The sequence below is a fragment of the Cytobacillus sp. FSL R5-0377 genome, from assembly GCF_038004385.1.
Lineage (GTDB): Bacteria > Bacillota > Bacilli > Bacillales > Cytobacillaceae > Cytobacillus.
Genome location: NZ_JBBORA010000001.1, coordinates 2308015 through 2364271, shown reverse-complemented (window position 1 = coordinate 2364271; position 56257 = coordinate 2308015). Strand labels below are relative to the sequence as shown.

The window sequence follows — 56257 nt, the reverse complement described above, 5'->3', positions numbered from 1 at the left end:
GCCTCCTAAAAAGTAACGGAGGCGCCCAAAGGTTCCCTCAGAATGGTTGGAAATCATTCGCAGAGTGTAAAGGCACAAGGGAGCTTGACTGCGAGACCTACAAGTCGAGCAGGGACGAAAGTCGGGCTTAGTGATCCGGTGGTTCCGCATGGAAGGGCCATCGCTCAACGGATAAAAGCTACCCCGGGGATAACAGGCTTATCTCCCCCAAGAGTCCACATCGACGGGGAGGTTTGGCACCTCGATGTCGGCTCATCGCATCCTGGGGCTGTAGTCGGTCCCAAGGGTTGGGCTGTTCGCCCATTAAAGCGGTACGCGAGCTGGGTTCAGAACGTCGTGAGACAGTTCGGTCCCTATCCGTCGTGGGCGCAGGAAATTTGAGAGGAGCTGTCCTTAGTACGAGAGGACCGGGATGGACGCACCGCTGGTGTACCAGTTGTCTTGCCAAAGGCATCGCTGGGTAGCTATGTGCGGAAGGGATAAGTGCTGAAAGCATCTAAGCATGAAGCCCCCCTCGAGATGAGATTTCCCATAGCGTCAAGCTAGTAAGATCCCTGAAAGATGATCAGGTTGATAGGTCAGAGGTGGAAGCGTGGCGACATGTGGAGCTGACTGATACTAATCGATCGAGGACTTAACCAAAACGAAAAGCGGAGGCGACTGTTCAACTTCGAGAGAAGTTAGGAGCCGAAGCTAGACAAGTCATTGGTGAATACTCGGCAAAATGCTTCTTCATACATTATCTAGTTTTGAGGGAACGAAGTTTCTTCAACCAAATAGTCCGGTGGCGATAGCGAGAAGGTCACACCCGTTCCCATACCGAACACGGAAGTTAAGCTTCTCAGCGCCGATGGTAGTTGGGGGCTGTCCCCCTGTGAGAGTAGGACGTTGCCGGGCAAATGAAAGAGCACCTGATGGGTGCTCTCAGTTTGTAGACAAAAGGGGTTCGGAATAGCCTTATTCCGGACCCTTTTTACTTTTTTATTGGACTTGAAAGCATTTTTTCATGACTGTAAACCTCTCCGAGGTCATCTTCTAGGCTATTACTGGGCCTTGCCAAGTCCAGTTGGCCATTTTCTTTAAATTCATGGCAGCGAAAGTAAGCATCGCCTGCATTGACAATTTTTTAAGTCCCCTTAAAGTTGTCCAACGCATGCCATGCTTTTCTTTTGCATCTGCGAAAACACGTTCAATTGTTTCTTTTCGCTTCTCATAGATTTTTTTGACGTTTTGATGGTGGCGAAGGTGGTCTGCCTCTTCCAAATGTTCCTCCCACACATGACGTTGAATGAGCTTTTGGTGCGCTTGACTCTGTGTGCATTGAGACAAGAACGGGCATCCAGCACAAATTCGCGGATCTGATTTATATTGACGATAACCTTCCTTTGTAGTCGTTTTATACTTTAATATCTCACCAGCTGGGCAAATGTAACAGTCAAAATGCTCATCATAAACATACTCATGTTTTCTGAAGAAACCCTCTTTTGTGCGAGGTCGTGTGTAAGGTAAAGCAGGTGTGATGTCGTTTTTCAATAAGTAGCTCGTGATAGCAGGTGTTTTATAGGCTGCGTCGGCCGCAACAGCTTCTGGTTTACTAACTTTCTCAATGACTTGTTCTACCAATGGCTCTAAAATATGACTATCATGCGTGTTACCAGGGGTTACAGTTGTGCCTAGTACAAAGCCGTTGCGATCTGCGGCAGCGTGAAAAGAATAGGCGAACTGTTTTGTACGCTCATCTTTTACATAGTATCCACTCTCTGGGTCAGTTGTACTTTCCTTAGTTTCTTTGAATTCTTCCTTATCAAACTTATCTGGCGGAAAAGGCTTTTTTCCATGATCTTCACGATCTCGATTAATTTCTTCTTGAAGGCGTTGTTGATAGGCACGGGTTTCTTTTCGAACAACTTTCTTTTCAAATTTCCGTTTATTCGCACTCGCTTTTACATGAGTAGAATCTACAAAAACATGTTCTGCACTTATTAAATTCTTTTCAGCTGCAGCTTTTAAAATTCGATAGAATATCTGTTCAAAGAGATCGGTATTTTTAAATCGGCGCTCATAGTTTTTTCCGAAAGTTGAGAAGTGAGGAACTTTATCGTGGAAGCCGTATCCTAAAAACCACCGATAGGCCATATTTGTTTTCAATTCCTCAATTGTTTGACGCATGGAGCGAATACCGAAGGTATATTGAATGAATGTGAGTTTGATTAAGATAACAGGGTCAATACTTGGGCGTCCTACTTCTGAATACATATCTTTCACCAAATCATAGACAAAGGAAAAATCAATCGCCGCTTCAATTTTGCGAACCAAATGGTCCGCTGGGACAAGTTCATCTAATGCAATCATTTCGATTTGATCCCGTTGAATTGGATTATGTTTAGAAAGCATCTTAATCACCTCAAGTATCGTATTACTTCTATTTTAAAACAAAAAACATACTAAGATTAGTAGTGCTGACCAAGGCATTGGTTGGCACTACTATTTTTTTATATAGTAGAAGTGAAGAATAGGTCGTTGCAGTCTTAGGATCTTAGAATCCGTACAAAAAACTGACCTTCTTCACTTACCTTATTCGAATCAGGTTTAAGTATGTTGGATCCTTGAGATCGTGTATAAGAAATGGGAGTCGATAAGAGTAAGTGAGGGAACTTCAAAACTTTTTTGGGGGAAATAACGTGAAACATGTCATCGCATTTGATGTAAGTATGGGCAAAAGCTACATGGTAATTTACAACACACTAAAAAAGTGTATTTATGAAGGAGAAATCAAGCATTCACGGCCTGAATTTGAAAACTTAAAGAAGAGGATCGACAGATTAACAGAAGGTTATGGTGAACAGCCACATATTGTATTTGAATCAACTGGGGTCTATTCCAGGCAATTGGAGCGGTTTATGAATGTAAATGGTTTTTCCTATTGTTCCTTGAATCCCCTGGAAGCTAAGCTCCAGTGCGACTCCTTGAGGATCCACAAAACGGATAAGAGTGATGCCCACCAACTTGCCCTTACCCACTTTTCAACGCAAAGGACTAATCGAAATGGCACAGAAGATCTTTTTCTCCAATTGAAGTCGCTATCCCGATTTTACAGTGAACTTGATGACGAGTTATCCGTAACACGCAACCGCATGCATAAAGTTATTCAGCTAACCTTTCCGGAACTGGAAAAAATCTTTACAACCAAATCAGAGCTATTCCTCAATATTGTTCAATTGTACCCACATCCAGACTTGGTGCTCCAACATTCAAAAACGGTTATAAAGAACAAAATCCGGACAAACACTGATAAGAATATTTCTACCGCAAGGGCTGAAAAAAAAGCTACTCAATTGCTTGAAGCAGCGCATTTATCATTTCCTGCCGTTTCGTCAACCGATGTCCTGTGTAGCCAGCTGATATCTTACGCTAGGCGTTACCAGGAACTCCTATCCATGAAAGAAAGGTGTATCGAGGACATGGCGCAACTAGCAGAAAGCCGGGCTGAATACCATATTCTCCTCAGTTTCCCGGGGATTGGCTCAAACACCGCAGTACGTCTAATGGCAGAAATAGGGGATATTAGACGTTTTGAAAACAATAAGCAGCTAAACGCATACGCTGGTATTGATATTCGCCGTTACCAATCAGGTAAAACCTTTTACAAGGACAAGATTAATAAACGTGGCAATAAGCATTTACGTAAGCTCCTTTTTATCATTATCCAGAACATGATTAAACTACGCCGTTTCAGTCAAAACCATATTGTTGATTATTACGATAAATTAAAAACGCAACCCTATAACAAGTGCCATAAGGTTGCATCCATTGCCTGTGTGAATAAGCTTTTGAAGATTATCTTCCACCTTATTACACACAATATGAACTATGACTTCCGGTTAGCCACCCAATCATAGTTTAGTACATAATACCACAAAGGCAGGTCTAGTTAAAAAACGCGAAATCACTAGGCCTATTAGGTATACCTATAAATCTGGCCCCTCTTCAAACACAACGTTGAAGGGGATTCATTTATACAGAAAATAAATTAACGGTTTAAAGGTGCTTGACTAATCGTAAGAAAGACTGCAGACAAGCTCAATTTTCATTGAGTTTGTCGACAGTCTGAGAGCACCTGATGGGTGCTCTTTTTTGTGTGTATGAAGGAGCGATCAGAAAAAAATTTGGGCTTTAGTTTAAAAGGAATTATACCTATATGTGCCACTTTGCGCAGCAAATGTGCCGCTTTCAGACATATAGGTGCCAGAACAAACTTTTATGTGCCACACCTTATTCTCCGTCTGGTTTAAAATTCAAAGCTGTTCTCTCTAAAGATAAATAGTGCTAAATGTTAGATAAACTTCAAAGTGTGCTAGATAAATTCAAATTTATGTTAGATAAAACCCAGAACATGCTAGATACCATCTGAAGCCGAAACCAATAAAATAACACTGATTAAAACCTCTCTCCTTCATATAACCTCGACTATTACAGGCTTATTCAGAGGTTCACCCACCAAAAAAGGATAACCTACTCAAAAAAGAACCTGATGGGTGCCCTATTTTTGTATGTTTGAAAGATTTTGCGATCAGAAAAATAAATTTGGACTGCAGTTTAAAAGGAATTACACCTATATGTGCCACTTTGCGCAGTATATCTGCAGCTTTTTCATTTTAAGCGCAGCTTTCAGACATATAGGTGCCAGAACCAAAATATATGTGCCACACCTTATTTCTTCATATATTTTAAAATTCAAATCCGTTCTCTTTAAAGATAACCTCCCCAAATACGAGATAAACTCCAAAACCTGCTCGATAAATCCAAAATCTTGTTAGATAAATTCACAGTCATGTAAGATAAATCCCCAAACCTGCCAGATAAATTCCCCAGCAAACCCCGCTTCAGAAAATCCAAAAACTGCGCACGTGCAGAAAGCTCCGACCAGCATAATCCACCCCTCCATAAAAATCTTCTCCCATCCAAGCACAAACCCGCCTAATCAAAAATATATTGTTATCGACATTAACTTCCATTTTCAGGTTTGGGAAGTCAAAAAATGGGGGAAAATTATTAGTACCCGCCAATTGCAAGAAATTACATAAATCATGTATAATTAATGTCAAATATAGTCAAAGTCAGATAGGGGGAGGCCTGGTGAGGAATATATCCGACATAATTGAAAATTATCTCAAACAGGTTTTGGAGAAAAGCGAAAGGGAAATCGTGGAAATTAAAAGAAGCGAAATTGCTGACAAATTCCAATGTGTTCCTTCTCAGATCAATTATGTGATCAACACCCGTTTTACGATTGAAAAAGGATATGCAGTAGAAAGTAAGCGGGGAGGCGGGGGCTTCATCCGGATTATGAAAGTCCAATCCTATGACCATGCTGATTTGATTGACCAGTTAATATCTTTGGTGCAGAGCAGAATTGCCCAGAGCAGTGCAGAGAATGTTATCTACCGTCTGGTAGAAGAAGAGATTATAACAAACAGGGAAGCCAAAATAATGCTTAGTGTTATAGACCGTTCTGTCCTATATATAGACCTTCCATTCAGGGATGAGCTGAGGGCAAGAATGCTTAAGGCAATGTTAACCACTTTAAAATATAAATAGTAGTGAGCTGGAGAGGTGAAGTCATGATTTGTCAGGAATGTAATCAAAGGCCGGCCACGCTGCACTTTACAAAGGTTGTAAATGGCGAGAAAGCAGAGTTTCATCTTTGCGAGAAATGTGCGCAGGAAAAAGGTGAAATGTTTATGCTGGGCAGCGGGTCCGGTTTTTCAATAAATAATTTGCTTGCTGGCCTTTTGAATATTCAGCCTGCCTTTCAGGGATCGGGCCAGGATCCTTTTCAGCAGGAGAAGGTTCTGCAGTGTGAGCAATGCTCCCTAACCTTTCAGCAATTTAAAAAAGTTGGCCGTTTTGGATGTGCCAGCTGCTATGAGACTTTTAAAGATCAGCTGAATCCCATTCTTAGAAGGCTGCACAGCGGAAATGCCTCACACAGCGGGAAAATTCCTGCACGAATTGGGGGAACCATTCATTTGCGCAGGAATATTGAGGATTTAAAAAATCTCATAAAAGAAATGATTTCCAAAGAAGAGTTTGAGAGAGCGGCAGAATTGAGAGACGAAATTAGAAAGCTGGAAAAACAGCTCAATGCCGATCAAAAGGGAGGGGAGTAAGCTTGTCGCTGGAACGTTTTATCAATCAAGCTATCAGCTCCTGGATGAGTGCTGAAGGACCTGATTCCGATATTGTGTTAAGTTCAAGAATCAGACTCGCCCGCAATATAAAGCAATATAAATTCCCTACTTTATTTTCTAATGAAGAAGCAGAAGCAATCATTAAAAAAATAAAGGCTAGGGTGGAGCATTCTCCTTTTTCAAAACTTGGGGAAATGGAGCTTTTATTAATGGATAATCTTCAGCCTCTTCAAAAAAGAGTGCTGATGGAAAAGCATCTGATCAGCCCCCATCTTGCTGAGAATTCAACTCATGGTGCCTGCCTTCTTTCTGAGAATGAAGAAGTCAGCATCATGATTAATGAAGAAGACCATATAAGGATTCAATGTCTGTTTCCGGGGTTTCAGCTCTCTGAAGCCTTAAATATGGCGAATGAAATAGATGATTGGCTGGAGGAAGAAGCCGATTATGCATTTAATGAAGATATTGGCTTTTTAACAAGCTGCCCTACAAATGTAGGAACAGGGCTCAGGGCATCGGTTATGATGCATTTGCCTGGCCTCGTTCTCACACAGCAAATGAACCGGATTATTCCGGCAATTAACCAGTTAGGTTTAGTTGTTAGAGGAATTTACGGGGAAGGCAGCGAAGCTTTAGGTAACATCTTTCAGGTGTCCAATCAGATTACTCTCGGAAAGTCAGAAGAGGATATCGCCGAGGATCTGAAAAGCGTTGTCAGTCAGCTGATTTCTCAGGAAAGATCGGCAAGGGAAGCATTAGCAAAGACTTCTAACATACAATTAGAAGATAGAGTCTTCCGCTCTTATGGCATTTTATCAAACAGCCGAATCATTGAATCAAAGGAAGCAGCACAATGCCTGTCTGATGTTCGCCTGGGGATTGATATGAAGTACATTCAAAACATATCAAAAAATATATTAAATGAGCTGATGATTCTGACACAGCCAGGCTTCCTGCAGCAATATGCAGGCGGGCCGCTCAGACCGCATGAACGCGATATCCGCAGAGCTTCACTAATCAGGGAAAGATTAAAAATGGAAGATCAAGAGTTGGGAGGATGAAATTATGATGTTCGGACGATTTACGGAAAGAGCTCAAAAGGTATTGGCTTTAGCACAGGAGGAAGCAATCCGTTTAGGACATAATAACATCGGAACAGAGCATATTCTGCTTGGGCTTGTACGCGAAGGTGAAGGAATTGCGGCTAAAGCTCTGTATGCATTGGGCCTCGGCTCTGATAAGATCCAAAAAGAGGTTGAGAATTTAATCGGCAGGGGGCAGGATGCTTCCCAGACCATTCACTATACACCGCGTGCCAAGAAAGTGATTGAACTTTCCATGGACGAAGCAAGGAAGCTTGGCCATTCCTATGTAGGAACAGAGCATATCCTGCTTGGCCTGATCCGTGAGGGTGAAGGCGTTGCTGCTAGGGTTCTGAATAACCTTGGAGTCAGCCTCAATAAAGCGCGCCAGCAGGTGCTGCAGCTGTTAGGCAGCAATGAGTCCGGCAGCCATCAGGGAGGAGCAGCGGCAAATGCGAACACACCGACACTGGATGGATTAGCACGCGACCTGACTGCTATTGCCAGAGAAGGAAGCCTTGATCCGGTAATAGGACGAAGCAAAGAAATCCAGCGTGTGATTGAAGTATTAAGCCGCAGGACGAAAAACAACCCGGTTCTGATTGGTGAGCCAGGGGTAGGTAAAACAGCCATAGCAGAAGGCTTGGCACAGCAGATCATTAACAATGAAGTGCCGGAGACTCTTCGCGATAAAAGGGTAATGACGCTTGATATGGGTACAGTGGTTGCCGGAACGAAGTACCGCGGTGAATTTGAAGATCGCCTGAAGAAGGTAATGGATGAAATCAGGCAGGCAGGAAACATCATTTTATTCATTGACGAGCTTCATACATTAATCGGTGCAGGAGGAGCAGAAGGTGCGATTGATGCTTCCAACATTCTAAAGCCATCTCTTGCCCGCGGAGAGCTTCAGTGTATCGGTGCCACTACTCTTGATGAATATAGAAAATACATCGAGAAGGATGCGGCACTTGAAAGAAGGTTCCAGCCTATTACAGTTGATGAGCCGACAGCAGAAGAATCTGTTCAAATTCTTGAGGGTCTGCGGGACCGTTACGAGGCTCATCACCGCGTAACCATTACAGACGCAGCGATTGAAGCAGCCGTAAAGCTGTCAGACCGCTACATTTCAGACCGCTTCCTTCCGGATAAGGCGATTGATTTAATTGATGAAGCGGGTTCAAAGGTAAGACTGCGCTCTTATACTACGCCTCCAAATCTGAAAGAGCTGGAGGTTAAGCTCGAGGATGTAAGAAAAGAGAAAGATGCTGCCGTTCAAAGCCAGGAATTCGAAAAAGCGGCTTCATTGAGAGATACAGAGCAGCGCCTGCGTGAACAGCTGGAAGAAACGAAGAAATCGTGGAAAGAAAAGCAGGGCAAGGAAAACAGTGAAGTGACCGTTGAAGACATTGCCAATGTGGTTGCCAGCTGGACTGGAATTCCTGTTTCGAAGCTTGCCCAGACTGAAACTGAAAAGCTTCTTAATCTGGAAGAAATTCTTCACTCCCGTGTAATCGGGCAGGAAGAAGCCGTTAAGGCCATTTCGAAGGCTGTCCGCCGTGCCCGTGCTGGCCTTAAAGATCCAAAGCGCCCGATTGGCTCATTTGTCTTCCTTGGGCCGACAGGAGTAGGTAAAACAGAGCTCGCCCGTGCCCTTGCAGAAGCGATGTTCGGTGACGAGGATGCAATGATCCGCATCGATATGTCAGAATACATGGAGAAGCACTCTACATCCCGTCTGGTCGGTTCACCTCCAGGTTATGTAGGGTATGAAGAAGGCGGACAATTAACCGAAAAAGTCCGCAGAAAACCATATTCTGTTGTGCTTCTCGATGAAATTGAAAAGGCTCATCCTGATGTATTCAATATTCTCTTACAGGTATTGGAAGACGGAAGATTAACAGACTCTAAGGGAAGAACAGTCGATTTCCGCAATACGGTTCTGATTATGACATCCAATGTAGGCGCTGAAGCACTTAAGCGGAACAAATATGTCGGCTTTAACATCCAGGATGGAGAACAGGATTACAAAGATATGAAAGGAAAGGTAATGGAAGAGATGAAGAAGTCCTTCCGTCCGGAATTCCTGAACCGTATCGATGAAATTATCGTGTTCCATGCATTAGAGAAAAAGCATCTTCAGGAAATCGTTTCGCTTATGTCTGATACCTTAACGAAACGTCTGAAGGAACAGGATATTACACTGGAATTGACAGATGCAGCCAAAGAAAAAATCTCAGTTGAGGGCTATGATCCCGAGTACGGAGCACGTCCGCTCCGCCGGGCCATTCAAAAGCATATTGAAGACCGCTTATCTGAAGAGCTGTTAAGAGGAACAGTCCTAACCGGGCAAAACGTGGTCATTGATGTGGTGGATGGAGAATTTGTGGTGAGAACCGCAGAGCCAAGCAGAACAGCAAACCTTCAAAAATAAGGTTTTTCCCGAACCATAATGAAAGCATCAGGTGATTTTACACAGCAAAAAGGTACACGTTCCTGTTATACGTGTACCTTTTTGTACTCTTTCAGACTATATTTAGCTGCAGTCTTATAAGAGGTTTATTCTGCCGTTTTATGTTAATTTTAAGAGAGAAAAAAGATATCTGGACAAAAACATTTTTAAGACCCGTTGGAAAAGGGAATAGGAAGTAAACGTACTTCTTTCATCACTGGTTCTTCCATGCAAGGCCGGTAATCATAAGATGTTCCTTTACCGCGGCTGGTATGAATGTAAGAGAGGGGAAGAAGTATGGCTAAAAGAAAAACGAAATTCATGTGCCAGGAATGCGGCTATGAATCAGCAAAATGGATGGGCAAATGTCCGGGGTGCGGGCAATGGAATTCGATGGTGGAAGAGGTGGAAAAGCCTGCTTCAACGAGAAGAGGCGCTTTTGCACATTCACAGGGTACGGCCATAGCGGCAAAAGCTACTCCGATTACATCCATTGAAACAGTCAGCGAACCCCGCATACATACCGATTTAAAAGAACTAAACCGTGTCCTCGGGGGCGGTATTGTGAGAGGCTCCCTTGTTCTTATCGGAGGAGATCCGGGCATCGGGAAATCAACACTCCTTCTTCAAGTGTCCTCACAGCTTGCGAATAAAAAGCATTCGGTGCTCTATATATCAGGGGAAGAATCGATGCGCCAGACAAAGCTGCGGGCTGACCGCTTAGGTGTCTCTTCAGAAAGTCTGCTTGTTTATTCGGAAACCAGCCTTGAAGAGATCAGCAGAACGATTGAAACCGTCAACCCTGACTTTGTTATTATCGACTCCATCCAGACGATCTTCCATCCGGAAGTGACGTCGGCACCGGGGAGTGTTTCCCAGGTTCGGGAATGTACGGCTGAACTGATGCGCATCGGCAAAACGAAGGGAATCGCTATTTTTATCGTAGGGCATGTTACAAAGGAGGGCTCCATTGCGGGTCCGAGGCTCCTGGAACATATGGTAGATACGGTTTTATACTTTGAAGGTGAACGCCATCATACATACCGGATTTTACGTGCTGTCAAAAACAGATTCGGGTCAACTAACGAGATGGGCATTTTTGAAATGAAGGAGCTGGGTCTTGAGGAAGTAGCCAATCCATCGGAAATTTTCCTGGAAGAGCGGTCACAGGGAGCAGCCGGGTCAACTGTCGTTGCTTCTATGGAAGGGACAAGGCCTGTTCTGGTTGAAATCCAGGCGCTCATTTCTCCGACCAGCTTTGGAAATCCAAGACGGATGGCAACGGGAATTGATCATAACCGGGTTCCGCTCCTTATGGCCGTTTTGGAAAAACGGGTGGGGATGCTTCTGCAAAATCAGGATGCCTACCTAAAAGTCGCTGGTGGAGTAAAGCTGGATGAGCCGGCAATTGATTTGGCCATTGCAGTCAGCATTGCGTCGAGCTTTCGGGATAAGCCGACAAAAGCAACAGACTGCATTATCGGGGAAGTTGGACTCACAGGAGAAGTCAGGAGGGTTTCAAGAATCGAGCAAAGAGTGCAGGAGGCTGCCAAGCTGGGCTTTGAACGGGTCATCCTGCCGGCGAACAATCTAGGCGGCTGGAGCGCACCGGGAGGAATTGAGCTGATCGGAGTAAGCTCTGTTGGTGAAGCGCTAAAGGCTGCGTTAGGGGGATAAACATGGAGACTAAAAAAATGGGCGAAAAAACAATGAGTGAAATCCTTCGTTTCATGGCTCCTGGTACGCCTATCAGGGAAGGGATAGATAATGTTCTGCGCGCAAATACAGGCGGGCTGATTGTATTGGGCTCAAAGGAAAAGCTGAGCAATCTGGTTGATGGAGGTTTCCAAATTAATTGTCCATTTTCGCCCAGTTATTTATATGAGCTGGCTAAGATGGATGGGGCCATTATTTTAAATGAAGAAGGAAACAAGATACTTATTGCGAATGCCCAGCTGGCTCCTGATCCTGGTGTGCCTTCTACGGAAACGGGTATGCGGCATCGGACGGCGGAGCGGGTTGCCCGGCAAACAGGCTCATTAGTGATTGCCATTTCCCAGAGACGCAATGTCATTACACTTTATAAAGGAAATTCACGCTATGCACTGAGGGATATTGGCGTTATTTTAACAAAGGCGAATGTAGCCGTGCAGACGCTTGAAAAATATAAGGTCGTTCTTGAACAGAGCATCGGCAATCTCAGCATTTTGGAATTTGAGGAGCTTGTTACGTACAGTGACATTCTTCATGTTTTTCATAATATCGAAATGGTTCTGCGCATTAAAAATGAGCTGCTCACCTATTTAAGTGAACTGGGCACCGAAGGAAGGCTGATCCGGCTCCAGATGAATGAGCTCTTGATGGAGCTTGAACGGGAAGCAGAATGGATTATTAAAGACTATGCCCAATCAAGAGAGATTGACTCCAAGGAGGCGCTTGTCAAACTTCAGGTGCTTTCAAAAGGGGAAATGCTCGAAGACTCTGTCATTCTAAAGCTTCTGGGCTACAACGGGTATATTCATACGGAAGAATTCAAATGCCCCCGCGGCTACCGCATGCTGAATAAAGTTCCGCGCCTGCCGCCAATTATTATTGATAATCTGATTAACCGGTTTGAAGAATTCCCGAATATCATCACGGCAACTGTAGAGGAGCTCGATGAGGTGGAAGGAATCGGGGAAGTGCGGGCAAGAAAAATTAAAGAGGGACTTAAGCTCATAAAAGAGCAGGTTTTTGCAGATCGCCAGCTATGAAGAGACCATTGACCTATGTAAATGGTTATGCTAAAATGATAAGTTAATTATTTGACAGTTTATTACCAATGGTGCTACCCTTAAATTGGGTGAAATTAATAATTTATACAGGTATTTTACTATTGTGAAATAATTTTCAAGGGACAAAATTGAAATTACCTGGGATTCTGGGTTTCAATTTTGTGAATTTGTTTATAATGATTAAAAGGAGGTGAGGGAATGTTAAAACGTATTGTACAGGCATGCTTCCTTATTATCGGGGTAACGCTTGGAATCTTTTTAATTCCTGACTTATTAAAATTAATCAGTTTAGATGACATTCCTCTTTTAAACAATCCATACGTGTCCGCCATTTTAGGTGCTATTATTTTTTATCTTTTAACTTTTTGGGCGGTTGATCATGTCGTCAATTTCGTGAGATGGGCAGAAGAATCACTGGTAAAAGTACCTATAACAGATATTATTTTTGGAAGTGTCGGCCTGGTTTTTGGATTAGTTATTGCCTTTTTAATCGGATACGCCTTAAATGCGATTGAGGTGCCAATACTGAATACGGTTGCGCCTATAGTGCTGACGCTGATATTCGGCTATCTGGGGTTTCAGGTTGGCTTTAAAAAGCGGGATGAGCTTTTAAGTTTATTTGCAAGCAAGAAAAAGAAGAGCAGCGAAGAAGAGGTGGAGACTGAAGCCGCACCTAAAGAATCACTCAAGATTCTTGATACAAGCGTGATCATCGATGGACGCATTGCGGATATTTGCCAGACGGGCTTTTTGGAAGGAACGATTGTCATTCCGCAGTTTGTGCTCGAAGAACTTCAGCATATTGCTGATTCATCAGATGTATTAAAGCGAAACCGCGGCAGACGCGGGCTGGATATATTAAACCGGATTCAAAAAGAGCTTTCAATTAATGTGGAAATTTATGAAGGCGATTTTGAAGAAATCCAAGAAGTGGACAGCAAGCTGGTGAAGCTGGCTAAGTTAACGAATGGCGTCGTGGTGACCAATGATTTTAACTTGAACAAGGTTTGTGAGCTGCAAAAAGTGGCAGTCCTTAATATTAATGACCTGGCTAATGCTGTCAAACCGGTTGTGCTCCCAGGTGAAGAAATGAAAGTACAGGTAATAAAAGACGGCAAGGAACAGAACCAGGGGATTGCTTATCTGGACGATGGCACGATGATCGTGGTGGAAGAAGGCAGAAATTACATTGGCAAACATATTGATGTTCTTGTCACAAGTGTTCTGCAGACATCAGCCGGAAGAATGATTTTTGCAAAACCTAAGCTTCTGGAAAAAGCTTTATAATGTATGATGGAAAGTAGGACAGAACGTGCAGGGAGATTGATTTCCCTGCCTTTTTGCCTGCTTTTTTAAAAGAGGAGCCAAAAATATGAATTATCAAGTGATTCTCCCGGCTGCCGGGCAGGGGAAACGAATGGGAGCCGGAAAGAATAAGCTTCTTCTGGAAATTGGGAATGTCCCTGTGTTTATACATACGTTAAGAGTTTTTGAGGGTGACCCGAAGTGTGCGGGCATGGTATTGGCCATTAACCCTCAGGATGAGGAAGAAATGCGCACCCTCTTAAAGCAGCATCAGATTACGAAAGTGGCTGCTATGGTTGAAGGAGGGAAGGAAAGGCAGCAAAGCGTATATAATGCAGCCAAAGCGGCTCCATGTGAGGAAATTGTGCTGGTTCATGACGCTGCACGCCCTTTTATAACCCGGGATTTACTGCAGCCGCTGGTGAAAGCAGCCCGGGAAGAGGGGGCTGCTGTACTGGCAGTGCCGCTCAAGGATACCGTAAAAAAAGCAGATGGGCATTTAATTACAGAAACACTTGAACGTTCCTGCCTGTGGGCTGTTCAAACTCCACAGGCCTTTCGTGTTTCTTCTCTGCTTGAGGCGCACCGCAAGGCCGAGGAAGACGGCTTTTTAGGAACAGATGATGCGAGCCTCGTGGAGCGGTTAGGCAAAGAAGTGATGATTGTCGAGGGAAGTTACGATAATATTAAGCTGACTACGCCGGAAGATATTTATTTTGCGGAAGCAATTATTAAGAAAAGAAGTCATATGTAAAAGGGGATTGTGATCATGTTTCGGATTGGACAAGGTTTTGATGTTCATCAGTTTGCTGAAGGACGCCCGCTGATTATCGGGGGTATTGAGATACCATATGAGAAAGGCCTCTTAGGACATTCAGATGCTGATGTTCTATTGCATACAGTGGCAGATGCCTGCCTTGGCGCCATTGGAGAAGGAGACATTGGGAGGCATTTTCCTGATACAGATCCTGAATTCAAGGATGCTGATTCTGCGAAGCTGCTGGCACATGTGTGGGGAATCGTTAAAGAAAAAGGATATGAATTGGTCAATGCAGACTGCACCATCATTGCCCAGAAGCCAAAGATGGCTCCTCATATCGGGAAGATGCAGGAGCGCATTGCAGGGCTTCTGGAAACCGAAAAAGAAAATATCAATGTGAAAGCAACGACTACAGAAAAACTTGGCTTTACAGGGCGGGGAGAGGGCATTGCCTCCCAGGCAGCTGTTTTGCTGAAAAAGATAGAGAACAGTTAAAATTACCTTTCAGAAGAAAAAACTGAGTGTTAAAATATAGCTTACAAATAAACTCAACAGATTCAGAGATTTTTAAGGAGGCAGTTGTATGTCAAACGATATCCGCGTCCGTTACGCTCCAAGTCCAACTGGGCATTTACATATCGGAAATGCGAGAACGGCGCTTTTTAACTATTTGTTTGCAAGAAGCAAAGGCGGGAAATTCATCATCCGCATTGAGGATACAGATAAGAAACGGAATATTGAAGGCGGCGAGGAAAGCCAGCTTCATTATTTAAAATGGCTTGGCATGGATTGGGACGAAAGCATCGACAGGGAAGGTGAATACGGCCCATACCGCCAATCTGAAAGAAATCATATTTATAAAACCTACTACACAGAATTGCTTGAAAAAGGGCATGCCTATAAATGCTATTGTACGGAAGAGGAGCTGGAAGCAGAGCGTGAAGCTCAATCGGAAAAAGGCGAAACTCCTGCTTACTCCGGAAAATGCCGCCATCTGACAGAGGAAGAAAGAGCTGTTCTAGAAGCGGAAGGCAGAAAGCCGAGCATCCGCTTCTTAGTGCCAAAAGGCAGGGAGCTAAAATTCAATGACATGGTAAAAGGTGAAGTGTCTTTCGAATCCGATGGCTTCGGCGATTATGTCATTGTCAAAAAGGATGGCACTCCTACCTATAATTTTGCGGTAGCAGTGGATGACCACCTGATGGAAATTTCTCATGTCCTGCGCGGGGATGACCATATTTCCAATACGCCTAAGCAGCAGATGATTTATGAAGCATTGGGCTGGGACCTTCCAGTGTTTGGCCATATGACCCTGATTGTCAATGAAAGCCGCAAAAAACTGAGCAAGCGCGACGAGACGATTATTCAGTTCATTGAACAATATGAAGAGCTCGGCTACTTGCCGGAAGCACTCTTTAACTTTATTGCTCTTCTTGGCTGGTCTCCTGCAGGCGAGGAAGAAATTTTCTCCAAAGAAGAGTTTATTGATATTTTTGATGAAAACCGCCTTTCAAAATCACCGGCTCTTTTCGATAAGCAAAAGCTTGAGTGGATGAATAATCAGTATATGAAAAAGCTGGATCAGGAGCGGTTGGTGTCCATTTCAGCTCCTCATCTGGTGAAGGCAGGTAAGATCAGTGAAAACTGGAAGCAGGAAAACGAAGAGTGGGTTAACAGCCTAATCTCTCTTTACCAGGAAAAAATGAGCTTTGGTGCTCAGATTGTCGAGCTGTCAGAACTGTTCTTTACAGAGGAAATAACCGTTGATGAAGAAGCGAAGGAAGTTCTGGCTGAAGAGCAGGTTCCTGAAGTGCTGTCTGCATTCCTGCAGGAAATTGATGCACTTGCAGAATTCAAAGCAGATGAAATTAAAGCGGCTATGAAGGCTGTGCAGAAATCAACTGGCCACAAGGGCAAAAAGCTCTTTATGCCAATCCGTTCCGCGACGACTGGCCAAACCCATGGACCGGATCTGCCGCAGGCCATCGAGCTTTTAGGAAAAGAAAAAGTAAAAACTCGATTAATGAGCATTATTGGTTAACATCTTGGAGAAAATGTAATATAGTATTAAGTAAATTATTCTATATTGAAAAGTGTTGAAGAGGAAAAGTAAGAAAAAAGAAGCTTTTTAGAGAGAACCATCACCGGCTGAAAGTGGTTTAAGCCTCTCTTTATTCTGAAGTGCGCCTCTGAGCCTCAATTCGAACGGATGCCTCCTGCTTCCAAGTAGAGTTGAGCGGAACCTTCCGTTAACAAGTCAAAGTTGAGGCTATTCTAAGCCTAAACAGAGTGGAACCGCGCATAAAGCGTCTCTGTCCTATTGTGGCAGGGGCGCTTTTTTATATGTAAAACCTGCAAAAATAGTATATGAGAAAAATATTTATAAAAGAGAGAACGACGTCAGGAGGGGGAATTGAACCATGTTTGCAAGAATGAAGGAAGATATCGAAGTGGTATTTGAACAGGATCCGGCAGCAAGAAGTTATTTGGAGGTAATATTAACCTACTCAGGGTTGCATGCTGTCTGGTCACACCGTATTGCCCACGCACTTTTTAAGCGGAAGTTTTATTTTCTTGCAAGAGTGGTTTCCCAGATCAGCCGCTTTTTCACAGGAATTGAAATTCATCCGGGAGCAAAGATCGGCAGACGCTTTTTTATCGACCATGGCATGGGGGTTGTCATCGGGGAAACATGTGAAATCGGTGATAACGTAACGGTTTTCCAGGGTGTGACACTTGGAGGAACCGGGAAGGAAAAAGGCAAGCGCCATCCTACTATTAAGGACAACGCACTGATTGCAACCGGTGCGAAGGTATTGGGCTCTATTACTATTGGGGAGAATTCTAAGGTGGGTGCAGGCTCTGTTGTTCTTCATGAGGTTCCGCCGAACTCCACTGTCGTCGGCATTCCGGGCAGAGTGAAAATCCGCGATGGCGTGAAAGTGGGCAAGGACCTGAATCACAGGGACCTTCCCGATCCGATTTCAGACCGCTTTAAGGAACTGGAGGCGGAGCTGCGGGAATTAAAAACGGAAGTCGAAACATTGAGGAAAGAAAGGAGCCAGGTTCATGGCCATTCAAATCTATAATACACTTACTCGTCAAAAAGAAGATTTTATTCCCTTAGAAGAGGGAAAAGTGAAAATGTATGTGTGCGGTCCAACCGTATATAACTATATCCATATAGGGAATGCCCGCCCGCCCATTGTGTTTGATACCGTAAGAAGATATCTTGAGTTCCGCGGCTTCGATGTGCAGTATGTCTCCAATTTTACGGATGTGGATGATAAGCTGATCCGCGTGGCTAATGAATTAGGAACAGATGTTCCGTCTGTGGCAGAACGGTTCATCAATGCCTATTTCGAGGACGTCTCTGCGCTCGGCTGCAGAAAGGCTGATGTCCACCCGAGAGTAACTGAAAGCATCGATATCATTATTGAATTTATCCAGACCTTGATTGAGAAAGGCTATGCGTATGAATCAGAGGGAGATGTCTATTACCACACCCGGAAATTTGAGGAGTACGGCAAGCTTTCCCATCAGTCTATTGATGAATTGCGCGTCGGCGCCCGCATTGCCGTCGGCGAGAAGAAACAGGATTCCCTTGACTTTGTTCTCTGGAAAGCAGCGAAGGAAGGGGAAATCGCATGGGAGAGCCCTTGGGGGCAAGGAAGACCAGGCTGGCATATCGAATGCTCGGCGATGGCGAAGAAATACCTTGGGGAGATGATTGATATCCATGCCGGCGGACAGGATCTGGCCTTCCCGCATCATGAAAATGAGATCGCCCAGTCGGAAGCACTGACAGGGAAAGCCTTTGCCCGCTACTGGATGCATAACGGCTATATTAATATCGACAACGAAAAAATGTCCAAATCACTGGGGAACTTCGTCCTGGTCCATGACATTATCCAAAAGCATGACCCGCAGGTTTTAAGATTTTTCATGCTGTCGGTTCATTACAGACATCCGATCAACTACAGTGATGAGCTTCTGGAGAATACTCGGACAGGGCTTGATCGCATAAAAACGTCTTATCATAATTTGCTGCACCGCAAAGAAGCAAGTGTGAATCTGACCGATAATAATCAGGAGTGGCTGGATAAAATTACAGTTCTTCATGAGCAGTTCATTCGGGATATGGATGATGATTTTAACACTGCGAATGCCGTATCAATCTTGTTCGAGCTGTCTAAGCTGGCGAATTATTATCTGATGGAGAAAAACACGTCGGTTGAAGTGATCGATGCTTTTACGAAAGAATTTGAAACGCTGTTTGATGTCTTGGGACTTTCACTTGAAGAGGCACATGCAGACCTTCTGGATGAGGAAATCGAACAGCTGATTGAGCAAAGGCAGCAGGCCAGAAAAGAGCGCAATTTCGAACTGGCAGACAAAATCCGCGATCAGCTGAAAGAAATGAATATTATCCTTGAAGATACACCGCAGGGAATCAGATGGAAAAGAGGCTAAGCAATGCTTCCCTATGATAACAAAGTAGATGAAAAACAATTGAATAGTCTCGCCCTGGCGTATATGGGGGATGCGGTATTTGAGACCTATATACGCCACCATCTCCTGCAAAACGGACGGGTTCGGCCTCATTTTCTCCATAAGGAGGCGACCCGGTATGTTTCTGCAAAAGCCCAGTCCCTGATCATTCATGAATTAATGGACTCTGAACGGCTGACAGAAGAAGAACTGGCAGTAGTCCGGAGGGGGCGGAATGCCAAATCCGGTTCGGTGCCGAAAAATACAGATGTCCAAACATACAGATACAGCACAGCCTTTGAATCGCTGATCGGCTACCTGTTTTTAGCGAAAAGGCAGGAGCGGATGGAAGAGCTGATTTTGGAATCCATAGAGTTAGTTGAGAAAAAGAAAGGAGGAGCGGTAAAATGAGCCAGGATTTTATCATTGGGAAAAATCCCGTCATTGAAGCATTAAAGTCAGAGAGGGACATTAATAAGATCTTTATTGCAGAAGGATCGCAAAGCGGGCAGATGCAGCAGGTAATCGGGTTGGCGAAGTCTGCCGGGGTTCTTGTCCAGTTTGTACCCAAGAAAAAAATAGATGGGATGGCAGAGGGGAATCATCAAGGTGTCATCGCACAGGTTGCTGCCTATCAATACGCTGAAATCGACGACCTGTTTGCTGCTGCAGAAAAGAAAAATGAAGCACCATTTTTCCTGCTGCTGGATGAAATTGAAGATCCTCACAATTTGGGATCCATCATGAGAACGGCTGACGCTGTCGGTGCACATGGGATCATTATTCCGAAGAGAAGAGCGGTCGGGCTGACAGCGACGGTAGCTAAGGCATCAACAGGAGCGATCGAATATATTCCCGTTGTCCGTGTGACCAATATGGCCAGAACAATTGATGAATTAAAAGAAAGAGGCGTATGGATCGCCGGCACGGATGCAAAAGGAAAACAGGATTACCGTCAGATAGATGGAGCAATGCCTTTAGGTCTTGTAATTGGCAGTGAAGGTAAAGGGATGGGCCGCCTGATTCGCGATAAATGCGATTTTCTCATTAACCTGCCGATGGCTGGACATGTTACTTCTCTTAATGCATCAGTTGCGGCCGCGCTGCTCATGTATGAGGTTTATCGGAAACGTCACCCGCTAGAGGGATAAAAATGGACATCCTTCTTGTTGACGGATACAACATAATTGGTGCTTGGCCAGAACTCAGGGACCTCAAAAACAAGGATTTATCCTCAGCCAGAGACCGCCTGATTGAAAAAATGGCCGAGTACCAGGGGTATTCCGGGTACAGAGTGATTGTCGTGTTTGATGCCCATTATGTAAAGGGCACGGAAAAAAAGTTTAAGAATTCAAAGGTCGAGGTTATTTTCACGCGGAATAATGAAACAGCCGATGAACGCATTGAAAAATTGGCTATCGATCTGAGCAATATTAAAAATCAAATTCATGTGGCTACCTCCGATTTTACTGAGCAATGGGTCATTTTTGGCCAGGGGGCGTTAAGAAAATCAGCGAGGGAGCTGCTGAATGAAATGAATTTGATTGAAAACAGCATCGAAAAAAAAGTAAAAAAAATTCAGGAGAAAAAGCCAGTCTCCAAGATACCTCTCAGTGATGAAGTGGCAGAAATTTTTGAAAAATGGCGCAGAGGGGACCAATGAGCGGTTGACGCTTGAAAAAACCGTGCTGTATAATGTTTCTAACCATGCTTGTACGGTCGGGGGGATCCTAGTGAGTGCTGACTTCAAGACAATCGACGAAAATCTTATAGACTTTATCCAGCTTGAGGACGAAGAAATAGTAGAGCTCGTTCATAAGGGCGAGAGTGAGGCGCTGGATTACTTGATTCATAAGTACCGCAACTTTGTCCGGGCAAAAGCAAGATCCTATTTTTTGATTGGCGCAGATAAAGAAGATATTGTACAAGAGGGAATGATCGGCTTGTATAAGGCGATCCGCGACTTTAAAGAGGACAAGCTGTCTTCATTTAAAGCGTTTGCCGAGCTGTGCATTACCAGGCAAATTATTACCGCCATTAAGACGGCGACCCGCCAAAAGCATATTCCGCTGAACTCATATGTGTCTTTGGACAAGCCCATTTATGATGAGGAATCGGACAGAACACTTATGGATGTAATCTCCGGGGCGAAGGTTATGGACCCTGAAGAGCTGATTATTAACCAGGAAGAATTTGATCATATTGAAGTGAAAATGTCTGAGCTTTTGAGTGACCTTGAACGCAAGGTGCTTGCTCTTTATTTGGACGGGCAGTCCTATCAGGAAATTTCTGAAGAATTGAACCGCCATGTTAAATCGATTGACAATGCTCTTCAGCGGGTGAAAAGAAAGCTGGAAAGATATCTGGAAGTGCGTGAATTTTCCCTGTAGACATAATTTCCCAACACCTTGCTTTTTTTGCAGTTATTGACATGTTTTGGGGTGCGTGTTAAAGTTTTAAGGGCGTAATGTGACTTAGTAGGTGGAAATATGAAAAAAGTAGTTTTAGCTTGCTCTGCATGTGGATCCAGGAATTATTCCACAGCGGGTAAAAATGATGCTGCTAGGCTGGAATTGAAGAAATTCTGCAGCAAATGCAGCGCTCATACGATCCATAAAGAAACAAAGTGATTATATAGATAAGAAGTTTGTTCTTTTAATAGACTGAAGCTGAGGGTTTTATACAGATTGGAAGACTGGTCTGATTTGAAGCCGCTTTCGCTTCTTGTTAAAGGATATATCTTTTGAAAGTTGGGGGTTACGAAATGCAGCGCATCGTGAATTTTTTCCGTGAAGTTGGCCGGGAAATGAGAAAGGTCAGCTGGCCAAAACGCAAAGAGCTGACAAGCTATACTGTTACCGTTCTTGCTACAGTTACGTTCTTCGCTCTGTTTTTTGCAGTGATTGACCTGGGAATTTCTGAATTGATTCGTATAATTCTTGAATAACCCCTGAGTTTCCATGGTATAATGGAGAATAACACAGGAAACATTTGCAAAGCCCGGAAACGGGTTTTTTAATTTGGAGAAAAATTATAAATTGTTGAATACAGGGAGGGAAGGACGAACAAGTCCTCGTGAATGGAAAAGAATTGGTATGTTGTTCATACGTACTCCGGCTATGAAAATAAAGTAAAAGCCAACCTGGAGAAACGTGTTGAATCAATGGGTATGCAAGATAAGATCTTCCGGGTGGTAGTGCCTGAAGAAGAAGAAACAGAATTGAAGAACGGCAAGAAAAAAGTCGTGAAGCGCAAGGTCTTCCCTGGTTATGTACTTGTGGAAATCGTTATGACAGATGATTCCTGGTATGTAGTAAGAAATACTCCGGGTGTAACCGGATTCGTCGGTTCGGCAGGTTCAGGCTCAAAGCCGACTCCGCTATTGCCTGAGGAGGTTACTCATATCCTTAAGCATATGGGTGTTGAAGAAGCCCGCTTTGATATCAACTTTGAGATCGGCGAAACCGTTAAGGTGAAAGAAGGTCCGTTTGCGAACTTCACGGGCTCCATTGAAGATATTGATAAAGATAAGGCGAAGATTAAAGTGCTTGTGAATATGTTTGGCCGTGACACTCCGGTTGAACTTGATTTTACACAGATTGAAAAACTGTAAGAAACAGCCTTCTGTGAAAGTACTTTTATATATCTTTGTAAAAAAACTTGAAATTGGCTTTGAAAAGTGATAATATTTCAAAGGTCAGTATGTCTCGGACAAAGAGACTGGACAGTAGTTAAAAGTTCTTTATCTTAATATAAAGACTATAAGTTGAGTGGGAGGGAACTTTCCCTATTACCACATCACGGACTTTAAGGAGGTGTGTCTCGTGGCTAAAAAAGTAATCAAACTTGTAAAGCTGCAAATCCCTGCAGGTAAAGCGAACCCTGCACCACCGGTAGGACCGGCACTAGGTCAAGCAGGTGTTAACATCATGGGATTCTGTAAGGAATTTAACGCTCGCACAGCTGAACAAGCTGGCTTAATCATTCCTGTTGAAATCACGGTTTTTGAAGACCGTTCATTTACATTTATTACGAAAACTCCTCCTGCTGCAGTTCTTCTTAAGAAAGCGGCTGGAATCGAGTCTGGTTCTGGTGAACCAAACCGTAATAAAGTAGCAACAGTCAAGCGTGACAAGGTACGCGAGATTGCTGAAACAAAGATGCCTGATCTAAACGCTGCAAGCGTAGAAGCTGCAATGCGTATGGTTGAAGGTACTGCACGCAGCATGGGTATCGTTATCGAAGACTAATCCATGTATGAAGCAGATTTAGGGATGAGGTTGCGACGTTGAATTTGGTTCACTCGCAACCTTTGTTCTGTCAAGCGCAGGCGCCTTAATAGGCGCCTCCGCTTTTCGTATTGAGCTGCGGCGCCTAGCCCCTCGAGGTCATAAGCCAATCCGCCCGGAAAGGTAAAGAACACCTTTCAGTGTGGCTTGTCTTATGATTGTCGGGGCTGACCAAGGCGCCTCCGCTTTTAAGCGTGGGAGGTTATTCCGCTAAAACCACAATCAAGGAGGAAATAAAAATGGCTAAAAAAGGTAAGAAGTACGCAGAAGCTGCGAAGCTTGTTGATTCTTCAAAAGCTTACCCGATTGCTGAGGCAATTGAACTTGCGAAGAAAACTAATTTTGCAAAATTTGATGCAACTGTTGAGGTAGCATTCCGTCTTGGAGTTGACCCTAAGAAAGCTGACCAGCAAATCCGTGGAGCAGTAGTTCTTCCGAACGGAACTGGTAAAACTCAGCGCGTTCTTGTTTTCGCTAAGGGTGAAAAAGCGAAAGAAGCAGAAGCTGCTGGCGCAGATTTCGTAGGCGATGCTGAATACATCAACAAAATCAGCCAAGGCTGGTTCGACTTTGATGTAATCGTTGCTACACCTGACATGATGGGTGAAGTTGGTAAACTTGGCCGCGTATTAGGACCTAAAGGCTTAATGCCAAACCCTAAGACTGGCACAGTTACTTTTGACGTTCAAAAAGCAGTTAACGAAATCAAAGCAGGTAAAGTTGAATACCGTGTTGACAAAGCTGGTAACATCCACGTGCCAATCGGTAAAGTATCTTTCGAAGACGAAAAGCTTGTTGAAAACTTCAACACTATTTTCGACACAATGATGAAAGTTAAGCCTGCTGCTGCTAAAGGAACTTACATGAAGAACGTTTCTGTTACTTCTACAATGGGACCTGGCGTTAAAGTAGATCCTTCATCTGTTGCAGTAAAATAATAACAATTGACATTCTAAAATACATGCTGTAATATGTATTTTGTTGTTAAAAATATAATAACATTTGTGCCGTAGACAGCAGGTGCTTAACCGCTTAATTTCCTGCCGAGGTATTACGATAGAAATTGCTTTTTCTTGCTATTGTATACTTCCTCCATGTCTGCAAAGTCGTGGAGGTTTTTTATTGGACGGTATGAATGTAGAAAATTCTACAGGAGGTGTAAGGATGAGCAGCGTTATCGAACAAAAGAAACAAATCGTAGACGAAATTGCTGATAAGCTTAAAACAAGTTTATCAACAGTTGTTGTTGACTACCGTGGTCTTACTGTTGCTGAGGTTACTGAACTTCGTAAACAACTTCGTGAAGCTGGCGTAGAATTCAAAGTATACAAGAATTCAATGACTCGCCGTGCTGCTGAAGCTGCTGAACTTTCCGGTTTAAACGAAGCTTTAACTGGACCTAACGCAATCGCGTTCAGCACAGAAGATGTAGTTGCTCCAGCGAAAATCCTTAATGATTTCGCGAAAAAGCATGAAGCACTTGAAATTAAAGCAGGTGTAATCGAAGGAACTATCGCTTCAGTAGAAGAAGTTAAAGCTCTTGCTGAACTACCATCACGCGAAGGCTTGCTTTCTATGCTACTCAGCGTACTTCAAGCACCTATCCGCAATCTTGCTCTTGCTGCAAAAGCTGTTGCAGATCAAAAAGAAGAACAAGGCGCGTAAGTTGATTTTAGCGTTAAACTAATAGATTCAAACCAAAAATAAGGAGGAAACATAATCATGACTAAAGAACAAATCATTGAAGCAGTTAAATCCATGACTGTTTTAGAACTAAACGACCTAGTAAAAGCTATTGAAGAAGAATTTGGTGTAACTGCTGCTGCTCCTGTAGCAATGATGGGCGGAGCTGCTGCTGGTGGCGCTGCTGAAGAGAAAACTGAATTTGACGTTGTTCTTGCTTCTGCAGGCGACCAAAAAATCAAAGTTATCAAAGTGGTACGTGAAATCACAGGTCTTGGACTTAAAGAAGCGAAAGAACTTGTTGACAACACTCCTAAAGCTCTTAAAGAAGGCGTTTCTAAAGAAGAAGCTGAAGAAGTTAAAGCTAAGCTTGAAGAAGTTGGAGCTGGCGTTGAAGTTAAGTAATAGCCTTTATGAAAAGTCCGCTGTTTAAGCGGGCTTTTTGTTTTGGGCAATTATAAAATTGCGGAAGGTTTAACTTTGCGTACAGGCTGGGGAATATAACCATCATAGTCTGAGTCCGTCATGGACGAAGGGCTTGAGCATTTGTTTTAACTTTTTGCTTTTTAAGGGCCAATCCTATATAATTCCTTCGAAACCACTTAATTGTTGATTCTCCTTTAATCTTCTTATATATACTCCTGGAGGTGATTTCATGTCTGAACACTACTATTCCAAAACACAGCAAGTTGATAGCAGCCCTAAATCTTGGACCTATACTCTAAAGGAATTCCCATTCCGCTTTAAAACAGACAACGGTGTTTTTTCAAAGGGTGAAGTGGATTTTGGATCTAAACTATTAATCGAGACATTTGAACAGCCGGAAGTGGATGGGAACATTCTCGATGTCGGCTGCGGATATGGGCCAATCGGATTGACAGCGGCGAAGCTGATGCCGGAACGGACTGTTCATATGGTGGATGTAAATGAGAGGGCGCTTGGACTTGCAAAGGAAAATGCTGAATTAAATGACATAAAAAATGTCCAAATCTATGAAAGTGACCGCCTCGAAAATACAAAAGGCAATAAGTTTTCAGCTATTCTGACAAACCCGCCGATCCGCGCCGGGAAAAAGATAGTGCATGATATTTTTGAACAAAGCTTTGAGGCTCTATTATCGGGCGGAGAGCTGTGGGTTGTCATCCAGAAAAAACAGGGTGCGCCTTCTGCAATCGATAAGCTGACAGAGTTATTCGGTGAAGTGGAGACAGCAGAAAAGAAAAAAGGCTATTTTATTTTAAGAGCAAAAAAAGATTGACTTGACTTTTTTGCTATGATAGTATTGTAAAATGCCAACATATTATATTTCTATTTATAACTAAATTTATCTAATAGTTGTATAAATTTGGTTTTAATGGGAAAGCTAACAAAATAATAGTCGTATTGTGAAAATGTGGTTTTTGAAGTGAAAACCCTTTTTCTTTTTGTCTTATAAGAATGGAGGTTTGGCTTATATCCCTGTGCTTGAATGGGGGAAAGCCCGGCTTCTGGGCCAGTTTGCTGGCCGGCTTCGTGCGCCATCGGTTCCGGGTACTAAAACCTGCGCCGATAGGCAGGCGCTCATCGCTTTTCTTATGGGATGATATAAATTGCTATTAGCAACAATAACGCTTGATTTGAGGGGTGAATCAGTTGACAGGTCAACTAGTTCAGTATGGACGACACCGCCAACGTAGAAGTTACGCACGAATCAGTGAAGTTTTAGAATTACCAAATCTAATCGAAATCCAAACCTCTTCTTATCAATGGTTTCTTGATGAGGGTTTACGAGAAATGTTCCATGATATTTCTCCGATTGAAGACTTTACTGGTAATTTGTCGCTTGAATTTATTGATTACAGCCTTGGCGAACCAAAATATTCCGTTGAGGAATCGAAAGAACGAGATGTTACATATTCTGCACCTTTACGTGTGAAAGTGCGTCTTGTAAACAAAGAAACAGGCGAAGTTAAAGACCAGGATGTCTTTATGGGTGACTTCCCGCTTATGACAGAGACAGGTACGTTCGTTATTAATGGAGCGGAACGTGTCATTGTATCCCAGTTAGTGCGTTCTCCGAGCGTATACTTCAGTGGAAAGCTTGATAAAAACGGGAAAAAAGGCTTTACAGCAACCGTAATCCCGAACCGCGGCGCATGGCTTGAGTATGAAACAGATGCCAAAGACGTCGTATACGTCAGAATAGATCGTACTCGGAAACTGCCCGTTACGGTTCTTTTGCGTGCACTTGGGTTCGGCTCTGATCAAGAGATCATCGATTTGATTGGAGACAACGAGTACATTCGCAACACGCTTGAAAAAGATAATACTGAGAGCACAGAGAAAGCGCTCCTTGAAATTTATGAGCGTCTTCGTCCAGGCGAGCCGCCAACGGTCGAAAATGCGAAAAGCTTGCTTGTCTCAAGATTCTTTGATCCAAAGCGTTATGACCTTGCGAATGTTGGACGCTACAAGATCAATAAGAAGCTTCATATTAAAAACCGCCTGTTTGGCCAAAAACTGGCTGAAACGCTTGTGGATCCAGAAACTGGCGAAATCATTGCGGAAAAAGGCGTTACACTTGACCGCCGTACATTAGACCGCATTATTCCTAACCTTGAGAAGGATATCGGCTTTAAAACGGTAAGCCTGTTAGGCGGAGTAGTAGATGATGAAGTATTGCTTCAGTCTATTAAGATATATGCGCCTAATGAAGATGGCGAAAAGGTCATTAATGTTATCGGCAATGCGTATGTGGAAGAAGCTGTGAAAAACATTTCACCTTCTGACATCATTGCATCAATCAGCTATTTCTTTAACCTTCTGCACTCTGTGGGAGATACAGATGATATTGACCATCTTGGAAACAGACGTCTTCGTTCAGTCGGAGAATTATTGCAGAACCAGTTCCGCATCGGTTTATCCCGTATGGAGCGTGTGGTGCGCGAAAGAATGTCCATCCAGGATACAAATACGATTACACCTCAGCAGCTGATTAATATCCGTCCTGTTATTGCGTCAATTAAAGAGTTCTTCGGAAGCTCTCAATTGTCCCAGTTCATGGACCAGACAAATCCGCTTGCTGAACTGACACATAAACGCCGTCTTTCTGCATTAGGACCTGGTGGTCTGACGCGTGAACGTGCCGGATTCGAAGTACGTGACGTTCACTACTCTCACTATGGCCGTATGTGTCCGATTGAAACGCCGGAGGGACCAAACATCGGTTTGATCAACTCCTTATCTTCATTTGCGAAGGTGAACCGCTTCGGCTTTATCGAAACACCGTATCGCCGAATTGACCCTGAGACCGGAAAAGTTACGTCCCGCATTGATTATCTGACAGCTGATGAAGAGGATAACTATGTAGTGGCTCAGGCGAATGCACTTCTTGGTGACGATGGTTCATTCCTTGACGAAGAAGTAGTTGCCCGTTTCAAAGGGGAAAACACAGTTGTCAAACGCGACCGTGTTGACTACATGGATGTATCGCCGAAACAGGTTGTATCTGCTGCGACAGCATGTATCCCGTTCCTTGAAAATGATGACTCCAACCGTGCCCTGATGGGAGCGAACATGCAGCGTCAGGCTGTGCCATTGATGCAGCCGGAAGCGCCAAGAGTAGGTACGGGTATGGAATACGTATCAGGAAAAGACTCAGGTGCTGCAGTTATCTGTAAGCATGAGGGAATTGTTGAACATGTTGAAGCCCGTGAAGTTTGGGTCCGCCGTATTAAAAATGTAGATGGCCAGGAAGTTAAAGGCGATCTTGATAAATACAGAATGCTTAAATTCATCCGTTCCAACCAGGGAACATGCTACAACCAGCGTCCTATCGTCGCTGTTGGCAACCGTGTAACAAAGGGAGAAATCCTTGCTGACGGTCCTTCCATGGAACTTGGTGAATTAGCTCTTGGACGCAATGTTCTTGTAGCGTTCATGACATGGGATGGTTATAACTACGAGGATGCGATCATCATGAGTGAGCGCCTTGTAAAAGATGATGTTTATACATCCATCCATATCGAAGAATATGAATCAGAATCACGCGATACAAAGCTTGGACCTGAAGAAATCACAAGAGATATCCCTAACGTTGGGGAAGATGCACTGCGCAACCTGGACGAACGCGGAATTATCCGCACAGGTGCGGAAGTAAAAGATGGCGATCTTCTTGTTGGTAAAGTAACTCCTAAAGGGGTAACGGAACTGACTGCTGAAGAAAGACTGCTGCACGCAATCTTTGGTGAAAAAGCACGTGAAGTCCGTGATACATCCCTTCGTGTGCCACATGGCGGGGGCGGTATTGTACTGGATGTTAAAGTGTTTAACAGGGAAGACGGAGACGAGCTTCCTCCAGGTGTTAACCAGCTTGTACGTGTATATATCGTTCAGAAGCGTAAAATCTCTGAAGGTGACAAGATGGCCGGACGCCATGGTAACAAGGGTGTTATCTCCCGTATTTTACCGGAAGAAGATATGCCTTACCTGCCGGATGGCACTCCAGTAGACATCATGTTAAACCCTCTGGGGGTTCCATCGCGTATGAATATCGGACAGGTGCTTGAGCTTCACCTTGGTATGGCTGCCAGAGCTCTTGGCATCCATGTAGCATCTCCTGTATTCGATGGTGCCCGTGAGGAAGATGTATGGTCAACGATCGAAGAAGCAGGCATGGCGCGTGATGCAAAGACTGTCCTTTATGATGGACGTTCAGGCGAGCCGTTCGATAACCGTGTATCTGTCGGTGTCATGTATATGATTAAACTGGCGCACATGGTTGACGATAAGCTGCATGCCCGTTCAACAGGACCTTACTCTCTTGTTACGCAGCAGCCATTGGGCGGTAAAGCTCAATTCGGCGGACAGCGTTTCGGTGAGATGGAGGTTTGGGCACTTGAAGCATACGGTGCTGCTTATACACTTCAGGAAATCTTAACAGTTAAGTCAGATGACGTGGTTGGACGTGTTAAGACATACGAATCAATCGTCAAAGGCGAGAATGTTCCTGAACCAGGAGTTCCGGAATCATTCAAGGTACTGATCAAAGAACTTCAAAGTTTAGGTATGGATGTTAAGATCCTGTCCGGCGATGAAGAAGAAATTGAAATGCGCGACCTGGAAGATGAAGATGAAGTTCAGCAGGCTGAATCATTGACCATCGCTCCGGAAACGCAAAACGAAGAGCAAGCAGTTACGAAAGAATAATTTCATATAAATATCTAATCCCTGGGCGCTCCGCCTCGCATGGCGGATGCCGCTGGGGATATTATTGGCACTTTGCTGCTGTTTGAGCAATAAGGGTAAAACCCGGAGATCAAAAGGGAGGTAGGCCCCTTGCTAGATGTAAACAATTTCGAGTATATGAAAATAGGTCTTGCTTCACCGGATAAGATACGTTCTTGGTCACATGGTGAAGTTAAGAAGCCTGAAACGATCAACTATCGTACATTAAAACCAGAAAAAGACGGTCTATTTTGCGAACGCATTTTCGGACCGACAAAAGACTGGGAATGTCACTGTGGAAAGTATAAGCGTGTTCGATACAAAGGCGTAGTCTGTGATCGATGCGGCGTTGAAGTCACACGTGCGAAAGTCCGCCGTGAAAGAATGGGCCATATTGAACTTGCAGCCCCTGTATCCCACATTTGGTATTTCAAAGGCATCCCAAGCCGTATGGGTCTTGTGCTGGACATGTCTCCGCGTGCACTGGAAGAAGTTATTTACTTTGCTTCTTATGTTGTAACCGATCCTGGTGATACGGCTCTTGAAAAGAAGCAGCTGCTTTCTGAAAAGGAATACCGTGCATACCGTGAAAAGTACGGAAACAAGTTCCAGGCATCCATGGGTGCTGAATCCATTAAAAAGCTTCTTTCTGACATAGACCTCAACAAAGAAGTAGATATCCTTAAAGAGGAACTGAAAACTGCCCAGGGTCAGCGACGCACTCGTGCAATCAAGCGCCTGGAAGTTCTTGAAGCATTCCGCGGTTCTGGAAATGAACCGTCCTGGATGATCCTAGACGTTCTTCCGGTAATTCCTCCGGAGCTTCGTCCGATGGTACAGCTCGATGGCGGACGTTTTGCCACTTCTGACCTGAATGATTTGTACCGCCGTGTAATCAACCGCAACAACCGTTTAAAGCGTTTATTGGACCTTGGTGCCCCAAGCATTATCGTTCAGAACGAAAAGCGTATGCTTCAGGAAGCTGTAGATGCGCTAATTGATAACGGCCGCCGCGGAAGACCGGTAACTGGACCAGGAAACCGTCCATTAAAATCCCTGTCTCATATGCTAAAAGGGAAACAAGGACGTTTCCGTCAAAACTTGCTTGGTAAGCGTGTTGACTATTCCGGACGTTCGGTTATCGTCGTAGGACCAAACTTGAAAATGTACCAATGCGGACTTCCAAAAGAAATGGCATTGGAATTATTCAAGCCATTCGTTATGAAGGAATTGGTGGAAAAGGGCTTAGCCCACAACATCAAATCTGCAAAACGCAAAATTGAAAGAGTGCAGCCGGAAGTTTGGGATGTTCTTGAAAGTGTGATTAAAGAGCACCCTGTATTGCTTAACCGTGCTCCAACTCTTCACAGACTTGGTATTCAGGCATTCGAACCGACATTAGTGGAAGGACGCGCTATTCGTCTTCATCCGCTTGTATGTACTGCTTACAACGCAGACTTTGACGGTGACCAAATGGCAGTTCACGTGCCGCTTTCAGCTGAAGCACAGGCAGAAGCCCGCTTGCTAATGCTTGCAGCACAGAACATCCTGAATCCAAAAGACGGTAAGCCAGTTGTTACTCCTTCACAGGATATGGTATTAGGTAACTACTACCTGACACTTGAAAGAGCTGGCGCTGTTGGGGAAGGTATGATTTTTAAAGATACAAGCGAAGCGCTGCTTGCTTATCAGAACGGTTATGTGCACTTGCATACAAGAGTAGCTGTCCATGCCGGGTCCTTAAATAATCAGACTTTCACTGAAGAACAAAATAAAAAGCTTTTATTAACCACTGTTGGTAAGCTTATTTTTAACGAGATTTTACCTGAGACATTCCCTTATATTAACGAGCCTACAAAAGAAAACCTTGAGATTGAAACTCCTGCGAAATATTTTGTAGAGCCTGCTACTGATGTAGCTGCCGCTATCAAGGAAATGCCGCTGGTAGATCCGTTTAAGAAAAAAATCCTTGGAAACATCATTGCGGAAGTCTTTAAACGCTTCAAAATTACGGAAACGTCTAAAATGCTTGACCGCATGAAAAACCTTGGATTCAGGCACTCCACAAAAGCCGGTATCACAGTTGGTGTTGCTGATATCGTGGTATTAAAGGAGAAGCAGGAAATTATCCAGGAAGCACAGAGCAAGGTTGATAATGTGTTGAAACAGTTCAGACGCGGTCTTATTACTGAAGACGAGCGTTATGACCGTGTTATTTCAATCTGGAGTGCAGCGAAAGATAATATCCAGGCAAAATTAATGAAGTCATTGGATAAATCCAACCCAATCTTCATGATGAGTGACTCTGGTGCCCGTGGTAACGCGTCCAACTTCACTCAGTTAGCCGGTATGCGCGGACTGATGGCCAACCCGGCTGGACGTATCATTGAATTACCGATCAAATCAAGTTTCCGTGAAGGATTAACAGTACTCGAGTACTTCATTTCCACACACGGTGCGCGTAAAGGTCTTGCTGATACAGCCCTTAAAACAGCTGACTCAGGTTACCTTACTCGCCGTCTTGTTGATGTTGCGCAGGATGTCATTGTCCGTGACGACGATTGCGGAACTGACCGCGGCTTGCTTATCGCATCCCTTAAAGATGGCACTGAAGTCATTGAAGCGCTTGAAGAGCGTCTGGTTGGCCGTTATGCAAGAAGAAATATTAAGCATCCTGAGACAAATGAAGTGATTGTGCCTGAAAATGGCTTAATCACTGAAGATATTGCAGTCGAAATTGTTTCAGCCGGCATTGAAAAAGTATGGATTCGTTCTGCATTTACTTGCAACACTCGCCATGGTGTATGTAAGAAGTGCTACGGCCGTAACTTGGCTACCGGCCAAGAGGTTGAAGTTGGTGAAGCAGTAGGTATTATCGCTGCCCAGTCCATCGGTGAACCAGGTACACAGTTAACGATGCGTACTTTCCATACCGGTGGGGTAGCAGGAGACGATATCACTCAAGGTTTACCGCGTATCCAGGAAATATTCGAAGCACGTAATCCTAAAGGTCAGGCAGTTATTTCAGAGATCGATGGTGTTGTAGTCGGCATTAATGAAGGCCGCGACCGTCAGCAGGAGATTGTTGTTCAGGGTGAAGTCGAATCCAAGACCTACACAGCACCTTATACAGCCCGCTTAAAAGTAGCTGTTAACGACCAGGTAGTACGTGGACAGGAACTAACTGAAGGTTCTATTGACCCTAAAGAGTTAATTAAAGTAAAAGATGTAACAGCTGTTCAAGAATACTTGCTGCGTGAAGTTCAGAAGGTATACCGCATGCAGGGTGTTGAAATCGGCGATAAGCACATCGAGGTAATGGTCCGTCAGATGCTTCGTAAAGTGCGTGTAATTGATGCGGCAGAAACAGATGTGCTTCCAGGTACACTGCTTGATATCCATCAATTTACAGATGCCAACGAAAAAGCCCTCCTTGCAGGTAAAATGCCTGCAACAGGACGTCCAGTTCTGCTGGGAATCACAAAAGCATCTCTTGAAACAGATTCATTCTTATCAGCAGCATCCTTCCAGGAAACAACAAGAGTTCTTACCGATGCAGCGATTAAAGGCAAGCGCGATGAGCTTCTTGGCCTGAAAGAGAATGTAATTATTGGTAAGCTTGTCCCTGCTGGAACAGGAATGCAGCGATACAGAAGAGCAGAGCCTTATACAAACGAGGAAGCTGCTGAAGATACTGTTACTGTAGAATAATGTAATCATTGCGGTGCTTGCTTATTTAACAGCAAGTACCGCATTTTATAGTGAATAAAAGAAATAAAAATCGTTTTGCTTGTTGACATTGAAATATGAAGGTGTTACTATAGCAAAGGTGCTCCTATTCACCGGATACTTTGGAGGATGTCGTAAATGTCTTATGATAAAGTATTGCAGGCAAGAAGTATTATTGTAGGAACAAAGCAAACAGTCAAAGCTCTCAAACTGGGAACCATTGATGAAATCGTAGTCGCCAGTGATGCTGATCCTAGGATTACAGCTAAAGTGGTTAGTACAGCGAATGAATTGAACGTTCCGATTGTGTATGTCGATTCGATGAAAAAACTCGGAAAAGCATGCGGAATCGAGGTTGGGGCAGCAGCTGTTGCCATATCTATTTAAAAACTGTTTTTGTAGATTGGTATCTGCAAGAACTTTGTTTTTGCATCAAAATGAACCACCTGGATGTGTGGGCTTAAACAAATTCGAAGGGAGGAAAAATTAAATGCCTACTATTAATCAATTAGTGCGCAAGCCTCGTCAAACTAAGTCTGAGAAGTCAAACTCACCTGCTCTTAACAAAGGCTACAACAGCTTCAAAAAAGCTCAAACAAATGTAGCTTCACCTCAAAAGCGTGGTGTATGTACTCGTGTTGGTACAATGACTCCAAAGAAACCGAACTCTGCATTACGTAAATATGCTCGTGTTCGTTTAACAAATGGCATCGAGGTTAATGCTTACATCCCTGGTATCGGGCACAACCTTCAAGAGCACAGTGTTGTTCTTATCCGTGGAGGACGTGTAAAAGACTTACCGGGTGTGCGTTACCACATCGTGCGCGGCGCTTTAGATACTGCTGGTGTTAACAACCGTATGCAAGGCCGTTCTAAATACGGTGCTAAGCGTCCGAAAGCAGCTAAAAAGTAATTCTACTAAATAAACAACCATCTTTGAAAGGAGGAACAATCCATGCCACGTAAAGGTCCTGTAGCAAAAAGAGACGTATTGCCGGATCCGATTTACAACTCAAAGCTAGTTAGCCGTCTGATCAACAAAATGATGATCGATGGTAAGAGAGGTAAATCTCAAGCAATTCTTTACTCTGCGTTCGATATCATCAGCGAACGCACTGGCAAAGAACCAATGGAAGTTTTCGATCAGGCGCTTAAAAACATCATGCCTGTACTTGAAGTTAGAGCACGCCGTGTAGGTGGTGCAAACTACCAAGTACCAGTTGAGGTGCGCCCTGACCGTCGTACAACTCTTGGTCTTCGCTGGTTAGTAAACTATGCGCGTCTTCGCGGTGAAAAGACAATGGAAGAGCGTTTAGCTAACGAAATTCTTGATGCAGCTAACAACACTGGTGCATCTGTTAAGAAGCGTGAAGATACACACAAAATGGCGGAAGCGAACAAAGCGTTTGCTCACTACCGCTGGTAAGATATACCGCTTAACTAAAATAACACTCATACTAGGAAGGAGAAAGACCCAATGGCTAGAGAGTTCTCCTTAGAAAATACTCGCAATATCGGTATCATGGCTCACATCGATGCCGGTAAAACAACAACTACTGAGCGTGTACTTTACTACACTGGCCGTATCCACAAAATCGGTGAAACGCACGAGGGTGCATCACAGATGGACTGGATGGAGCAGGAGCAGGAGCGTGGAATCACAATCACTTCTGCTGCGACAACTGCACAGTGGAAAGGCCACCGCGTTAACATCATTGACACTCCTGGACACGTAGACTTCACAGTTGAAGTTGAACGTTCACTTCGTGTTCTTGATGGTGCGGTAGCTGTACTTGACGCACAGTCAGGTGTTGAGCCGCAAACTGAAACAGTTTGGCGTCAGGCTACTACTTACGGAGTACCACGTGTGGTATTCGTAAACAAAATGGATAAAATCGGTGCAGACTTCTTGTACTCATTGAAGACTCTTCATGATCGCCTTCAAGCGAATGCAGCTGCAATTCAATTACCGATTGGTGCTGAAGATCAATTCGAAGGCATCATCGATTTAATTGAAATGAAAGCTACATTCTACGGAAACGATTTGGGTACTGATATCGAAGACCGTGAAATCCCAGAAGAATACAAGGATCAAGCTGAAGAATACCGTGAGAAGCTAATTGAAGCGGTAGCTGAACTTGATGAAGAATTAATGGAGAAATACCTTGGCGGTGAGGAAATCACTAACGAAGAGCTAAAAGCTGCTATTCGTAAAGGTACTGTTAACGTTGAATTCTACCCAGTTATCTGTGGTTCTGCGTTCAAAAACAAAGGTGTTCAAAAAATGCTTGATGCAGTAATCGACTACCTTCCATCTCCACTTGATGTACCTGCTATCAAAGGTACAACTCCGGATACAGAAGAAGAGGTTACTCGTCCTTCAAGCGATGATGCACCATTCTCAGCTCTTGCGTTCAAAGTTATGACCGACCCTTACGTTGGTAAACTTACATTCTTCCGTGTATATTCAGGTACATTGAACTCTGGTTCATATGTACAGAACTCTACTAAAGGAAAGCGTGAGCGTGTAGGCCGTATCCTGCAAATGCATGCGAATTCCCGTGAAGAGATCTCAGTTGTACACGCTGGAGATATCGCAGCTGCAGTAGGCCTAAAGGACACTACTACAGGTGACACTCTATGTGATGAAAAGAGTCTAGTTATTCTTGAATCTATGGAGTTCCCAGAGCCGGTTATCTCATTATCTATCGAGCCTAAGTCAAAGGCTGACCAAGATAAGATGACAACTGCTCTACAAAAACTTCAAGAGGAAGATCCTACATTCCGCGCTCATACTGACCAGGAAACTGGACAGGTTATCATCGCGGGTATGGGTGAGCTTCACCTTGATATCCTTGTTGACCGTATGAGACGTGAATTTAAAGTGGAAGCTAACGTAGGTGCACCTCAGGTTGCATACCGTGAAACTTTCCGTGGTTCTGCTCAGGTTGAAGGTAAATTTGCACGTCAATCCGGTGGACGCGGACAATTCGGTCACGTTTGGATCGAATTCAGTCCAAACGAAGAAGGTAAAGGCTTCGAATTCGAAAACGGAATCGTTGGTGGTGTCGTTCCTCGTGAATACATCCCAGCTGTTCAGGCGGGTCTAGAAGATTCGTTAGAAAGAGGAGTACTTGCAGGATTCCCAATGGTAGACATCAAGGCACGTTTATTTGACGGTTCTTACCATGATGTTGACTCCTCTGAAATGGCGTTTAAGATTGCTGCATCAATGGCACTTAAAAACGCTGCGTCAAAATGTAACCCTGTAATTCTTGAGCCGGTTATGAAGGTTGAAGTCGTAATCCCTGAAGAATACATGGGAGACATCATGGGTGATGTTACATCACGCCGTGGACGCGTTGAGGGTATGGAAGCTCGCGGTAACGCGCAAGTTGTTCGTGCGATGGTTCCTCTATCAGAAATGTTTGGTTATGCAACTTCATTGCGTTCTAACACGCAGGGCCGCGGTACATTCTCAATGCACTTCGACCACTATGAAGAAGTACCAAAATCAATTTCTGAAGAAATCATCAAAAAAAATAAAGGTGAATAATTGATTTTACCTTTTCAATAAAGTATAACTACTATTGTAGGCTAAAAGCGCTGTGGGAAGGGAAACCTCTCCACAGCATAAAATACTTAACTTTTATAATCTGAAGGAGGATTTTTTAAATGGCAAAAGCTAAATTTGACCGTTCAAAACCCCATGTTAACATCGGTACTATCGGACACGTTGACCATGGTAAAACTACTTTAACTGCAGCTATCACAACTGTTCTTTCTAAAAAAGGCGGCGGTGAAGCACGCGGATACGATCAAATCGACGCGGCTCCAGAAGAGCGCGAGCGTGGAATCACAATCTCAACTGCGCACGTTGAGTACGAAACTGACAACCGTCACTATGCACACGTTGACTGCCCAGGTCACGCTGACTATGTTAAAAACATGATCACTGGTGCTGCGCAAATGGACGGCGGAATCCTAGTTGTTTCAGCTGCTGACGGCCCAATGCCACAAACTCGTGAGCACATCCTTCTTTCTCGTCAGGTTGGTGTACCTTACCTTGTTGTATTCATGAACAAGTGTGACATGGTTGACGATGAAGAACTACTTGAATTAGTAGAAATGGAAGTTCGTGACCTTCTTTCTGAGTACGAATTCCCTGGTGATGACATTCCTGTAATCAAAGGTTCTGCTCTTAAAGCTCTTGAAGGAGAAGCTGAGTGGGAAGCTAAAATTGAAGAACTTATGGCAGCTGTTGACGAGTACATCCCAACTCCAACTCGTGACACTGACAGACCATTCATGATGCCTGTTGAGGATGTATTCTCAATTACTGGCCGTGGTACTGTTGCTACAGGACGTGTTGAGCGTGGACAAGTTAAAGTCGGTGACGTAATCGAAATCATCGGTCTTGCTGAAGAGCCAAAATCAACTACTGTAACTGGTGTTGAAATGTTCCGTAAGCTTCTTGATTATGCTGAAGCTGGAGATAACATTGGTGCCCTTCTTCGTGGTGTATCACGTGAAGAAATCCAACGTGGACAAGTACTTGCTAAGCCAGGTTCAATCACTCCACACACTAAGTTCAAAGCTGAAGTATACGTTCTTTCAAAAGAAGAAGGTGGACGTCATACTCCATTCTTCACTAACTACCGTCCTCAGTTCTACTTCCGTACAACTGATGTAACTGGTATCTGTAATCTTCCTGAAGGCGTAGAAATGGTTATGCCTGGAGATAACATCGAAATGACTGTAGAACTAATCGCTCCAATCGCTATCGAAGAAGGTACTAAGTTCTCTATCCGTGAGGGTGGACGTACTGTTGGCGCTGGCGTAGTTGCTACAATCCAAGAGTAATTTCAACTAATCAAAACAGATGGGTGACAACCCATCTGTTTTTTTATATGCAGCTTTACTTTCAGTTATAACAAGATGGGCTGATTTATATTAAGGTGTAATATAAAATGCATCAGAATTTCCTCGGCGTTTAAAACCGCTTTTCTTCTATATAATATATTGATTATAATTCTTTCTATTCAACTCACCACAATGCAAATAGTTAGACTTCTTTCGATACTATTGAAAACTCCATGAACAGCAGTTATAATAGTAAAAGTGTGCGGAACAAAAAGAAATAACATATATATGTTGCATTTCATTTATTGTTTCTGTATAATAGACAATGTTGGTCTTTGACTGCGATGATGTGAAAGGTTGCTGACACACCCGGCCGCTTTGCCATGGCGAGTGTGTGGGAAATTTTCACGGAGAATGTCTATATTAAAATAGGCGAAAAGGAGGGAAAATAATGGCAAAACAAAAAATTCGTATTCGTTTAAAAGCGTATGATCACAGAATTCTTGATCAATCAGCAGAAAAGATTGTTGAGACTGCAAAACGTTCTGGTGCGGCTGTTTCAGGTCCGATTCCATTACCAACTGAAAAGTCTATTTACACAATCCTTCGTGCGGTTCACAAGTATAAAGACTCTCGTGAGCAGTTCGAAATGCGTACGCATAAACGTCTAATCGACATCGTTAACCCAACACCACAAACGGTTGATTCTCTAATGCGTTTAGACTTACCGTCAGGTGTAGATATCGAAATCAAACTTTAATCAATAAATAAACATAAGAAACTTAGGAGGTGTGACTGAAATGACCAAAGGAATCTTAGGAAGAAAGATTGGTATGACTCAAGTATTTGCTGAAAACGGTGATCTTATCCCGGTAACAGTAGTTGAGGCAGCTGCTAACGTTGTTCTTCAAAAGAAATCAGTTGAGACTGATGGATATGAAGCAATCCAGATCGGATTCGAAGATAAGCGCGAAAAGTTGTCCAACAAACCTGAAAAAGGACATGTTGCTAAAGCAAACACTGCTCCTAAGCGCTTCGTACGCGAATTCCGCGGAGCTGATTTAGGACAATATGAAGTTGGTCAAGAAGTCAAAGTTGATATTTTCGCAGAAGGCGATACTGTTGATGTAACAGGAATTTCAAAAGGAAAAGGTTTCCAAGGTGCCATCAAGCGCCACGGACAATCTCGCGGGCCTATGGCTCACGGTTCTCGTTACCATCGTCGCCCTGGTTCAATGGGTCCTGTAGCTCCAAACCGTGTATTCAAAGGTAAATTATTACCTGGACGTATGGGCGGAGAGCAAGTGACTGTACAAAACCTTGAAATCGTAAAAGTTGATGTTGAACGCAACCTTCTTCTGATCAAAGGTAATGTACCTGGTGCAAGAAAAGCATTAGTAAAAATCAAAAGTGCGGTAAAAGCATAATAATTAAACCGGAAAGGAGGAAAACAGAATGCCGAAAGTAGCATTGTTTAACCAAAGCGGATCTAAAGTTGGTGATATCGAACTTAATGATGCGATCTTTGGTATCGAGCCCAACCAGCACGTACTATTCGAAGCAGTTGTAATGCAAAGAGCTTCATTACGTCAAGGGACTCATAAAACTAAAATTCGTTCTGAAGTAGCGGGCGGAGGACGTAAACCATGGCGCCAAAAAGGCACAGGCCGTGCACGTCAAGGTTCTATCCGTTCACCACAATGGCGCGGAGGCGGTACTGTATTTGGTCCTGTACCACGCAGCTACAGCTACAAACTACCTAAAAAGGTTCGCCGTCTGGCAATCAAATCTGCGTTATCTTCTAAAGTGTTAGAAGAAAACATCCTAGTATTAGAAGGCCTTGCTTTCGAAGCGCCTAAAACAAAAGACTTTAAAGGTGTATTAACTGGTCTTTCTGTTGATTCTAAAGCACTTATCGTAACTGCTGACCTAGATGAGAACGTAGCATTATCTGCTCGTAACATTCCTGGTGTAACAGTTGTATCTGCTTCTGGAATCACTGTTTTAGATGTTTTAAACCATGATAAGCTTATCATGACGAAAGCAGCGGTTGAAAAAGTAGAGGAGGTGCTTGCATAATGGATGCACGTGAAATCATTAAGCGCCCCGTAATCACTGAACGTTCTACTGATATTATGGCTGATAAAAAATATACGTTCGAAGTTGACGTACGAGCTAACAAAACTCAAGTTAAAGACGCTGTTGAAGAAATCTTTGGCGTTAAAGTTGAGAAAGTTAACATCATGAACTACAAAGGCAAGTTCAAGCGTATGGGCAAATTCGGCGGTTACACTAACAAACGCCGTAAAGCGATCGTAAAATTGACAGCTGAAAGCCAAGAAATCGAGCTTTTTGAAGCTTAATAACTATAACTAGAAGAGGAGGGAAACGAAATGGCGATTAAAAAGTATAAACCTACCTCTAATGGTCGTCGCGGCATGACGGTTTCTGATTTCGCAGAAATCACGACTAACCAACCAGAAAAGTCTTTACTTGCTCCTTTAAAGAGAAAAGGCGGCCGTAACAACCAAGGTAAGTTGACAGTTCGTCATCAAGGCGGCGGTCATAAACGTCAATATCGTATCATCGATTTTAAACGTACAAAAGATGGCATTCCAGGACGCGTTGCCACAATCGAATATGATCCAAACCGCTCTGCAAATATTGCACTAATTAACTATGTAGATGGAGAAAAGCGCTACATCCTTGCACCTAAGAACTTACAGGTAGGCATGGAAGTAATGTCTGGTCCTGAAGCAGATATCAAAGTGGGTAATGCACTTCCACTAGTTAACATTCCAGTGGGTACTGTAATCCACAACATCGAATTAAAACCTGGTAAAGGCGGACAATTAGTACGTTCTGCTGGTACTTCTGCACAAGTTCTTGGTAAAGAAGGCAAGTACGTATTAGTTCGTTTAAACTCTGGTGAAGTTCGCATGATTCTTGCTGAGTGCCGTGCGACTGTAGGTCAAGTCGGTAACGAGCAGCACGAGCTTATTAACATTGGTAAAGCAGGTCGTTCACGCTGGTTAGGCAAGCGCCCAACTGTACGTGGATCTGTAATGAACCCTAACGATCACCCTCACGGTGGTGGTGAAGGACGTGCGCCAATCGGACGTAAGTCTCCAATGACTCCTTGGGGCAAACCAACACTTGGTTACAAGACTCGCAAGAAGAACAATAAATCAGATAAATTTATCGTACGTCGTCGTAAAAAATAACGGGATTGTACTACGGTTCCAATTAAGAACCGTAGAGCAATCACGAAGGGAGGTTCAATCATGGGTCGCAGCTTAAAAAAAGGACCTTTTGTTGATGAACATTTAATGACAAAGATCGAAAAGCTTAATGAAACAGATAGCAAGCAAGTTACTAAAACTTGGTCTCGCCGTTCTACGATCTTCCCACAATTCATCGGACACACAATCGCAGTTTATGATGGTCGTAAACATGTGCCTGTATACATCACTGAAGACATGGTAGGCCACAAGCTTGGAGAATTTGCTCCAACTCGTGCGTACAAAGGCCATGGCAATGATGATAAGAAAACAAGACGTTAATGAGAGGAGGGCATTCTAATGCAAGCTAAAGCTGTTGCAAGAACAGTTCGTATTGCTCCTCGTAAAGCTCGTTTAGTCGTAGATTTAATTCGAGGAAAGCAAGTAGGCGAAGCAGTAGCGATTTTAAACCTAACACCTAAAGCTGCTTCTCCAATCGTAGAGAAAGTTTTAAAATCTGCACTAGCTAACGCTGAGCACAACTACGAAATGGACGTTAACAACCTGGTAGTTGCTCAAGCATTCGTAGACGAAGGACCAACTTTAAAACGTTTCCGTCCTCGCGCTATGGGCCGTGCAAGCCAAATCAACAAGCGCACTAGCCATATTACTATCGTTTTATCAGAAAAGAAGGAGGGATAATCAGTGGGTCAAAAAGTAAATCCAGTCGGTTTGCGTGTCGGTGTCATCCGTGATTGGGAGTCAAAATGGTACGCAGGCAAAGACTATGCTGATCTTTTACACGAAGACCTTAAGGTTCGTGAGTACATCACAAAGCGCTTAAGCGATGCTTCTGTTTCTAAAGTAGAAATCGAACGTGCTGCTAATCGCCTGAACATCACTATCCACACTGCGAAACCAGGTATGGTTATCGGTAAAGGTGGTACTGAGGTTGAAGCACTTCGCAAGTCACTTAACTCATTAACTGGCAAGCGTGTTCACATCAACATCCTTGAAATTAAAAGAGCTGATATCGATGCGAAATTGGTTGCGGAAAACATTGCTCGTCAATTAGAAAACCGCGTATCATTCCGTCGTGCTCAAAAACAAACTATTCAACGTGCAATGCGCGCTGGCGCTAAAGGTATCAAAACAATGGTATCTGGTCGTTTAGGCGGTGCTGATATCGCTCGTTCAGAATCATACAGCGAAGGAACAGTTCCACTTCATACTCTTCGTGCTGATATCGATTATGCTACAGCTGAAGCTGATACAACTTACGGTAAATTGGGCGTAAAAGTATGGATCTATCGTGGAGAGGTCCTTCCTACGAAGAAGAAAACTGGGGAAGGAGGCAAATAATATGTTATTGCCAAAGCGCGTAAAATATCGTCGTGTACACCGCGGAAAAATGCGTGGTCAATCAAAAGGCGGAACTGAAGTAAACTTCGGTGAATATGGCCTTCAAGCTCTAGAAGCTTCTTGGATCACTAACCGTCAAATTGAATCTGCACGTATTGCAATGACTCGTTACATGAAACGTGGCGGTAAAGTTTGGATTCAAATTTTCCCTCACAAGCCTTACACTGCAAAGCCTCTAGAAGTCCGCATGGGTTCCGGTAAAGGTGCTCCTGAAGGATGGGTAGCAGTTGTTAAGCCTGGTAAAGTAATGTTCGAAATCGCTGGTGTATCTGAAGAGATCGCTCGTGAAGCATTACGTCTTGCATCACACAAACTTCCAGTTAAGTGCAAGTTTGTAAAACGAGAAGAAATTGGTGGTGAATCAAATGAAAGCTAATGAAATTCGTGACCTTACCACTGCCGAAATTGAACAAAAAGTTAAATCATTAAAAGAAGAGCTTTTCAACCTTCGCTTTCAATTGGCGACTGGACAACTTGAAAATACAGCTCGCATTCGTGAAGTACGCAAAGCGATTGCCCGCATGAAAACTGTTATTCGTGAAAGAGAAATCGGCTTTAGCAAGTGATATTGAGAGGAGGTTCGCACAATGAGTGAACGCAACCAACGCAAAGTTTACACTGGACGCGTCGTTTCTGACAAAATGGATAAGACAGTAACGGTTCTTGTCGAAACTTACAAAAAGCATCCACTTTACGGTAAACGCGTTAAGTACTCTAAAAAGTTCAAGGCTCATGATGAGCAAAATCAAGCAAAAACTGGCGATATCGTTCGTATTATGGAAACTCGTCCACTTTCTGCGACTAAACGCTTCCGTCTTGTAGAAGTAGTTGAAAAAGCAGTTATTATCTAATTGTTCGGTTGGGAGATTTATCCCGAAGGGAGGTTACACACATGATTCAACAAGAATCACGTTTAAAAGTTGCTGACAACTCTGGTGCTCGTGAGGTACTTACAATCAAAGTTCTTGGTGGCTCTGGCCGCAAAACTGCTAACATCGGTGATGTTATCGTTTGTACAGTGAAACAAGCAACACCAGGTGGCGTTGTTAAAAAAGGTGATGTTGTTAAAGCGGTAGTTGTTCGTACTAAGAGCGGTGTACGCCGTAATGACGGTACTTACATTCGTTTCGATGAAAACGCATGTGTAATTATTCGTGATGACAAAGGACCACGCGGAACTCGTATCTTCGGACCGGTTGCCCGTGAACTACGTGAAAACAACTTCATGAAAATTGTATCTTTAGCTCCAGAAGTACTATAAATATCAAATTAAATTGCCTTTAAGGAGGTGCGCACAGATGCATGTGAAAAAAGGTGACAAAGTAATGGTCATCTCTGGTAAGGATAAAGGCAAAACGGGCGTTATTCTTGCAGCGTTCCCTAAACAAAGCCGAGTGCTTGTTGAAGGAGTTAACATTGTAAAGAAACACTCTAAGCCTTCTCAGATGAACCCGCAAGGCGGAATCATCAGCCAAGAGGCACCTGTTCATGTATCAAACGTTATGCCTGTTGATCCTAAATCTGGTGAACCAACTCGTGTAGGCTATAAAACGGTTGATGGCAAAAAAGTACGTGTTGCAACAAAATCCGGTGAAGTTCTAGATAAATAGTTTAAAGAAGAAGGGAGGTACAATGAATGAACCGCCTAAAAGAAAAGCATTCAAAAGAAATTACTCCTGCTCTAATGAGCAAGTTTAGCTATAAATCAGTTATGCAAGTACCTAAGCTTGAAAAAATCGTTATCAACATGGGTGTTGGTGACGCTGTTCAAAACGCAAAAGCACTAGATAAAGCTGTTGAGGAATTAACTTTGATCACTGGTCAAAAGCCGGTTATCACTCGTGCTAAGAAATCAATCGCTGGCTTCCGTCTTCGTGAAGGTATGCCAATCGGTGCGAAAGTTACTCTTCGTGGAGAGCGCATGTATGAGTTCTTTGATAAGTTAGTATCTGTATCTCTTCCACGTGTACGTGACTTCCGCGGTATCTCTAAGAAGTCATTTGACGGCCGTGGTAACTATACTCTAGGTGTCAAAGAACAGTTGATCTTCCCTGAGATTGATTACGATAAAGTAAGCAAAGTTCGTGGTATGGATATCGTTATCGTAACTACAGCTAACACTGATGAAGAAGCTCGTGAACTTTTAACTCAATTTGGAATGCCATTCCAAAAGTAATCGCTAAATAGAGGGAGGCGAAAACGTGGCTAAAAAGTCAATGATTGCGAAGCAAAAACGCACGCCTAAACACAAGGTACAGGAGTACACTCGCTGCGAACGCTGCGGACGTCCACATTCTGTATACCGTAAATTTAAGCTTTGTCGTATTTGTTTCCGTGAATTAGCATATAAAGGACAAATTCCTGGCGTGAAAAAAGCTAGCTGGTAAAACCCAAGCATGGGAAGGAGGTAAAAACAATGGTCATGACAGATCCAATTGCAGACTTGCTTACTCGCATCCGTAATGCGAACATGGTTCGTCACGAAAAATTAGAAGTTCCTGCTTCTAACATCAAGAAAGAAATTGCTGAGATCTTAAAGCGTGAAGGTTTTGTACGTGATGTTGAGCTTATCGAGGATAACAAGCAAGGCATCATCCGCATTTTCCTAAAATACGGTGCAAACAACGAACGCGTTATCACTGGTCTAAAGCGTATCAGTAAGCCTGGTCTTCGTGTATACGCAAAGGCTGATGAAGTACCTCGTGTACTTAACGGTCTTGGAATCGCACTAGTTTCTACTTCTCAAGGCGTTATCACTGATAAAGAAGCCCGCGCTAAACAAGTCGGCGGAGAAGTATTAGCATACGTTTGGTAATAGAGTTTTTCATGAATGGAGGTGCAATTAAATGTCTCGTATAGGTAAAAAACCAATTGAAATTCCAACTGGTGTTACTGTTACTAACGACAATAACACTGTTACTGTGAAGGGTCCTAAAGGTGAACTTTCCCGTTCATTCAACCAGGATATCGAAATCAAGGTGGAAGACAACGTAATCAACGTTTCCCGTCCATCTGATGCGAAAGAACACCGCGCATTGCACGGAACTACTCGCGCACTTCTAGCTAACATGGTTGAAGGTGTGTCAAAAGGATTTGAAAGAGGTCTAGAGCTTATCGGTGTCGGTTACCGTGCTCAAAAACAAGGCAAAAAGCTTGTTTTAAACGTTGGTTACTCTCATCCTGTTGAAATCGAACCTGAAGAAGGTATTGAAGTTGAAGTTCCTTCTAACACAAAGATCATTGTTAAAGGTACTAACAAAGAGCGCGTTGGCGCATTGGCTGCCAACATCCGTGATGTTCGTCCTCCAGAGCCTTACAAAGGTAAAGGTATCCGCTATGAAGGCGAATATGTTCGTCGTAAAGAAGGTAAAACTGGTAAGTAATGCCGCTTAGGTAAACGAAAGGAGTGACCGAAATGATTACGAAGGCTGATAAAAATGCGGTTCGTAAGAAAAGACATGCTCGTGTGCGTGCGAAACTTTCTGGAACTGCGGCTCGTCCTCGTTTAAATGTGTATCGTTCAAACAAGCACATTTATGCTCAACTTATTGATGATGTAAACGGAGTTACTGTAGCAAGTGCTTCTACACAAGATAAAGAAGTGAACCTTGATGCAACAAGCAACGTTGATGCAGCAGTTAAGGTCGGAGAATTAGTTGCAAAGCGCGCAATCGAAAAAGGCGTAAAAGCTGTCGTTTTCGATCGTGGTGGCTATCTATATCATGGACGTGTTCAGGCATTAGCTGATGCAGCACGTGAAAATGGTTTAGAATTTTAATAGACAAAGGAGGGACACAAAAAGATGCGTCGTATTGATCCAAACAAACTTGAACTTGAAGAGCGCGTAGTTACGGTTAATCGTGTAGCAAAGGTTGTTAAAGGTGGACGTCGTTTTCGTTTCTCTGCTCTTGTAGTAGTAGGTGACAAAAACGGTCACGTTGGCTTTGGTACAGGTAAAGCACAGGAAGTTCCTGAAGCGATCCGCAAAGCTATTGAAGATGCTAAGAAAAACTTAGTCGAAGTACCTATGGTTGGAACTACAATTCCTCACCAGGTAATCGGTCACTTCGGTGCTGGAGAAATCCTACTTAAGCCTGCTTCTGAAGGTACTGGAGTAATCGCCGGAGGTCCAGTTCGTGCGGTTTTAGAATTAGCTGGTGTTGGTGATATCCTATCTAAATCTTTAGGTACTAACACACCAATCAACATGGTTCGCGCCACTTTGAACGGTTTAACTCAATTAAAACGTGCTGAGGACGTAGCGAAATTACGTGGTAAATCAGTAGAAGAACTGTTAGGATAAGGAGGGATATCAAATGGCGAATAAACTAGAAGTAACCCTCACTCGCAGCGTGATTGGTCGCCCGCAAGACCAGCGCGAAACAGTTAAGGCTCTTGGCTTACGCAAAATGCACCAAACAGTTGAGCATCAAGATAATCCTGCTATCCGCGGAATGATCAACAAAGTTGCTCACCTTGTTGTGGTAAAAGAAAAATAAATCTATTCTTCTACAAATAAGGAGGTGCCAACATGAAACTTCATGAATTAAAGCCTGCAGAAGGTTCTCGTGGGGAACGCAAACGCAAAGGCCGTGGTATCGGTTCCGGTAATGGTAAAACTGCTGGTAAGGGTCATAAAGGTCAAAACGCTCGTTCTGGCGGCGGTGTCCGTCCTGGATTCGAGGGTGGTCAAACACCTTTATTCCAACGCTTGCCTAAACGCGGTTTCACTAACATCAACCGTAAAGAGTACGCGATTGTGAACCTTGATGCTTTAAACCGTTTCGAAGATGGAGCTGAAGTAACTCCTGAGCTTCTTATCGAAACTGGTGTAGTAAGCAACGAAAAAGCAGGAATCAAGATTCTTGCAAAAGGCAAAGTTGAGAAAAAGCTTACAGTAAAAGCTCATAAATTCTCCTCTGCTGCAAAGGAAGCTATTGAAGCTGCCGGCGGTCAAACTGAGGTGATTTAATGTTTCAGACAATCTCCAATTTTATGCGTGTGGGTGATATAAGACGAAAGATTATTTTCACCCTTTTAATGCTGATTGTATTTCGCATCGGTACATTTATCCCTGTACCGGGCGTAAATGCAGAGCTATTAAAAGCTCAGGATGAACTAAATGTATTCGGTGTTCTGAATACATTCGGCGGCGGGGCGCTCCTGAACTTCTCAATCCTTGCAATGGGTATCATGCCGTATATTACGGCATCCATCATTGTGCAGCTTCTGCAGATGGATGTTGTTCCTAAGTTTACGGAATGGTCAAAGCAGGGTGATGTCGGACGCCGTAAGCTAGCTCAGTTTACCCGTTACTTTACTATCGTGCTTGGTTTTATCCAGGCTCTCGGTATGTCTTATGGGTTTAATAACCTAGCAGGCGGAATGCTGATTGAGAATCCGGGAATCACGTCTTATCTATTGATTGCCGTAGTATTGACTGCCGGAACTGCATTTCTAATGTGGCTTGGTGAGCAGATTACGTCAAAAGGTGTTGGCAATGGTATTTCCATCCTTATCTTTGCTGGTATCGTAGCTGGGATTCCTTCAACGGTTAACCAGATTTACGCTCAGCAGTTTGAAAATGCTGGAGAGCAGCTATTCCTTCGCATCGTGACAGTCGTGCTTATATTAATTGCAGTCATTGCTATTGTTGTAGGAACGATCTTCATCCAACAGGCATTAAGAAAAATTCCTATTCAATATGCTAAGCGTGTAACAGCAGGAAATAATTCTGCTGGCGGACAATCAACTCATCTTCCGTTAAAAGTTAATGCAGCTGGTGTAATTCCAGTAATCTTTGCGATTTCATTCATCATTACGCCAAGAACCATTGCCGGTTTCTTTGAGCAGAATGATGTGACGCTATGGATTCAAAGAATATTTGACTATACGTCTCCAATCGGAATGGTCATCTATAGTGCATTAATCATTGCTTTTACTTATTTCTATGCTTTCATTCAGGTGAACCCCGAACAAGTTGCGGAAAACCTGAAGAAGCAGGGCGGTTATATCCCGGGCATCCGTCCAGGAAATAACACGCAGGAATATCTGACTCGCGTCTTATACCGTTTAACCTTGGTTGGAGCTCTCTTCTTGACAGTGATTTCAATCCTGCCGGTTTTCTTCATCAATATCGCTGGATTGCCTGAATCTGCGCAAATTGGAGGCACAAGCCTGCTGATCGTAGTCGGTGTTGCACTGGAAACGATGAAGCAGCTTGAAGCACAGCTGGTTAAGCGTCATTATAAAGGTTTCATTAAATAATTTGGTTGTAGGGGACGCATGTTCCCTTATACCATTTAGAGACTAGGGGGAAATTGACGTGAATTTAGTTTTAATGGGGCTCCCTGGTGCCGGTAAAGGTACACAAGCCGAGAAGATCGTCCAAAAATACGGCATCCCTCATATCTCTACCGGAGATATGTTCCGTGCGGCTATTAAAGACGAAACGGACCTAGGCCTTAAAGCAAAATCATTCATGGATAAAGGCGAGCTTGTTCCTGATGAGGTAACAATCGGCATTGTGCGTGAACGATTAAGCAAGGATGATTGCGAAAAAGGCTTTTTGCTGGATGGCTTCCCAAGAACGGTTGCCCAAGCAGATGCCCTTGAAAACATCCTTTCTGATTTAGACAAGAAAATTGATTATGTTATTAATATTGATGTCGATCAGAGTATCCTAATGGAGCGTCTTACAGGACGCCGCATCTGTAAAGACTGCGGAGCTACTTATCATCTAGTATTCAATCCGCCAGCGAAAGACGGAGTGTGCGATCGCTGCGGCGGTGAGCTTTATCAGCGTGCTGATGATAATGAAGCGACTGTCCAGAATCGACTTGACGTTAATATTAAACAAACAAAACCGTTGCTTGATTTCTACGAAACGAAAGGTTATCTGCGCAATATTGACGGTCAGCAGGATATTAATAAAGTATTTTCTGATCTTGATGCATTGCTCGGGGGTTTACAATGATCATTTGCAAAACCCCGCGTGAGCTTGAAATAATGCGTGAGGCCGGCAGAATCGTAGCACTTACACATCAGGAACTGAAAAAACATATTGCACCCGGAATCACAACCCGCGAACTGGATGATATTGCTGACCGGTTTATCCGTAAATACGATGCAATCCCATCGTTCAAAGGGTATAATGGTTTCCGCGGCAGCATCTGTGCTTCAGTTAACGATGAACTTGTTCATGGCATTCCTGGTGATCGAGTTTTAAATGACGGTGATATAATCAGCATTGATATCGGTGCTAAATATAACGGTTATCATGGTGACTCAGCCTGGACATATGCTGTTGGCCAAATTGATGAGGAAGCCGAGCGTCTGATGGATGTGACAGAAGAATCATTATATAAGGGCCTTGAAGAAGCTAAACCGGGTGAGCGCTTGTCGAACATCTCCCATGCTATCCAAACGTATGCGGAATCTAATGGCTTTTCCATTGTACGCGAGTATGTCGGCCACGGAGTAGGGCAAGACTTACATGAGGATCCTCAAATTCCTCATTATGGACCGCCTAACAGAGGGCCGCGCTTAAAGCCGGGAATGGTACTTGCAATTGAACCTATGGTGAATGCAGGAAGTCGTTATGTTAAAACCTTAGCCGATAACTGGACAGTTGTCACAGTTGACGGTAAAAGGTGTGCGCATTTTGAGCATACTATAGCGATCACTGAATCCGGTTATGAAATACTGACAAAAGCCTAAGGTGCAGGTGATTCCATTGGTTGGTTCTGATACGAATCCGCAGCCTGGTCAAATTGTTTTGATCAAAAGTGGGCGAGATGCTGGTCAATATGCTATAATTATAAGGTTGTTGGATGAAAGATATGTTATACTTGCTGACGGCGGCAAGAAGAAATTCGACCGCCCGAAGAAAAAGAACGTTCAGCATCTGCAATTGTTTAATTATATCTCTCCAGAAGTTCAGACCAGTCTCGAGGAGACCGGCCGTGTAACAAACGGAAAGTTACGCTTTGCGCTTGCAAAGTATGTAAATGAATTCGTATATGACATGAAGAAGGGAGAATAAAGTTCAATGGCGAAAGACGATGTAATCGAAATAGAAGGCACAGTTGTTGATACTTTGCCAAATGCAATGTTTAAGGTAGAATTAGAAAATGGTCATACAGTGCTAGCTCATGTATCCGGTAAGATCCGCATGCACTTCATCCGTATTTTACCTGGAGATAAAGTAACAGTTGAGCTGTCTCCATATGATTTAACACGCGGTAGAATCACATATCGTTTTAAATAATCATTGCACTCCGTACTATTAAGGAGGTTAGGATAATGAAAGTAAGACCATCAGTTAAACCAATCTGCGAAAAGTGTAAAGTTATCCGCAGACGTGGAAAAGTAATGGTTATCTGTGAAAACCCTAAACATAAACAAAAACAAGGTTAATTTGAAGGAGGTGCGCTTATACAATGGCACGTATTGCTGGTGTAGATGTTCCACGTGAAAAACGTGTAGTAATCTCATTAACTTATATCTTTGGTATTGGTAAATCTACAGCTCAGAAAGTTTTGGCTGAAGCTGGTGTTTCTGAAGACACTCGTGTTCGTGATCTTACAGAAGACGAACTTAACAAAATCCGTGACATCATCGACAAATTGAAAGTTGAAGGTGACCTTCGCCGTGAGGTTTCTCTAAACATCAAACGTCTAATGGAGATCGGAAGCTATCGCGGTCTACGTCATCGCCGTGGTTTACCGGTTCGCGGACAAAACACAAAAAACAACGCTCGTACACGCAAAGGTCCTCGTAAGACTGTAGCGAACAAGAAGAAATAATCGGTAAAGGAGGTAACTTTAAATGGCTCGTAAAACTAATACACGTAAGCGTCGTGTGAAAAAGAATATTGAACAGGGTATTGCACATATCCGTTCTACTTTCAACAACACAATCGTAACTATCACTGATGTTCATGGAAATGCTATTTCATGGTCAAGTGCTGGAGCTCTTGGATTTAGAGGTTCTCGTAAATCTACTCCATTCGCAGCACAAATGGCAGCTGAAACTGCAGCTAAAACTTCCCAGGAACACGGTATGAAATCCCTTGAAGTAACTGTTAAAGGACCTGGTGCAGGACGTGAAGCTGCTATCCGTGCTCTTCAAGCTGCTGGTCTAGAAGTTACTGCTATCAGAGACGTAACTCCAGTTCCTCATAACGGATGTCGTCCACCAAAACGCCGCCGTGTATAATTTTTCTGTATAGAATTTGTATCCTTGTCTATAATGGGATATGATACTAATTTTTAGTTATACAGAACAATTATTCCAGTTGTTGTGCACAAAACGGGAACGTATACATGGGGGAATTTCGGTTAGAGATTGCTAGCCGGGGTTTCGACGTTTTGAAGGAGGGTATATTTTGATGATCGAAATAGAAAAACCAAAAATCGAAACGGTTGAGATCAGCGATGATGCCAAGTACGGCAAGTTCGTCGTCGAGCCACTTGAGCGTGGATATGGTACAACTTTGGGTAACTCCTTACGTCGTATCCTTTTATCCTCACTCCCAGGTGCCGCTGTCACATCGATCCAAATTGATGGGGTACTTCATGAGTTCTCAACAATTGAAGGCGTCGTAGAAGATGTAACATCTATCATTTTAAACATTAAAAAACTAGCACTTAAAATCTACTCTGATGAAGAAAAAACATTGGAAATCGATGTTCAGGGTGAAGGTGTAGTGAAGGCAGCTGACGTAACACATGACAGCGATGTTGAAATCCTAAATCCGGATCTTCATATTGCTACTCTTGGTTCGAATGCCCATCTGCGCATGCGTTTAACTGCAAAACGCGGACGAGGCTATACACCAGCTGACCAAAACAAGAGAGAAGATCAGCCAATTGGTGTGATTCCGATCGATTCTATCTACACTCCAGTAGCCCGTATTTCCTACCAGGTAGAGAATACACGTGTGGGTCAAATGACTAACTATGATAAGTTAACATTCGATGTTTGGACTGACGGCAGTACAGGTCCTCAAGATGCGGTTGCACTTGGAGCGAAGATCTTAACTGAGCATTTGAATATCTTTGTCGGTTTAACGGATGAAGCTCAAAATGCAGAAATCATGGTTGAAAAAGAAGAAGACCAAAAAGAGAAAGTACTTGAGATGACAATTGAAGAACTGGACTTGTCTGTACGTTCTTACAACTGCTTAAAGCGCGCTGGCATCAATACTGTTCAGGAATTAGCTAATAAGACTGAAGAGGATATGATGAAGGTCCGCAACCTTGGCAGAAAGTCACTTGAGGAAGTAAAACATAAATTAGAAGATCTTGGACTGGGCTTACGCAAAGACGATTGATTAATTAATTGATAATCTATATGTTTGCTTTCAGCAGATCGAATGACTTCAACAAAGGAGGGAAACTTTCATGGGATACAGAAAGTTAGGACGCACTAGCTCACAACGTAAAGCTATGCTGCGTGACTTAGCAACAGATCTAATCATCAATGAGCGCATCGAAACAACTGAAGCTCGTGCGAAAGAACTTCGTTCAGTTGTTGAGAAAATGATCACTCTTGGAAAGCGCGGCGACTTGCATGCACGCCGTCAAGCAGCTGCATTTGTTCGCAACGAGGTAGCTAACGCTGAAACTGACCAGGATGCTGTTCAAAAATTATTCAGCGACATCGCAACTCGTTATGAAGAGCGTCAAGGCGGATACACTCGTATTATGAAACTTGGACCTCGTCGTGGAGACGGTGCGCCAATGGTAATCATCGAGTTAGTATAATTTTTTTAGGAAAGGGCGCGGGACGGTTTCAATGAACTTGTTCTTTGCCCTTTTTCTATAAAAGCGGCTGTTTCCTTAATTTGTATGGAGCGCCGAAATCAGGCCAATAACGAGCGTTACGATGAGCATGTACAGCAAGTAAACAGGAATGGATGAGCAATAGATTCCCCATTGCCTGGTATATGACTCGTCTAGCTCATGCACCTCTTCCGGAAATAAGAATTGCGCCCGGCAGTTTCCTGCCTGACGGAAAGAGGTGCAGGCTTTTTTAAATTTAGTATGTTCATAACCAGAAGAAAACCGGGGTCTCTGAACATATTTATACAATAGCAAGAACCAACGACCATACTGCGTCAGTATGAGCTTTTAATAGGGAGGCATAATAGGCATCCAATAAGCTTAGATAGCAGAAATCCAGATTTTCTTGTGTATTATTACAAGTGTGGGAGAATGGTATCATTCAACGCTTGCTATCCGGTAACATAACCTATTATCGAACTATTTAAAGCTCGCCAAAAATGGCGGGTTTTTTCATTATAAGAGCAGAGCTGAAATAGAGAAGCAGAGCTGAGAGGAGGACTTCACTTGAACGAGCCGCTGGTAGAATTGAAAAATGTTTCGTTTAAATATGATGCAGAAGCTGCATATGCGCTGGACAATATCTCTTTTAATATCTTTAAAGGGGAATGGCTTGCAATAGTTGGGCATAATGGTTCCGGAAAATCAACACTTGCTAAATTGCTTAATGGCCTGCACTTTCCTCTGCAAGGCAGCATTACAGTAGGCGGCATTTCATTGAGCGAAGATACGGTTTGGGAAACGAGAAAGAAGATTGGTATGGTTTTTCAAAATCCGGATAACCAGTTTGTTGGAACGACTGTAAGGGATGATGTGGCTTTTGGTTTAGAAAACCATGGAATTGAAAGACATGACATGGTTCAGCGTGTTGCCCAATCATTGGAAAAGGTCAAAATGACATCATTTCTTAATCAAGAGCCGCACCATCTTTCCGGCGGCCAGAAGCAAAGGGTAGCCATAGCCGGCGTTATCGCCTTAAGGCCGGATATTATTATTCTCGACGAGTCAACCTCTATGCTGGACCCAAGAGGGCGTGAAGAGGTGCTGGAGACCGTCAGAGAGCTCAAGCGGGATTATCATATGACCGTCATCTCCATCACTCATGATCTGGAGGAGGCGGCAAAGGCTGATCGCATCATAGTCATGAATAAAGGCAAGTTATATCGGGAAGGCACGCCAGAGGAAATTTTTCAAATGGATGAGGAGCTTGTAAAGCTGGGCCTGGATATTCCTTTCCCTGTGAAGCTGAGCAAGGAATTAAGAGAAAAAGGGCTGCCGTTATCCAGGCATTATTTATCCGAAGAAGAGTTGGTGGAAGAATTATGGACATCTCACTCCAAAATGTAGAATACCGTTATCAGGTTAATACGCCATTTGAACGTCTCGCCATAAAGGATGTCTCCATCGATATTCCATCAGGCACATTTCTCGCGATCATTGGTCATACCGGTTCAGGCAAATCGACCGTCCTTCAGCATTTAAATGCCCTGCTTAAGCCGACAGATGGCCAGGTAGTGATCGGGGAGCGGTCGATCACACCGGAAAAGAAACAAAAGAACCTGAAGGAAATCCGCCAAAGGGTCGGCATCGTATTTCAATTTCCTGAACATCAGCTGTTTGAGGAAACAGTTGAGAAAGATATTTGCTTTGGACCGATCAACTTTGGAGTGTCAGAAGAGGAAGCCAAAAAAAGAGCCAGAGCAGCTCTAGCCCAGGTGGGCCTGCCGGAAGAAATTTTAAGCAAGTCCCCATTTGACCTGTCAGGCGGTCAAATGCGACGTGTAGCCATAGCAGGAGTGCTGGCAATGGAGCCTGATGTCATTGTCCTGGACGAGCCTACTGCGGGACTTGATCCACGTGGCCGGAAGGAAATCATGGATATGTTCTACAGCCTGCATGAGACAAGGGGACTTTCGACAGTACTTGTGACACATAGCATGGAG

66 protein-coding genes, 2 rRNA genes, 1 pseudogene and 2 other annotated features (2 of these 71 running past the window's edge) are annotated in these 56257 nt (G+C 43.5%); of the genes and pseudogenes, 67 read left to right on the top strand and 2 right to left on the bottom strand.

The genetic code is table 11. The annotated features are described in order from the left end of the window. Together NSQ49_RS12220 and rrf are read left to right on the top strand one after the other, a co-directional pair. Positions 1–642, top strand: a 23S ribosomal RNA gene (locus tag NSQ49_RS12220) (it extends 2294 nt beyond the left edge of the window). Positions 643–780: 138 nt separating this feature from the next. Continuing rightward, positions 781–897 (top strand): 5S ribosomal RNA (rrf, locus tag NSQ49_RS12215). 138 nt (positions 898–1035) lie between these two features. Here rrf and NSQ49_RS12210 read toward each other — a convergent pair. Then, positions 1036–2394 (bottom strand): IS1182 family transposase, encoded by a 1359-nt coding sequence (locus NSQ49_RS12210; RefSeq protein WP_159871981.1) that lies wholly within the window; start codon positions 2392–2394, stop codon positions 1036–1038. A gap of 287 nt (positions 2395–2681) precedes the next feature. On the opposite strand from NSQ49_RS12210, the gene NSQ49_RS12205 reads away from it, so the two are divergent. Beyond that, entirely contained in the window at positions 2682–3899 is a 1218-nt protein-coding gene (locus NSQ49_RS12205; protein ID WP_159871966.1) for an IS110 family transposase, read from the top strand. A gap of 914 nt (positions 3900–4813) precedes the next feature. Here NSQ49_RS12205 and NSQ49_RS12200 read toward each other — a convergent pair. Then, on the bottom strand, positions 4814–4945 hold the full coding sequence (locus NSQ49_RS12200; protein WP_285870831.1) for a hypothetical protein: 132 nt from the start codon (positions 4943–4945) through the stop codon (positions 4814–4816). Positions 4946–5136: 191 nt separating this feature from the next. Between NSQ49_RS12200 and NSQ49_RS12195 the strand changes: the two genes are divergently transcribed. The 64 genes and pseudogenes from NSQ49_RS12195 to NSQ49_RS11880 form a co-directional block, all read left to right on the top strand. Then, positions 5137–5598, top strand: a complete 462-nt coding sequence (locus tag NSQ49_RS12195; RefSeq protein WP_159869633.1) for a CtsR family transcriptional regulator — start codon at positions 5137–5139, stop codon at positions 5596–5598. Between the two features lie 23 nt (positions 5599–5621). After that, positions 5622–6170 carry a UvrB/UvrC motif-containing protein gene (locus NSQ49_RS12190; protein ID WP_159869636.1) on the top strand — a complete coding sequence of 183 codons (549 nt, stop codon included), beginning with the start codon at positions 5622–5624 and terminating at the stop codon, positions 6168–6170. A gap of 2 nt (positions 6171–6172) precedes the next feature. Then, complete coding sequence (locus NSQ49_RS12185) at positions 6173–7252, top strand: protein arginine kinase (protein ID WP_159869639.1); 1080 nt, start codon at positions 6173–6175, stop codon at positions 7250–7252. 4 nt (positions 7253–7256) lie between these two features. Then, positions 7257–9707 (top strand): ATP-dependent protease ATP-binding subunit ClpC, encoded by a 2451-nt coding sequence (gene clpC / locus NSQ49_RS12180; RefSeq protein ID WP_159869642.1) that lies wholly within the window; start codon positions 7257–7259, stop codon positions 9705–9707. Between the two features lie 315 nt (positions 9708–10022). Next, a complete protein-coding gene (gene radA, locus NSQ49_RS12175) occupies positions 10023–11402 on the top strand; it encodes a DNA repair protein RadA (protein WP_159869645.1) in 1380 nt (459 codons plus the stop codon). A gap of 2 nt (positions 11403–11404) precedes the next feature. Beyond that, positions 11405–12478 (top strand): DNA integrity scanning diadenylate cyclase DisA, encoded by a 1074-nt coding sequence (disA, locus tag NSQ49_RS12170; RefSeq protein WP_159869648.1) that lies wholly within the window; start codon positions 11405–11407, stop codon positions 12476–12478. A 219-nt stretch (positions 12479–12697) separates the two neighbouring features. Next, complete coding sequence (locus NSQ49_RS12165; RefSeq protein WP_159869651.1) at positions 12698–13786, top strand: PIN/TRAM domain-containing protein; 1089 nt, start codon at positions 12698–12700, stop codon at positions 13784–13786. Between the two features lie 85 nt (positions 13787–13871). Beyond that, positions 13872–14558 (top strand): 2-C-methyl-D-erythritol 4-phosphate cytidylyltransferase, encoded by a 687-nt coding sequence (gene ispD, locus NSQ49_RS12160; RefSeq protein WP_251284583.1) that lies wholly within the window; start codon positions 13872–13874, stop codon positions 14556–14558. A gap of 15 nt (positions 14559–14573) precedes the next feature. After that, positions 14574–15059 carry a 2-C-methyl-D-erythritol 2,4-cyclodiphosphate synthase gene (ispF, locus tag NSQ49_RS12155; protein ID WP_159869657.1) on the top strand — a complete coding sequence of 162 codons (486 nt, stop codon included), beginning with the start codon at positions 14574–14576 and terminating at the stop codon, positions 15057–15059. Between the two features lie 88 nt (positions 15060–15147). Next, complete coding sequence (gene gltX / locus NSQ49_RS12150; RefSeq protein ID WP_251284582.1) at positions 15148–16605, top strand: glutamate--tRNA ligase; 1458 nt, start codon at positions 15148–15150, stop codon at positions 16603–16605. A 46-nt stretch (positions 16606–16651) separates the two neighbouring features. Continuing rightward, positions 16652–16881 (top strand) — a binding site (T-box leader). A 103-nt stretch (positions 16882–16984) separates the two neighbouring features. Further along, the gene (gene cysE / locus NSQ49_RS12145) at positions 16985–17653 is read left to right on the top strand and encodes a serine O-acetyltransferase (protein WP_159869663.1); all 669 of its coding nucleotides are present in this window, start codon (positions 16985–16987) and stop codon (positions 17651–17653) included. Next, positions 17634–19037, top strand: a complete 1404-nt coding sequence (gene cysS / locus NSQ49_RS12140) for a cysteine--tRNA ligase (protein ID WP_159869666.1) — start codon at positions 17634–17636, stop codon at positions 19035–19037. The genes cysE and cysS overlap by 20 nt, the downstream gene beginning before the upstream one ends. Positions 19038–19040: 3 nt before the next feature. After that, entirely contained in the window at positions 19041–19466 is a 426-nt protein-coding gene (locus NSQ49_RS12135) for a Mini-ribonuclease 3 (protein ID WP_251284581.1), read from the top strand. Next, complete coding sequence (rlmB, locus tag NSQ49_RS12130) at positions 19463–20206, top strand: 23S rRNA (guanosine(2251)-2'-O)-methyltransferase RlmB (protein WP_159869672.1); 744 nt, start codon at positions 19463–19465, stop codon at positions 20204–20206. Before NSQ49_RS12135 ends, rlmB begins: the two co-directional genes overlap by 4 nt. Before the next feature lie 2 nt (positions 20207–20208). Continuing rightward, positions 20209–20718, top strand: a complete 510-nt coding sequence (locus tag NSQ49_RS12125) for an NYN domain-containing protein (protein ID WP_251284580.1) — start codon at positions 20209–20211, stop codon at positions 20716–20718. 70 nt (positions 20719–20788) lie between these two features. Continuing rightward, on the top strand, positions 20789–21445 hold the full coding sequence (gene sigH / locus NSQ49_RS12120) for an RNA polymerase sporulation sigma factor SigH (protein WP_009336536.1): 657 nt from the start codon (positions 20789–20791) through the stop codon (positions 21443–21445). Between the two features lie 99 nt (positions 21446–21544). After that, positions 21545–21685, top strand: coding sequence for a 50S ribosomal protein L33 (gene rpmG, locus NSQ49_RS12115; RefSeq protein WP_159869678.1), 141 nt, complete (start codon positions 21545–21547; stop codon positions 21683–21685). Positions 21686–21819: 134 nt separating this feature from the next. Continuing rightward, entirely contained in the window at positions 21820–22002 is a 183-nt protein-coding gene (gene secE / locus NSQ49_RS12110) for a preprotein translocase subunit SecE (RefSeq protein WP_048011528.1), read from the top strand. A gap of 132 nt (positions 22003–22134) precedes the next feature. Then, positions 22135–22668 (top strand): transcription termination/antitermination protein NusG, encoded by a 534-nt coding sequence (nusG, locus tag NSQ49_RS12105; RefSeq protein ID WP_159869681.1) that lies wholly within the window; start codon positions 22135–22137, stop codon positions 22666–22668. A gap of 211 nt (positions 22669–22879) precedes the next feature. Further along, a complete protein-coding gene (gene rplK / locus NSQ49_RS12100) occupies positions 22880–23305 on the top strand; it encodes a 50S ribosomal protein L11 (RefSeq protein WP_009336545.1) in 426 nt (141 codons plus the stop codon). 233 nt (positions 23306–23538) lie between these two features. Further along, on the top strand, positions 23539–24282 hold the full coding sequence (gene rplA, locus NSQ49_RS12095; RefSeq protein WP_341070739.1) for a 50S ribosomal protein L1: 744 nt from the start codon (positions 23539–23541) through the stop codon (positions 24280–24282). Between the two features lie 51 nt (positions 24283–24333). Then, positions 24334–24474 (top strand) — a sequence feature (ribosomal protein L10 leader region). Positions 24475–24508: 34 nt separating this feature from the next. After that, complete coding sequence (gene rplJ, locus NSQ49_RS12090) at positions 24509–25009, top strand: 50S ribosomal protein L10 (protein WP_159869687.1); 501 nt, start codon at positions 24509–24511, stop codon at positions 25007–25009. 57 nt (positions 25010–25066) lie between these two features. Then, on the top strand, positions 25067–25432 hold the full coding sequence (gene rplL, locus NSQ49_RS12085; RefSeq protein WP_035332312.1) for a 50S ribosomal protein L7/L12: 366 nt from the start codon (positions 25067–25069) through the stop codon (positions 25430–25432). A gap of 250 nt (positions 25433–25682) precedes the next feature. Next, a complete protein-coding gene (locus NSQ49_RS12080) occupies positions 25683–26285 on the top strand; it encodes a class I SAM-dependent methyltransferase (protein ID WP_159869690.1) in 603 nt (200 codons plus the stop codon). A 374-nt stretch (positions 26286–26659) separates the two neighbouring features. Continuing rightward, positions 26660–30214 carry a DNA-directed RNA polymerase subunit beta gene (rpoB, locus tag NSQ49_RS12075; protein WP_159869693.1) on the top strand — a complete coding sequence of 1185 codons (3555 nt, stop codon included), beginning with the start codon at positions 26660–26662 and terminating at the stop codon, positions 30212–30214. A gap of 129 nt (positions 30215–30343) precedes the next feature. Then, positions 30344–33943: a DNA-directed RNA polymerase subunit beta' gene (rpoC, locus tag NSQ49_RS12070; RefSeq protein WP_251284579.1), complete on the top strand. Its 3600-nt coding sequence runs from the start codon at positions 30344–30346 to the stop codon at positions 33941–33943. Between the two features lie 156 nt (positions 33944–34099). Further along, positions 34100–34348, top strand: coding sequence for a 50S ribosomal protein L7ae-like protein (locus tag NSQ49_RS12065; protein WP_159869699.1), 249 nt, complete (start codon positions 34100–34102; stop codon positions 34346–34348). Between the two features lie 103 nt (positions 34349–34451). Further along, positions 34452–34874: a 30S ribosomal protein S12 gene (gene rpsL / locus NSQ49_RS12060; protein WP_009336562.1), complete on the top strand. Its 423-nt coding sequence runs from the start codon at positions 34452–34454 to the stop codon at positions 34872–34874. Positions 34875–34916: 42 nt separating this feature from the next. After that, positions 34917–35387 carry a 30S ribosomal protein S7 gene (gene rpsG / locus NSQ49_RS12055; RefSeq protein WP_009336565.1) on the top strand — a complete coding sequence of 157 codons (471 nt, stop codon included), beginning with the start codon at positions 34917–34919 and terminating at the stop codon, positions 35385–35387. A gap of 51 nt (positions 35388–35438) precedes the next feature. Continuing rightward, positions 35439–37517 (top strand): elongation factor G, encoded by a 2079-nt coding sequence (gene fusA, locus NSQ49_RS12050; protein ID WP_159869702.1) that lies wholly within the window; start codon positions 35439–35441, stop codon positions 37515–37517. A 119-nt stretch (positions 37518–37636) separates the two neighbouring features. Continuing rightward, the gene (tuf, locus tag NSQ49_RS12045) at positions 37637–38824 is read left to right on the top strand and encodes an elongation factor Tu (protein WP_159869705.1); all 1188 of its coding nucleotides are present in this window, start codon (positions 37637–37639) and stop codon (positions 38822–38824) included. A gap of 451 nt (positions 38825–39275) precedes the next feature. After that, a complete protein-coding gene (gene rpsJ, locus NSQ49_RS12040) occupies positions 39276–39584 on the top strand; it encodes a 30S ribosomal protein S10 (protein ID WP_009336571.1) in 309 nt (102 codons plus the stop codon). A 40-nt stretch (positions 39585–39624) separates the two neighbouring features. Further along, on the top strand, positions 39625–40251 hold the full coding sequence (gene rplC, locus NSQ49_RS12035; protein WP_061793793.1) for a 50S ribosomal protein L3: 627 nt from the start codon (positions 39625–39627) through the stop codon (positions 40249–40251). Positions 40252–40279: 28 nt separating this feature from the next. After that, positions 40280–40903, top strand: a complete 624-nt coding sequence (gene rplD / locus NSQ49_RS12030; protein WP_035332298.1) for a 50S ribosomal protein L4 — start codon at positions 40280–40282, stop codon at positions 40901–40903. Continuing rightward, positions 40903–41187, top strand: a complete 285-nt coding sequence (rplW, locus tag NSQ49_RS12025; RefSeq protein ID WP_061793795.1) for a 50S ribosomal protein L23 — start codon at positions 40903–40905, stop codon at positions 41185–41187. Before rplD ends, rplW begins: the two co-directional genes overlap by 1 nt. Before the next feature lie 30 nt (positions 41188–41217). Further along, on the top strand, positions 41218–42048 hold the full coding sequence (rplB, locus tag NSQ49_RS12020) for a 50S ribosomal protein L2 (RefSeq protein ID WP_159869708.1): 831 nt from the start codon (positions 41218–41220) through the stop codon (positions 42046–42048). A gap of 60 nt (positions 42049–42108) precedes the next feature. Next, positions 42109–42387: a 30S ribosomal protein S19 gene (gene rpsS, locus NSQ49_RS12015; RefSeq protein ID WP_159869711.1), complete on the top strand. Its 279-nt coding sequence runs from the start codon at positions 42109–42111 to the stop codon at positions 42385–42387. A gap of 18 nt (positions 42388–42405) precedes the next feature. After that, positions 42406–42747, top strand: coding sequence for a 50S ribosomal protein L22 (rplV, locus tag NSQ49_RS12010; protein WP_009336582.1), 342 nt, complete (start codon positions 42406–42408; stop codon positions 42745–42747). Positions 42748–42750: 3 nt separating this feature from the next. Next, positions 42751–43407, top strand: a complete 657-nt coding sequence (gene rpsC, locus NSQ49_RS12005) for a 30S ribosomal protein S3 (protein WP_009336585.1) — start codon at positions 42751–42753, stop codon at positions 43405–43407. 1 nt (position 43408) lies between these two features. Further along, positions 43409–43843, top strand: coding sequence for a 50S ribosomal protein L16 (gene rplP / locus NSQ49_RS12000; protein ID WP_009336587.1), 435 nt, complete (start codon positions 43409–43411; stop codon positions 43841–43843). Next, positions 43833–44033, top strand: coding sequence for a 50S ribosomal protein L29 (gene rpmC, locus NSQ49_RS11995; RefSeq protein ID WP_009336588.1), 201 nt, complete (start codon positions 43833–43835; stop codon positions 44031–44033). The genes rplP and rpmC overlap by 11 nt, the downstream gene beginning before the upstream one ends. A gap of 21 nt (positions 44034–44054) precedes the next feature. Beyond that, positions 44055–44318 carry a 30S ribosomal protein S17 gene (rpsQ, locus tag NSQ49_RS11990; protein ID WP_009336589.1) on the top strand — a complete coding sequence of 88 codons (264 nt, stop codon included), beginning with the start codon at positions 44055–44057 and terminating at the stop codon, positions 44316–44318. 41 nt (positions 44319–44359) lie between these two features. Next, complete coding sequence (gene rplN / locus NSQ49_RS11985; protein WP_009336590.1) at positions 44360–44728, top strand: 50S ribosomal protein L14; 369 nt, start codon at positions 44360–44362, stop codon at positions 44726–44728. 37 nt (positions 44729–44765) lie between these two features. After that, a complete protein-coding gene (gene rplX / locus NSQ49_RS11980; RefSeq protein ID WP_035332291.1) occupies positions 44766–45077 on the top strand; it encodes a 50S ribosomal protein L24 in 312 nt (103 codons plus the stop codon). Positions 45078–45103: 26 nt separating this feature from the next. Beyond that, positions 45104–45643, top strand: coding sequence for a 50S ribosomal protein L5 (rplE, locus tag NSQ49_RS11975; RefSeq protein ID WP_159869714.1), 540 nt, complete (start codon positions 45104–45106; stop codon positions 45641–45643). A 25-nt stretch (positions 45644–45668) separates the two neighbouring features. Next, the gene (rpsN, locus tag NSQ49_RS11970) at positions 45669–45854 is read left to right on the top strand and encodes a 30S ribosomal protein S14 (protein WP_009336593.1); all 186 of its coding nucleotides are present in this window, start codon (positions 45669–45671) and stop codon (positions 45852–45854) included. A gap of 29 nt (positions 45855–45883) precedes the next feature. Then, entirely contained in the window at positions 45884–46282 is a 399-nt protein-coding gene (gene rpsH / locus NSQ49_RS11965) for a 30S ribosomal protein S8 (RefSeq protein WP_061793797.1), read from the top strand. A 31-nt stretch (positions 46283–46313) separates the two neighbouring features. Beyond that, entirely contained in the window at positions 46314–46850 is a 537-nt protein-coding gene (gene rplF / locus NSQ49_RS11960; protein ID WP_159869717.1) for a 50S ribosomal protein L6, read from the top strand. A gap of 32 nt (positions 46851–46882) precedes the next feature. Beyond that, positions 46883–47245, top strand: coding sequence for a 50S ribosomal protein L18 (rplR, locus tag NSQ49_RS11955; RefSeq protein ID WP_159869719.1), 363 nt, complete (start codon positions 46883–46885; stop codon positions 47243–47245). A 24-nt stretch (positions 47246–47269) separates the two neighbouring features. After that, positions 47270–47770 carry a 30S ribosomal protein S5 gene (rpsE, locus tag NSQ49_RS11950; RefSeq protein WP_009336597.1) on the top strand — a complete coding sequence of 167 codons (501 nt, stop codon included), beginning with the start codon at positions 47270–47272 and terminating at the stop codon, positions 47768–47770. Positions 47771–47783: 13 nt separating this feature from the next. Then, positions 47784–47966 carry a 50S ribosomal protein L30 gene (rpmD, locus tag NSQ49_RS11945; protein ID WP_009336598.1) on the top strand — a complete coding sequence of 61 codons (183 nt, stop codon included), beginning with the start codon at positions 47784–47786 and terminating at the stop codon, positions 47964–47966. 32 nt (positions 47967–47998) lie between these two features. After that, positions 47999–48439: a 50S ribosomal protein L15 gene (gene rplO / locus NSQ49_RS11940; protein WP_061793800.1), complete on the top strand. Its 441-nt coding sequence runs from the start codon at positions 47999–48001 to the stop codon at positions 48437–48439. Further along, positions 48439–49734: a preprotein translocase subunit SecY gene (gene secY / locus NSQ49_RS11935; RefSeq protein ID WP_159869722.1), complete on the top strand. Its 1296-nt coding sequence runs from the start codon at positions 48439–48441 to the stop codon at positions 49732–49734. The genes rplO and secY overlap by 1 nt, the downstream gene beginning before the upstream one ends. Before the next feature lie 58 nt (positions 49735–49792). Further along, on the top strand, positions 49793–50443 hold the full coding sequence (locus NSQ49_RS11930; RefSeq protein WP_061793802.1) for an adenylate kinase: 651 nt from the start codon (positions 49793–49795) through the stop codon (positions 50441–50443). Beyond that, positions 50440–51186, top strand: a complete 747-nt coding sequence (gene map / locus NSQ49_RS11925; protein ID WP_159869725.1) for a type I methionyl aminopeptidase — start codon at positions 50440–50442, stop codon at positions 51184–51186. The genes NSQ49_RS11930 and map overlap by 4 nt, the downstream gene beginning before the upstream one ends. 16 nt (positions 51187–51202) lie before the next feature. After that, positions 51203–51561 (top strand): annotated as a pseudogene (locus NSQ49_RS11920) (KOW domain-containing RNA-binding protein). After that, positions 51518–51736, top strand: a complete 219-nt coding sequence (gene infA / locus NSQ49_RS11915; RefSeq protein ID WP_009336604.1) for a translation initiation factor IF-1 — start codon at positions 51518–51520, stop codon at positions 51734–51736. Before NSQ49_RS11920 ends, infA begins: the two are co-directional and overlap by 44 nt. Positions 51737–51771: 35 nt before the next feature. Continuing rightward, on the top strand, positions 51772–51885 hold the full coding sequence (gene rpmJ / locus NSQ49_RS11910; protein ID WP_000868344.1) for a 50S ribosomal protein L36: 114 nt from the start codon (positions 51772–51774) through the stop codon (positions 51883–51885). A gap of 23 nt (positions 51886–51908) precedes the next feature. Next, positions 51909–52274 carry a 30S ribosomal protein S13 gene (gene rpsM, locus NSQ49_RS11905; RefSeq protein WP_009336605.1) on the top strand — a complete coding sequence of 122 codons (366 nt, stop codon included), beginning with the start codon at positions 51909–51911 and terminating at the stop codon, positions 52272–52274. A gap of 22 nt (positions 52275–52296) precedes the next feature. After that, positions 52297–52686, top strand: a complete 390-nt coding sequence (gene rpsK / locus NSQ49_RS11900) for a 30S ribosomal protein S11 (RefSeq protein WP_048011510.1) — start codon at positions 52297–52299, stop codon at positions 52684–52686. A 172-nt stretch (positions 52687–52858) separates the two neighbouring features. Next, positions 52859–53803, top strand: coding sequence for a DNA-directed RNA polymerase subunit alpha (locus NSQ49_RS11895; RefSeq protein ID WP_159869776.1), 945 nt, complete (start codon positions 52859–52861; stop codon positions 53801–53803). Between the two features lie 70 nt (positions 53804–53873). Continuing rightward, positions 53874–54236, top strand: a complete 363-nt coding sequence (gene rplQ, locus NSQ49_RS11890; RefSeq protein WP_009336608.1) for a 50S ribosomal protein L17 — start codon at positions 53874–53876, stop codon at positions 54234–54236. 585 nt (positions 54237–54821) lie between these two features. Further along, entirely contained in the window at positions 54822–55661 is an 840-nt protein-coding gene (locus tag NSQ49_RS11885; protein ID WP_251284578.1) for an energy-coupling factor ABC transporter ATP-binding protein, read from the top strand. Beyond that, positions 55637–56257: the 5' portion of an energy-coupling factor ABC transporter ATP-binding protein gene (locus NSQ49_RS11880; protein ID WP_251284577.1), read on the top strand. Its footprint extends 249 nt past the window's final position; only the first 621 of its 870 coding nucleotides appear in the window; the start codon lies at positions 55637–55639; its stop codon lies beyond the right edge, outside the window. Before NSQ49_RS11885 ends, NSQ49_RS11880 begins: the two co-directional genes overlap by 25 nt.

What these genes read in the sequence shown, in the direction of transcription:
- rlmB (WP_159869672.1), top strand. Translation starts at nt 19,463, where the DNA reads ATGAGCCAGGATTTTATCATTGGGAAAAATCCCGTCATTGAAGCATTA.
- gltX (WP_251284582.1), top strand. Translation starts at nt 15,148, where the DNA reads ATGTCAAACGATATCCGCGTCCGTTACGCTCCAAGTCCAACTGGGCAT.
- rplN (WP_009336590.1), top strand. Translation starts at nt 44,360, where the DNA reads ATGATTCAACAAGAATCACGTTTAAAAGTTGCTGACAACTCTGGTGCT.
- rplB (WP_159869708.1), top strand. Translation starts at nt 41,218, where the DNA reads ATGGCGATTAAAAAGTATAAACCTACCTCTAATGGTCGTCGCGGCATG.
- NSQ49_RS12065 (WP_159869699.1), top strand. Translation starts at nt 34,100, where the DNA reads ATGTCTTATGATAAAGTATTGCAGGCAAGAAGTATTATTGTAGGAACA.
- rplF (WP_159869717.1), top strand. Translation starts at nt 46,314, where the DNA reads ATGTCTCGTATAGGTAAAAAACCAATTGAAATTCCAACTGGTGTTACT.
- rpsQ (WP_009336589.1), top strand. Translation starts at nt 44,055, where the DNA reads ATGAGTGAACGCAACCAACGCAAAGTTTACACTGGACGCGTCGTTTCT.
- rplC (WP_061793793.1), top strand. Translation starts at nt 39,625, where the DNA reads ATGACCAAAGGAATCTTAGGAAGAAAGATTGGTATGACTCAAGTATTT.
- rplW (WP_061793795.1), top strand. Translation starts at nt 40,903, where the DNA reads ATGGATGCACGTGAAATCATTAAGCGCCCCGTAATCACTGAACGTTCT.
- rpsH (WP_061793797.1), top strand. Translation starts at nt 45,884, where the DNA reads ATGGTCATGACAGATCCAATTGCAGACTTGCTTACTCGCATCCGTAAT.
- NSQ49_RS12190 (WP_159869636.1), top strand. Translation starts at nt 5,622, where the DNA reads ATGATTTGTCAGGAATGTAATCAAAGGCCGGCCACGCTGCACTTTACA.
- infA (WP_009336604.1), top strand. Translation starts at nt 51,518, where the DNA reads ATGGCGAAAGACGATGTAATCGAAATAGAAGGCACAGTTGTTGATACT.
- rpsL (WP_009336562.1), top strand. Translation starts at nt 34,452, where the DNA reads ATGCCTACTATTAATCAATTAGTGCGCAAGCCTCGTCAAACTAAGTCT.
- map (WP_159869725.1), top strand. Translation starts at nt 50,440, where the DNA reads ATGATCATTTGCAAAACCCCGCGTGAGCTTGAAATAATGCGTGAGGCC.
- ispF (WP_159869657.1), top strand. Translation starts at nt 14,574, where the DNA reads ATGTTTCGGATTGGACAAGGTTTTGATGTTCATCAGTTTGCTGAAGGA.
- NSQ49_RS11895 (WP_159869776.1), top strand. Translation starts at nt 52,859, where the DNA reads ATGATCGAAATAGAAAAACCAAAAATCGAAACGGTTGAGATCAGCGAT.
- rplR (WP_159869719.1), top strand. Translation starts at nt 46,883, where the DNA reads ATGATTACGAAGGCTGATAAAAATGCGGTTCGTAAGAAAAGACATGCT.
- rplE (WP_159869714.1), top strand. Translation starts at nt 45,104, where the DNA reads ATGAACCGCCTAAAAGAAAAGCATTCAAAAGAAATTACTCCTGCTCTA.
- cysS (WP_159869666.1), top strand. Translation starts at nt 17,634, where the DNA reads ATGGCCATTCAAATCTATAATACACTTACTCGTCAAAAAGAAGATTTT.
- rplD (WP_035332298.1), top strand. Translation starts at nt 40,280, where the DNA reads ATGCCGAAAGTAGCATTGTTTAACCAAAGCGGATCTAAAGTTGGTGAT.
- clpC (WP_159869642.1), top strand. Translation starts at nt 7,257, where the DNA reads ATGATGTTCGGACGATTTACGGAAAGAGCTCAAAAGGTATTGGCTTTA.
- NSQ49_RS12135 (WP_251284581.1), top strand. Translation starts at nt 19,041, where the DNA reads ATGCTTCCCTATGATAACAAAGTAGATGAAAAACAATTGAATAGTCTC.
- secY (WP_159869722.1), top strand. Translation starts at nt 48,439, where the DNA reads ATGTTTCAGACAATCTCCAATTTTATGCGTGTGGGTGATATAAGACGA.
- rplX (WP_035332291.1), top strand. Translation starts at nt 44,766, where the DNA reads ATGCATGTGAAAAAAGGTGACAAAGTAATGGTCATCTCTGGTAAGGAT.
- rpsG (WP_009336565.1), top strand. Translation starts at nt 34,917, where the DNA reads ATGCCACGTAAAGGTCCTGTAGCAAAAAGAGACGTATTGCCGGATCCG.
- rpsM (WP_009336605.1), top strand. Translation starts at nt 51,909, where the DNA reads ATGGCACGTATTGCTGGTGTAGATGTTCCACGTGAAAAACGTGTAGTA.
- rpsS (WP_159869711.1), top strand. Translation starts at nt 42,109, where the DNA reads ATGGGTCGCAGCTTAAAAAAAGGACCTTTTGTTGATGAACATTTAATG.
- rpmC (WP_009336588.1), top strand. Translation starts at nt 43,833, where the DNA reads ATGAAAGCTAATGAAATTCGTGACCTTACCACTGCCGAAATTGAACAA.
- secE (WP_048011528.1), top strand. Translation starts at nt 21,820, where the DNA reads ATGCAGCGCATCGTGAATTTTTTCCGTGAAGTTGGCCGGGAAATGAGA.
- NSQ49_RS12200 (WP_285870831.1), bottom strand. Translation starts at nt 4,945, where the DNA reads ATGGAGGGGTGGATTATGCTGGTCGGAGCTTTCTGCACGTGCGCAGTT.
- disA (WP_159869648.1), top strand. Translation starts at nt 11,405, where the DNA reads ATGGAGACTAAAAAAATGGGCGAAAAAACAATGAGTGAAATCCTTCGT.
- radA (WP_159869645.1), top strand. Translation starts at nt 10,023, where the DNA reads ATGGCTAAAAGAAAAACGAAATTCATGTGCCAGGAATGCGGCTATGAA.
- rplV (WP_009336582.1), top strand. Translation starts at nt 42,406, where the DNA reads ATGCAAGCTAAAGCTGTTGCAAGAACAGTTCGTATTGCTCCTCGTAAA.
- rpmG (WP_159869678.1), top strand. Translation starts at nt 21,545, where the DNA reads ATGAAAAAAGTAGTTTTAGCTTGCTCTGCATGTGGATCCAGGAATTAT.
- rplJ (WP_159869687.1), top strand. Translation starts at nt 24,509, where the DNA reads ATGAGCAGCGTTATCGAACAAAAGAAACAAATCGTAGACGAAATTGCT.
- fusA (WP_159869702.1), top strand. Translation starts at nt 35,439, where the DNA reads ATGGCTAGAGAGTTCTCCTTAGAAAATACTCGCAATATCGGTATCATG.
- rpmJ (WP_000868344.1), top strand. Translation starts at nt 51,772, where the DNA reads ATGAAAGTAAGACCATCAGTTAAACCAATCTGCGAAAAGTGTAAAGTT.
- rplP (WP_009336587.1), top strand. Translation starts at nt 43,409, where the DNA reads ATGTTATTGCCAAAGCGCGTAAAATATCGTCGTGTACACCGCGGAAAA.
- rplQ (WP_009336608.1), top strand. Translation starts at nt 53,874, where the DNA reads ATGGGATACAGAAAGTTAGGACGCACTAGCTCACAACGTAAAGCTATG.
- rplL (WP_035332312.1), top strand. Translation starts at nt 25,067, where the DNA reads ATGACTAAAGAACAAATCATTGAAGCAGTTAAATCCATGACTGTTTTA.
- cysE (WP_159869663.1), top strand. Translation starts at nt 16,985, where the DNA reads ATGTTTGCAAGAATGAAGGAAGATATCGAAGTGGTATTTGAACAGGAT.
- rplO (WP_061793800.1), top strand. Translation starts at nt 47,999, where the DNA reads ATGAAACTTCATGAATTAAAGCCTGCAGAAGGTTCTCGTGGGGAACGC.
- ispD (WP_251284583.1), top strand. Translation starts at nt 13,872, where the DNA reads ATGAATTATCAAGTGATTCTCCCGGCTGCCGGGCAGGGGAAACGAATG.
- nusG (WP_159869681.1), top strand. Translation starts at nt 22,135, where the DNA reads ATGGAAAAGAATTGGTATGTTGTTCATACGTACTCCGGCTATGAAAAT.
- NSQ49_RS12165 (WP_159869651.1), top strand. Translation starts at nt 12,698, where the DNA reads ATGTTAAAACGTATTGTACAGGCATGCTTCCTTATTATCGGGGTAACG.
- NSQ49_RS12210 (WP_159871981.1), bottom strand. Translation starts at nt 2,394, where the DNA reads ATGCTTTCTAAACATAATCCAATTCAACGGGATCAAATCGAAATGATT.
- tuf (WP_159869705.1), top strand. Translation starts at nt 37,637, where the DNA reads ATGGCAAAAGCTAAATTTGACCGTTCAAAACCCCATGTTAACATCGGT.
- NSQ49_RS12080 (WP_159869690.1), top strand. Translation starts at nt 25,683, where the DNA reads ATGTCTGAACACTACTATTCCAAAACACAGCAAGTTGATAGCAGCCCT.
- rpsK (WP_048011510.1), top strand. Translation starts at nt 52,297, where the DNA reads ATGGCTCGTAAAACTAATACACGTAAGCGTCGTGTGAAAAAGAATATT.
- rpmD (WP_009336598.1), top strand. Translation starts at nt 47,784, where the DNA reads ATGGCGAATAAACTAGAAGTAACCCTCACTCGCAGCGTGATTGGTCGC.
- rpsJ (WP_009336571.1), top strand. Translation starts at nt 39,276, where the DNA reads ATGGCAAAACAAAAAATTCGTATTCGTTTAAAAGCGTATGATCACAGA.
- NSQ49_RS12125 (WP_251284580.1), top strand. Translation starts at nt 20,209, where the DNA reads ATGGACATCCTTCTTGTTGACGGATACAACATAATTGGTGCTTGGCCA.
- rpsE (WP_009336597.1), top strand. Translation starts at nt 47,270, where the DNA reads ATGCGTCGTATTGATCCAAACAAACTTGAACTTGAAGAGCGCGTAGTT.